Annotated in this window: 58 protein-coding genes, 1 tRNA gene and 1 riboswitch (1 of these 60 only partly in view); of the genes, 31 read left to right on the top strand and 28 right to left on the bottom strand. The window is 51.7% G+C overall.

Annotation, left to right across the window (positions count from 1 at the left end; translation table 11 throughout):
- The 3 genes from ACYJL1_RS06925 to ACYJL1_RS06915 form a co-directional block, all read left to right on the top strand.
- Nucleotides 1–154, top strand: partial view of a hypothetical protein gene (locus ACYJL1_RS06925; RefSeq protein WP_460897644.1) — the 3' portion only. 38 nt of this gene lie to the left of the window's left edge; only the last 154 of its 192 coding nucleotides appear in the window; its start codon lies off the left edge, out of view; the stop codon is at nucleotides 152–154.
- Between the two features lie 86 nt (nucleotides 155–240).
- Complete coding sequence (locus ACYJL1_RS06920) at nucleotides 241–1,020, top strand: HugZ family pyridoxamine 5'-phosphate oxidase (protein ID WP_460897643.1); 780 nt, start codon at nucleotides 241–243, stop codon at nucleotides 1,018–1,020.
- Complete coding sequence (locus ACYJL1_RS06915) at nucleotides 1,017–1,859, top strand: TrmH family RNA methyltransferase (protein WP_460897642.1); 843 nt, start codon at nucleotides 1,017–1,019, stop codon at nucleotides 1,857–1,859. The genes ACYJL1_RS06920 and ACYJL1_RS06915 overlap by 4 nt, the downstream gene beginning before the upstream one ends.
- On the opposite strand, the gene ACYJL1_RS06910 is transcribed toward ACYJL1_RS06915, so the two are convergent.
- Nucleotides 1,836–2,879 (bottom strand): hypothetical protein, encoded by a 1,044-nt coding sequence (locus tag ACYJL1_RS06910; RefSeq protein WP_460897641.1) that lies wholly within the window; start codon nucleotides 2,877–2,879, stop codon nucleotides 1,836–1,838. The two genes, ACYJL1_RS06915 and ACYJL1_RS06910, sit on opposite strands and share 24 nt — an antisense overlap.
- Nucleotides 2,880–2,994: 115 nt before the next feature.
- A complete protein-coding gene (locus ACYJL1_RS06905; RefSeq protein ID WP_460897961.1) occupies nucleotides 2,995–3,528 on the bottom strand; it encodes a DUF1134 domain-containing protein in 534 nt (177 codons plus the stop codon).
- Nucleotides 3,529–3,859: 331 nt separating this feature from the next.
- On the opposite strand from ACYJL1_RS06905, the gene chpT reads away from it, so the two are divergent.
- The 3 genes from chpT (at nucleotide 3,860) to ACYJL1_RS06890 (ending at nucleotide 5,867) form a co-directional block, all read left to right on the top strand.
- Nucleotides 3,860–4,489 carry a histidine phosphotransferase ChpT gene (gene chpT / locus ACYJL1_RS06900; protein WP_460897640.1) on the top strand — a complete coding sequence of 210 codons (630 nt, stop codon included), beginning with the start codon at nucleotides 3,860–3,862 and terminating at the stop codon, nucleotides 4,487–4,489.
- A gap of 60 nt (nucleotides 4,490–4,549) precedes the next feature.
- A complete protein-coding gene (locus ACYJL1_RS06895) occupies nucleotides 4,550–5,395 on the top strand; it encodes an AraC family transcriptional regulator (RefSeq protein ID WP_460897639.1) in 846 nt (281 codons plus the stop codon).
- 85 nt (nucleotides 5,396–5,480) lie between these two features.
- Nucleotides 5,481–5,867 carry a cupin domain-containing protein gene (locus tag ACYJL1_RS06890; RefSeq protein WP_460897638.1) on the top strand — a complete coding sequence of 129 codons (387 nt, stop codon included), beginning with the start codon at nucleotides 5,481–5,483 and terminating at the stop codon, nucleotides 5,865–5,867.
- Between the two features lie 3 nt (nucleotides 5,868–5,870).
- Here ACYJL1_RS06890 and ACYJL1_RS06885 read toward each other — a convergent pair whose 3' ends face one another.
- Nucleotides 5,871–6,731 carry a LysR family transcriptional regulator gene (locus ACYJL1_RS06885; protein ID WP_460897637.1) on the bottom strand — a complete coding sequence of 287 codons (861 nt, stop codon included), beginning with the start codon at nucleotides 6,729–6,731 and terminating at the stop codon, nucleotides 5,871–5,873.
- A gap of 88 nt (nucleotides 6,732–6,819) precedes the next feature.
- Here ACYJL1_RS06885 and ACYJL1_RS06880 point away from each other — a divergent pair, with 88 nt between their 5' ends.
- Nucleotides 6,820–7,779 carry a quinone oxidoreductase family protein gene (locus ACYJL1_RS06880; RefSeq protein ID WP_460897636.1) on the top strand — a complete coding sequence of 320 codons (960 nt, stop codon included), beginning with the start codon at nucleotides 6,820–6,822 and terminating at the stop codon, nucleotides 7,777–7,779.
- A gap of 52 nt (nucleotides 7,780–7,831) precedes the next feature.
- On the opposite strand, the gene ctrA is transcribed toward ACYJL1_RS06880, so the two are convergent.
- A complete protein-coding gene (ctrA, locus tag ACYJL1_RS06875) occupies nucleotides 7,832–8,533 on the bottom strand; it encodes a response regulator transcription factor CtrA (RefSeq protein WP_008124398.1) in 702 nt (233 codons plus the stop codon).
- A gap of 489 nt (nucleotides 8,534–9,022) precedes the next feature.
- On the opposite strand from ctrA, the gene ACYJL1_RS06870 reads away from it, so the two are divergent.
- Nucleotides 9,023–9,409 (top strand): flagellar export protein FliJ, encoded by a 387-nt coding sequence (locus ACYJL1_RS06870; RefSeq protein WP_460897635.1) that lies wholly within the window; start codon nucleotides 9,023–9,025, stop codon nucleotides 9,407–9,409.
- A gap of 53 nt (nucleotides 9,410–9,462) precedes the next feature.
- Here ACYJL1_RS06870 and ACYJL1_RS06865 read toward each other — a convergent pair whose 3' ends face one another.
- Complete coding sequence (locus ACYJL1_RS06865) at nucleotides 9,463–9,759, bottom strand: GNAT family N-acetyltransferase (RefSeq protein WP_460897634.1); 297 nt, start codon at nucleotides 9,757–9,759, stop codon at nucleotides 9,463–9,465.
- Nucleotides 9,760–9,790: 31 nt separating this feature from the next.
- Nucleotides 9,791–11,908 carry a carboxy terminal-processing peptidase gene (locus tag ACYJL1_RS06860; protein WP_460897633.1) on the bottom strand — a complete coding sequence of 706 codons (2,118 nt, stop codon included), beginning with the start codon at nucleotides 11,906–11,908 and terminating at the stop codon, nucleotides 9,791–9,793.
- Nucleotides 11,909–12,081: 173 nt separating this feature from the next.
- Between ACYJL1_RS06860 and ACYJL1_RS06855 the strand changes: the two genes are divergently transcribed.
- A complete protein-coding gene (locus ACYJL1_RS06855; protein ID WP_460897632.1) occupies nucleotides 12,082–12,537 on the top strand; it encodes a paraquat-inducible protein A in 456 nt (151 codons plus the stop codon).
- Nucleotides 12,538–12,622: 85 nt separating this feature from the next.
- On the opposite strand, the gene sciP is transcribed toward ACYJL1_RS06855, so the two are convergent.
- A complete protein-coding gene (gene sciP / locus ACYJL1_RS06850; protein WP_008124404.1) occupies nucleotides 12,623–12,898 on the bottom strand; it encodes a CtrA inhibitor SciP in 276 nt (91 codons plus the stop codon).
- Nucleotides 12,899–13,200: 302 nt separating this feature from the next.
- Here sciP and mnmA point away from each other — a divergent pair, with 302 nt between their 5' ends.
- Nucleotides 13,201–14,391, top strand: a complete 1,191-nt coding sequence (gene mnmA / locus ACYJL1_RS06845; RefSeq protein WP_460897631.1) for a tRNA 2-thiouridine(34) synthase MnmA — start codon at nucleotides 13,201–13,203, stop codon at nucleotides 14,389–14,391.
- A 33-nt stretch (nucleotides 14,392–14,424) separates the two neighbouring features.
- Here the strand turns inward: mnmA and ACYJL1_RS06840 are convergent, their stop codons facing one another.
- Together ACYJL1_RS06840 and ACYJL1_RS06835 are read right to left on the bottom strand one after the other, a co-directional pair.
- Nucleotides 14,425–15,549 (bottom strand): DegT/DnrJ/EryC1/StrS family aminotransferase, encoded by a 1,125-nt coding sequence (locus ACYJL1_RS06840; RefSeq protein ID WP_460897960.1) that lies wholly within the window; start codon nucleotides 15,547–15,549, stop codon nucleotides 14,425–14,427.
- Between the two features lie 166 nt (nucleotides 15,550–15,715).
- Nucleotides 15,716–16,678, bottom strand: a complete 963-nt coding sequence (locus ACYJL1_RS06835; RefSeq protein WP_460897959.1) for a Gfo/Idh/MocA family protein — start codon at nucleotides 16,676–16,678, stop codon at nucleotides 15,716–15,718.
- 354 nt (nucleotides 16,679–17,032) lie between these two features.
- Between ACYJL1_RS06835 and ACYJL1_RS06830 the strand changes: the two genes are divergently transcribed.
- From ACYJL1_RS06830 to ACYJL1_RS06815, 4 genes are all read left to right on the top strand, one after another.
- Nucleotides 17,033–17,109: transfer RNA gene (locus tag ACYJL1_RS06830), tRNA-Met, on the top strand.
- A gap of 221 nt (nucleotides 17,110–17,330) precedes the next feature.
- Entirely contained in the window at nucleotides 17,331–18,032 is a 702-nt protein-coding gene (locus ACYJL1_RS06825) for a class I SAM-dependent methyltransferase (RefSeq protein ID WP_460897630.1), read from the top strand.
- 148 nt (nucleotides 18,033–18,180) lie between these two features.
- Nucleotides 18,181–18,585, top strand: coding sequence for a lysozyme inhibitor LprI family protein (locus ACYJL1_RS06820; RefSeq protein ID WP_460897629.1), 405 nt, complete (start codon nucleotides 18,181–18,183; stop codon nucleotides 18,583–18,585).
- Between the two features lie 71 nt (nucleotides 18,586–18,656).
- A complete protein-coding gene (locus tag ACYJL1_RS06815; RefSeq protein WP_460897628.1) occupies nucleotides 18,657–19,031 on the top strand; it encodes a VOC family protein in 375 nt (124 codons plus the stop codon).
- Nucleotides 19,032–19,094: 63 nt separating this feature from the next.
- Here ACYJL1_RS06815 and ACYJL1_RS06810 read toward each other — a convergent pair whose 3' ends face one another.
- A complete protein-coding gene (locus tag ACYJL1_RS06810) occupies nucleotides 19,095–19,706 on the bottom strand; it encodes a PRC-barrel domain-containing protein (RefSeq protein ID WP_460897627.1) in 612 nt (203 codons plus the stop codon).
- 449 nt (nucleotides 19,707–20,155) lie between these two features.
- Between ACYJL1_RS06810 and ACYJL1_RS06805 the strand changes: the two genes are divergently transcribed.
- The 5 genes from ACYJL1_RS06805 to ACYJL1_RS06785 all read left to right on the top strand — a co-directional run bounded on the left by ACYJL1_RS06805 (nucleotide 20,156) and on the right by ACYJL1_RS06785 (nucleotide 24,825).
- On the top strand, nucleotides 20,156–21,001 hold the full coding sequence (locus tag ACYJL1_RS06805) for a WcbI family polysaccharide biosynthesis putative acetyltransferase (protein WP_460897626.1): 846 nt from the start codon (nucleotides 20,156–20,158) through the stop codon (nucleotides 20,999–21,001).
- The gene (locus ACYJL1_RS06800) at nucleotides 20,998–22,053 is read left to right on the top strand and encodes a GSCFA domain-containing protein (protein WP_460897625.1); all 1,056 of its coding nucleotides are present in this window, start codon (nucleotides 20,998–21,000) and stop codon (nucleotides 22,051–22,053) included. The genes ACYJL1_RS06805 and ACYJL1_RS06800 overlap by 4 nt, the downstream gene beginning before the upstream one ends.
- A gap of 21 nt (nucleotides 22,054–22,074) precedes the next feature.
- Nucleotides 22,075–22,932, top strand: a complete 858-nt coding sequence (locus tag ACYJL1_RS06795; RefSeq protein ID WP_460897624.1) for a WcbI family polysaccharide biosynthesis putative acetyltransferase — start codon at nucleotides 22,075–22,077, stop codon at nucleotides 22,930–22,932.
- 82 nt (nucleotides 22,933–23,014) lie between these two features.
- Complete coding sequence (locus ACYJL1_RS06790) at nucleotides 23,015–23,773, top strand: class I SAM-dependent methyltransferase (protein WP_460897623.1); 759 nt, start codon at nucleotides 23,015–23,017, stop codon at nucleotides 23,771–23,773.
- A 44-nt stretch (nucleotides 23,774–23,817) separates the two neighbouring features.
- A complete protein-coding gene (locus tag ACYJL1_RS06785; RefSeq protein ID WP_460897622.1) occupies nucleotides 23,818–24,825 on the top strand; it encodes an FkbM family methyltransferase in 1,008 nt (335 codons plus the stop codon).
- A 14-nt stretch (nucleotides 24,826–24,839) separates the two neighbouring features.
- On the opposite strand, the gene ACYJL1_RS06780 is transcribed toward ACYJL1_RS06785, so the two are convergent.
- Nucleotides 24,840–26,327, bottom strand: coding sequence for a carboxypeptidase M32 (locus ACYJL1_RS06780; RefSeq protein ID WP_460897621.1), 1,488 nt, complete (start codon nucleotides 26,325–26,327; stop codon nucleotides 24,840–24,842).
- Nucleotides 26,328–26,548: 221 nt separating this feature from the next.
- Here ACYJL1_RS06780 and ACYJL1_RS06775 point away from each other — a divergent pair, with 221 nt between their 5' ends.
- The 4 genes from ACYJL1_RS06775 to ACYJL1_RS06760 all read left to right on the top strand — a co-directional run bounded on the left by ACYJL1_RS06775 (nucleotide 26,549) and on the right by ACYJL1_RS06760 (nucleotide 29,624).
- On the top strand, nucleotides 26,549–27,475 hold the full coding sequence (locus tag ACYJL1_RS06775) for a Gfo/Idh/MocA family protein (RefSeq protein WP_460897620.1): 927 nt from the start codon (nucleotides 26,549–26,551) through the stop codon (nucleotides 27,473–27,475).
- Between the two features lie 77 nt (nucleotides 27,476–27,552).
- Nucleotides 27,553–27,906, top strand: a complete 354-nt coding sequence (locus ACYJL1_RS06770) for a hypothetical protein (RefSeq protein WP_460897619.1) — start codon at nucleotides 27,553–27,555, stop codon at nucleotides 27,904–27,906.
- Nucleotides 27,872–28,981 (top strand): glycosyltransferase family 2 protein, encoded by a 1,110-nt coding sequence (locus tag ACYJL1_RS06765; protein ID WP_460897618.1) that lies wholly within the window; start codon nucleotides 27,872–27,874, stop codon nucleotides 28,979–28,981. The genes ACYJL1_RS06770 and ACYJL1_RS06765 overlap by 35 nt, the downstream gene beginning before the upstream one ends.
- A 10-nt stretch (nucleotides 28,982–28,991) precedes the next feature.
- Nucleotides 28,992–29,624 (top strand): LysE family translocator, encoded by a 633-nt coding sequence (locus ACYJL1_RS06760; RefSeq protein ID WP_460897617.1) that lies wholly within the window; start codon nucleotides 28,992–28,994, stop codon nucleotides 29,622–29,624.
- Nucleotides 29,625–29,712: 88 nt separating this feature from the next.
- On the opposite strand, the gene ACYJL1_RS06755 is transcribed toward ACYJL1_RS06760, so the two are convergent.
- From ACYJL1_RS06755 to ACYJL1_RS06735, 5 genes are all read right to left on the bottom strand, one after another.
- Complete coding sequence (locus ACYJL1_RS06755; protein ID WP_460897616.1) at nucleotides 29,713–30,792, bottom strand: Tim44 domain-containing protein; 1,080 nt, start codon at nucleotides 30,790–30,792, stop codon at nucleotides 29,713–29,715.
- 145 nt (nucleotides 30,793–30,937) lie between these two features.
- Entirely contained in the window at nucleotides 30,938–31,606 is a 669-nt protein-coding gene (locus ACYJL1_RS06750; RefSeq protein WP_460897615.1) for an HAD family hydrolase, read from the bottom strand.
- A 99-nt stretch (nucleotides 31,607–31,705) separates the two neighbouring features.
- The gene (locus ACYJL1_RS06745) at nucleotides 31,706–32,479 is read right to left on the bottom strand and encodes a molybdopterin-binding protein (protein WP_460897614.1); all 774 of its coding nucleotides are present in this window, start codon (nucleotides 32,477–32,479) and stop codon (nucleotides 31,706–31,708) included.
- Entirely contained in the window at nucleotides 32,476–33,348 is an 873-nt protein-coding gene (locus ACYJL1_RS06740; RefSeq protein WP_460897613.1) for a cytochrome b/b6 domain-containing protein, read from the bottom strand. The genes ACYJL1_RS06745 and ACYJL1_RS06740 overlap by 4 nt, the downstream gene beginning before the upstream one ends.
- Nucleotides 33,349–33,441: 93 nt before the next feature.
- The gene (locus tag ACYJL1_RS06735) at nucleotides 33,442–33,729 is read right to left on the bottom strand and encodes a pentapeptide MXKDX repeat protein (protein WP_460897612.1); all 288 of its coding nucleotides are present in this window, start codon (nucleotides 33,727–33,729) and stop codon (nucleotides 33,442–33,444) included.
- Between the two features lie 250 nt (nucleotides 33,730–33,979).
- Here ACYJL1_RS06735 and ACYJL1_RS06730 point away from each other — a divergent pair, with 250 nt between their 5' ends.
- Together ACYJL1_RS06730 and ACYJL1_RS06725 are read left to right on the top strand one after the other, a co-directional pair.
- Nucleotides 33,980–34,534 carry a sigma-70 family RNA polymerase sigma factor gene (locus ACYJL1_RS06730; protein WP_460897611.1) on the top strand — a complete coding sequence of 185 codons (555 nt, stop codon included), beginning with the start codon at nucleotides 33,980–33,982 and terminating at the stop codon, nucleotides 34,532–34,534.
- Entirely contained in the window at nucleotides 34,521–35,162 is a 642-nt protein-coding gene (locus ACYJL1_RS06725; RefSeq protein ID WP_460897610.1) for an NrsF family protein, read from the top strand. The genes ACYJL1_RS06730 and ACYJL1_RS06725 overlap by 14 nt, the downstream gene beginning before the upstream one ends.
- A gap of 6 nt (nucleotides 35,163–35,168) precedes the next feature.
- Here the strand turns inward: ACYJL1_RS06725 and ACYJL1_RS06720 are convergent, their stop codons facing one another.
- Nucleotides 35,169–36,278, bottom strand: coding sequence for a Gfo/Idh/MocA family protein (locus ACYJL1_RS06720; RefSeq protein ID WP_460897609.1), 1,110 nt, complete (start codon nucleotides 36,276–36,278; stop codon nucleotides 35,169–35,171).
- Nucleotides 36,279–36,403: 125 nt separating this feature from the next.
- Between ACYJL1_RS06720 and ACYJL1_RS06715 the strand changes: the two genes are divergently transcribed.
- The 6 genes from ACYJL1_RS06715 to iolB all read left to right on the top strand — a co-directional run bounded on the left by ACYJL1_RS06715 (nucleotide 36,404) and on the right by iolB (nucleotide 43,170).
- Nucleotides 36,404–37,246, top strand: a complete 843-nt coding sequence (locus ACYJL1_RS06715; RefSeq protein ID WP_460897608.1) for a MurR/RpiR family transcriptional regulator — start codon at nucleotides 36,404–36,406, stop codon at nucleotides 37,244–37,246.
- 123 nt (nucleotides 37,247–37,369) lie between these two features.
- Nucleotides 37,370–39,310 (top strand): bifunctional 5-dehydro-2-deoxygluconokinase/5-dehydro-2-deoxyphosphogluconate aldolase, encoded by a 1,941-nt coding sequence (locus ACYJL1_RS06710; protein WP_460897607.1) that lies wholly within the window; start codon nucleotides 37,370–37,372, stop codon nucleotides 39,308–39,310.
- A gap of 74 nt (nucleotides 39,311–39,384) precedes the next feature.
- Nucleotides 39,385–41,235, top strand: a complete 1,851-nt coding sequence (gene iolD, locus ACYJL1_RS06705) for a 3D-(3,5/4)-trihydroxycyclohexane-1,2-dione acylhydrolase (decyclizing) (RefSeq protein ID WP_460897606.1) — start codon at nucleotides 39,385–39,387, stop codon at nucleotides 41,233–41,235.
- Nucleotides 41,236–41,266: 31 nt separating this feature from the next.
- Nucleotides 41,267–42,151: a myo-inosose-2 dehydratase gene (gene iolE, locus ACYJL1_RS06700; protein WP_460897605.1), complete on the top strand. Its 885-nt coding sequence runs from the start codon at nucleotides 41,267–41,269 to the stop codon at nucleotides 42,149–42,151.
- Nucleotides 42,148–42,369, top strand: a complete 222-nt coding sequence (locus ACYJL1_RS06695) for a DUF3329 domain-containing protein (protein WP_460897604.1) — start codon at nucleotides 42,148–42,150, stop codon at nucleotides 42,367–42,369. Before iolE ends, ACYJL1_RS06695 begins: the two co-directional genes overlap by 4 nt.
- Before the next feature lie 3 nt (nucleotides 42,370–42,372).
- Nucleotides 42,373–43,170: a 5-deoxy-glucuronate isomerase gene (gene iolB, locus ACYJL1_RS06690; protein ID WP_460897603.1), complete on the top strand. Its 798-nt coding sequence runs from the start codon at nucleotides 42,373–42,375 to the stop codon at nucleotides 43,168–43,170.
- A 49-nt stretch (nucleotides 43,171–43,219) separates the two neighbouring features.
- Here the strand turns inward: iolB and iolG are convergent, their stop codons facing one another.
- The 11 genes from iolG to ACYJL1_RS06635 form a co-directional block, all read right to left on the bottom strand.
- Nucleotides 43,220–44,209, bottom strand: a complete 990-nt coding sequence (iolG, locus tag ACYJL1_RS06685) for an inositol 2-dehydrogenase (protein WP_460897602.1) — start codon at nucleotides 44,207–44,209, stop codon at nucleotides 43,220–43,222.
- A 52-nt stretch (nucleotides 44,210–44,261) separates the two neighbouring features.
- Complete coding sequence (locus ACYJL1_RS06680) at nucleotides 44,262–45,275, bottom strand: ABC transporter permease (protein ID WP_460897601.1); 1,014 nt, start codon at nucleotides 45,273–45,275, stop codon at nucleotides 44,262–44,264.
- 54 nt (nucleotides 45,276–45,329) lie between these two features.
- Nucleotides 45,330–46,871 carry a sugar ABC transporter ATP-binding protein gene (locus ACYJL1_RS06675; protein ID WP_460897600.1) on the bottom strand — a complete coding sequence of 514 codons (1,542 nt, stop codon included), beginning with the start codon at nucleotides 46,869–46,871 and terminating at the stop codon, nucleotides 45,330–45,332.
- Nucleotides 46,872–46,959: 88 nt separating this feature from the next.
- Complete coding sequence (locus tag ACYJL1_RS06670) at nucleotides 46,960–47,889, bottom strand: sugar ABC transporter substrate-binding protein (RefSeq protein WP_460897599.1); 930 nt, start codon at nucleotides 47,887–47,889, stop codon at nucleotides 46,960–46,962.
- A gap of 358 nt (nucleotides 47,890–48,247) precedes the next feature.
- Nucleotides 48,248–48,721, bottom strand: coding sequence for a YciE/YciF ferroxidase family protein (locus tag ACYJL1_RS06665; RefSeq protein WP_460897598.1), 474 nt, complete (start codon nucleotides 48,719–48,721; stop codon nucleotides 48,248–48,250).
- Nucleotides 48,722–48,826: 105 nt separating this feature from the next.
- Entirely contained in the window at nucleotides 48,827–49,642 is an 816-nt protein-coding gene (locus ACYJL1_RS06660) for a TIM barrel protein (RefSeq protein WP_460897597.1), read from the bottom strand.
- 163 nt (nucleotides 49,643–49,805) lie between these two features.
- Nucleotides 49,806–50,897 carry an FAD-binding oxidoreductase gene (locus ACYJL1_RS06655; RefSeq protein ID WP_460897596.1) on the bottom strand — a complete coding sequence of 364 codons (1,092 nt, stop codon included), beginning with the start codon at nucleotides 50,895–50,897 and terminating at the stop codon, nucleotides 49,806–49,808.
- A complete protein-coding gene (locus tag ACYJL1_RS06650; RefSeq protein WP_460897595.1) occupies nucleotides 50,897–52,138 on the bottom strand; it encodes an aromatic ring-hydroxylating oxygenase subunit alpha in 1,242 nt (413 codons plus the stop codon). Before ACYJL1_RS06650 ends, ACYJL1_RS06655 begins: the two co-directional genes overlap by 1 nt.
- 111 nt (nucleotides 52,139–52,249) lie before the next feature.
- A riboswitch (cobalamin riboswitch) is annotated at nucleotides 52,250–52,447 on the bottom strand.
- Nucleotides 52,448–52,640: 193 nt separating this feature from the next.
- Nucleotides 52,641–53,918: an L-fuconate dehydratase gene (locus tag ACYJL1_RS06645; RefSeq protein ID WP_460897594.1), complete on the bottom strand. Its 1,278-nt coding sequence runs from the start codon at nucleotides 53,916–53,918 to the stop codon at nucleotides 52,641–52,643.
- A gap of 8 nt (nucleotides 53,919–53,926) precedes the next feature.
- A complete protein-coding gene (locus ACYJL1_RS06640; RefSeq protein WP_460897593.1) occupies nucleotides 53,927–54,661 on the bottom strand; it encodes an SDR family oxidoreductase in 735 nt (244 codons plus the stop codon).
- Between the two features lie 88 nt (nucleotides 54,662–54,749).
- Nucleotides 54,750–55,862, bottom strand: a complete 1,113-nt coding sequence (locus ACYJL1_RS06635) for a mandelate racemase/muconate lactonizing enzyme family protein (protein ID WP_460897592.1) — start codon at nucleotides 55,860–55,862, stop codon at nucleotides 54,750–54,752.
- Between the last annotated feature and the right edge of the window lie 108 nt (nucleotides 55,863–55,970).

Below are 55,970 nucleotides of genomic sequence, written 5' to 3'. Positions count from 1 at the left end.
CCTCATGGACGCCTTGCGTGAGTTGATGTCATTGCAAGTGGCAGCCGAGGATGTCGCACCAGTCCTTTGCACGATTGGACCAGTCGATCTCGATCTCCTTGCAGATTGCATGAGAGATGCGGGGCTCAACGATAATCACGCAATCGCCGCCTGATTTCAATCGCTACTCTCCACGTTAAGACTTGTTCCTCCCCAGTTCACGCCTTATCAATCAGACACACAGCTGATGAAGGATATGATGTGACCGAGAAGATGGATGTTTTGCGCGAGATGGATGACAGCGCGATCCGGCTCATACGCCGTTTGATGCGAAGCGCCCGTCATGCGGTTATTGCGACACTGGAACCCAATACCGGCAATCCCATCGCAACACGTATTGGCGTTTCCACGGACCATGACGGTACGCCTATTACCTTGGTTTCTGCCCTTGCTGCTCATACACCTGCTTTGCTGGCCGATCCGCGGTGTTCGCTTTTGGTCGGCGAACTTGGCAAGGGCGATCCCCTCGCCTATCCTCGTATGACAGTTTCAGCAAAAGCTCGCGAAATCACTAAAGGTACGGCTGAACATACCCGCATCGAATGGCGCTACCTTTCACATTTACCAAAATCAAAACTTTACGTTGGCCTCGGCGATTTTCGGTTTTTCCGCCTTGAACCAGAGAACACCAAATTGAATGGTGGCTTTGGCCGCGCTTATCAATTGGACGCAAAGGATTGGTTGAGCTTAAGCCCTGTGAACGCAGAGCTTGCTGCAGCAGAAAAGAATGCCGTCAACCACATGAACGAAGATCATGCTGATGCGATCGCGTTATATGCTCGCTACTATGCCAAGCTGGCGGATGGAAAATGGCGTATAACCGGCATTGATGCGGATGGATTTGACATTGCAGAAGGCGATGAAGTGGCTCGTATATTTTTTGAAAAGCCACTGGAGTCAGCAAAAGATATGCATATGACATTGGTGCGTATGGCTGGTGAAGCACGCGCCGGGTTGGAAGCGGAACAGGCATCGACGTGAACGAATCTGCTAATCCAGACGACTGGCTGGAACGGCGGATTACCCGCATTGCCGATCCTGAAGATGAGCGACTTGCGCCCTATAGAAATGTCAGGGAGCGTGATCTCGTGGGGCGCGAAGGGCGCTTCATCGCAGAAGGAAAGGTCGTTCTCAATGTGCTTCTTGCCAATAAATCATTCGCCATTGAATCCCTGCTTGTGATTGAGAACAGGTTGGCTGGCCTCAAGGAACAAATCGACCTATGCCCGGCCAGCGTACCGATTTATTGTGTCTCTCGCACAACGATAGATGCGATCGCCGGTTTTCCCATGCACAGGGGAATTTTGGCTGTCGGGAGACGAACAAACCCGCTCTCGGTACAAGCTTTGATAGGCTCGCTTCCCGCGACAGCTTTAATCGTTGTGCTCTGTGGCATATCCAATCACGATAATATGGGGTCGATTTTCCGCAACGCGGCAGCTTTCGAAGCAGATTGCATCGTGATGGACGAGACAAGCTGCGATCCACTTTACCGCAAAGCAATCAGAGTGTCGGTGGGTGCTGCACTCAGGGTTCCTTTTGCACGCCAAGGCCAGATCGAAAAGATCATTGAAGCATTGCAGGAAGCCGACTTCACCCTTTTTGCTCTCAGTCCTTCCGGATCAGTCAGCATTAACGCCGTGCAGCCGACGCAAAGAACGGCGCTCCTGCTCGGCACCGAAGGTAAAGGTCTGCCTCCAGCACTTTTGCAACAGCTGCAAACGGCCAGGATTCCGATGTCGGTGAATTTCGACAGCCTTAATGTTGCAACCGCGTCCGGAATTGCTCTCGCGCGGTTAAGCCGTTTTTCCAGCTTGTGAGGCCGCATGCTGAAGGGCACGTATTCGATCAGCAAGACTGACAATGACATTGCCGTTTGAATCACGCACTCCTACAGTGCCTGTACCGTTTTTACCCAGCAACTCGTCAATGAGCGATTCTGAACCTTCCAACTTCGCAGTCATTGCTATAACTTGCGCAGCCAGATCGTTCATTTGTTCCCGCAAGACATCGCCTTCCTGGGCCTGAACAAAGGCCTGTCTACCCCGTGGCACATTACCGGTCCCTGCTGGCTGATTTCGTTTTTCAGCCAAGACCTTGCGCAAACGCTCATTTGCACGTTCGACATCCTTTTCACGTCGTGCAAGCTTGGCTTCGCTATCCGTAAACTGTCTCAGAAGAGCACTGGCCTGTTTATCCAGTTCGGACCGCTGCCTGATCTCCTGCTCGAGCGAGTTGCGCAGTGCTTTCAATTCGGTTTCAGCCTTGCGTTTCTGTTCATCGCTGTTTCGTTTGTCTTTACGTGCCGTCATGAGATCATCGGAAAGGTTATCTATACGCGTCGATTGAGCCGCAAGCTCAATCTTCAGACTGTCTGAATTCGTCGCAACACTGGCCAACCTGCGATGCAGGAGTTCCAATTCTGCCGCACGCTGCTCAAGCAGCTTTTCTTGTGCTGCGCTCGCGGCCGACAGTTTATCAGTGTTTTCCTTGCCCGAGGCCAATATTGTCTCAAGCTCGGAAATTCTTTGTTCGCGCTGCTCCAAGTCCTGAGCAAGTTTTCTTCCGAGCCTGTCCTTTTCGCTCACCTCCGCAAGCAGCCGTCCCGCCTTTTCCTGCGCGTGCTCCAACATAAGTTCAAGCTTCCGGTGGGCCAAGGCATGTTCAGCCCGCAAACCATCACGCTGCGCCTGTATCTCATTTAAGGTAAGTGGTATTTCGGCTTCAACACGTTTGCGGGTCAGGTAGGCCGCACGGCGCCAGATTGGCGGAACCACCAGCAATGCCAATAGAACGGCAGCCAGAAACCCAAGAGCAAAATAGAGCGCGGTCTGGATCACTATAAAGTCCTGTCAGAGGTCTTCTCGACACAATCTTACTATCAGTCAGCTGTTTAAAACACAAAGGCGCGAACTGGATTGCCCGCGCCTTGGCCTTAAAATTCCATTTTACAAATCAAAACGGATTCCACGTTGCTGAGGGAGTAATCTTCAGATAGCCGACATTGACACCCAGACGCGCTCCAACACCAGTCCTGATCGGTACGAGAAGGACCTGATTGCGTTTAAGGACATTGAACCCAACGCCCGCAATGAGATAAGCTGAGCCAGCCACACCAACAAAACGGCCATAGAGGTTCTGCACATCGTCAAGATTATAGACGAGCATCATGACCCGCGATCCCTGACCACCGAAATCCCAACCGATGGAGGGGCCTTGCCAGAAGGTTTTGTGATCACCAGCGTTTTTTGTGTAGAGCTGGCCTTCGCCATAGGTCAGACCGCCAATAATCGCACCTGAGCCTTCCTCACCGAGGACATAGCCATTTGGTAGACCATAACTTTGAAAAACCTTCTCGACGGCTGTAGCCAGACCGCCGGAGGTCGAACCGAAAAATCTCTGACCGGAATTGACAATTTCGTCCATCGAATAAGTGTTCTGCGCGTGCGCCGCCTGCGCCTGCACAAAAAACAATGACACCACGGTCATGAGAAGGAGAAAGCCACGATTCAAAGACAAGAGTAGAGACGCCATAATAATTCCTTTTGGTGTTCGCTCATTGTCTGACGCCTGATTCGCAAATCTGTGTTTGCGTTAACCCTATTTAAGACAGCAAACCTTGTATAAAAGTTTATGAATTGATCTTGGCATTTCAATGGCTCGTTAAAATGACTTTTTTTATGTCTTTTGGTCCGACAGCCATGACGTTCTTGCCCATCTGCATCGCCCTCTGTATCCAGAAGAACATGAGAATCAAGTGATTCGCGACTGTGATTCGCGGGAACTTGGAACCACAAAACTAATTTTCAGGAGACCCCTTATGACATTGCCCGTCATCCTTTCGGCAACGGACCTCGGAGCGCTCCTTTCCAGCCGCATCTGCCACGACATCATTTCGCCCGTTGGAGCCATAAACAACGGTCTTGAACTGCTTGAAGAGGGTGGCGCAGACGAAGATGCGATGAACCTGATCAAGTCGAGTGCTCGCAGTGCTTCTGCCCGTTTACAATTTGCCCGCATCGCCTTTGGTGCTGCCGGATCGGCAGGAGTACAAATTGATACGGGCGACGCTCATAATGTTGCAGATCAATATATGAAGGGTGAAAAGGCCGAACTGAGTTGGGAGGGTAGTCGTGTTCTTTTACCCAAAAACAAAGTCAAATTGCTGCTTAACCTGATCTTGATCGCCAACGCCGCCCTGCCCCGTGGCGGCACTTTGTCAGTTTCGCTTCAAACACCGGAAACAGAGCCGCGCTTTGTCCTCACCTCACGCGGACCGATGCTTCGCGTGCCGCCAAAATTTCTTGAGCTTCACAGTGGCAAGGTTCCGGAAGAAGCGATCGATGCGCACGCTGTCCAGCCTTACTACACGCTTTTGCTGGCACAGGAATCCGGCATGACTATTTCCATTCATGCGACACCGGAAGAAATTATTTTCACAGCAGCATAGTCATTCGGGCCGCAAAGCTTGCCTCGTGCAATGACGCAAGCTTTGCGTTATTTGTGATCTATGAAAAACAGTGCTGGAACAGGCGTAATTCATAAAGACAGACGCTGGCGTGATTGGATCCAACTCGCCAATGATGCAGTCGAAATTGAACGCCTGGAAGCCTATTTTTCCGGACGCGGATATGAACGGCACAGGCATGATACCTATGCCATAGGCTATACGATTTCCGGCGTTCAAAGCTTTCACTATCGCGGCGCCCTGCGTAATAATTTTGCGGGTTCGACCACCATGGTGCTTCACCCCGATGAAGTGCATGATGGGCAGGCTGGCGCCGATGATGGCTTTCATTATCGCATGGCCTATGTCCATCCGGCACAAATTCAAGATGTGCTTGGCGGTAGGCCGCTTCCCTTTATCAAGGACGGCATTTCAACCGACCCACGGCTTTATCAGGCGACCGCTGCACTTCTGCCCTCACCAGAACACCGGTTCGAAAAGCTGGAATATGAGGATGCGATTTTTGACCTTACGCAGGCCCTCAATGTTGCGGCTGGGTATGCTCAACCGCACAAGGCTCGCATTATCGACTATAAAGCCGCAGAGAGAGCGCGTGACTACCTGGAAGCGGAGCCGACAAATGCCACAACGCTTCAGCGTCTAGAAGAAATAAGCGGGCGCGACCGTTGGCGCCTATCTCGGGATTTCCGTCTTCTTTATGGAACGAGTCCGCATCGTTATCTCGTCATGCGCCGTCTTGCCCGTGTACGGGTCTTATTGCGCAACGGAACAAACGCCGCACAAGCTTCAGTTGAAGCAGGTTTCACCGATCAAAGCCATATGATCCGCCACTTTACGAAAACCTTTGGTGTCTCGCCTGCTCGATGGGTGTCTATCCTCGGCCAATAACGCATTTTCCATTAGATGCACAAACGTACAATATTTGAAATTGCCAAAGCTCTATCTTCTACCGATCCGAAATTGGAGCGTGAAGATGGCAGATATAGTTTCAACCAAATCCTATAATTCGATCAATTTAGCCGAAAAGCTCACGCTTTTTAGCGAACAATGGCAGCCGAAAGTGGTTGCCGAGATCAATGATTACCAGTTTAAAATCGTCAAAATTGAAGGCGACTTCATCTGGCACAACCATGCGGACACGGATGAGGCGTTCCTTGTTATCGATGGCGTGCTGCGGATCGATTTTCGTGACGGCCATGTCTTGGTAAAGCCCGGCGAGCTTTTTGTTGTGCCCAAAGGCGTTGAGCACAAGCCTTATGCAGAAAAAGAGGTCAAGATGATGCTGATTGAACCGCGCGGCGTGCTGAACACCGGCAATGAGGACAGCCAACGCACAGCGCAGAATGACGTCTGGATTTAAGGATTAACGTACTGGACAGGCTTTGCTGATAATATCGACAAGGAAATTCATAACCAGCCGAATCGCTGGCACCTTCCTGAGATCATCATAGGTGGCAAGCCACAAATCGCGAACCGGTGGCGGAACAGTGGTCGGTAACTCCACTAACGACTGATCCGTATCACCCATAAAACGGGGCAATACCGCTGCACCAACACCGGCACGTGCGGCCTCTTGCTGTCCGAACAAGTCACTCGCCTGAAAAACGATGGAACGCCCTGCAAGCATCCTTCGTAACCAGACCTGTTGGTCGAGGTGATCCAGTGCCGCATCATAGGCAATGAACTTCAAGCTACGCGGGGGTGAGCCAGCCACAGCAACTGTTGCATACAAACCGAAATGCATAGCGCCGACGCGCCGGATCAAAAGCTCCGGTGCCTCCGGTTTTACCATACGGATTGCAATGTCGGCCTCGCCCCGATCAAGGGCCACATTTTGCGTGGAGCCTGACAATACCAGCATTATGTCGGGATTCGCTTGATGGAATGCCGCCACGTGCGGAGCAATCAGCTTTGCCGCAACAGCCGGCGGCGCACTTATTCTCACCGTTGCAATTGTCGACTGGGCCAATTTTTGCACAGCACGATCCAGAGCGTGAACCGACTGCTCCATACTTTGGACAAGTTGTGCAATTGCCAAGCCATCACTTGTTATGCGCGTACTGCGTGGCAGGCGTTCAACTAGCCGTAAACAAAGCACATTTTCAAGTGCTGCAACGCGGCGACCAACAGTTGCATGATCCACCCCCAGTTCCCGCGCGGCAGCGGACAGTGAACCCGTTCGCGAGAGAACTGCAAAATAATGCAAATCCTGCCAATCCATCATTTGTGAATTATTGCACATGCAATGTGAAATTTCACCGAATTTTCTCACCCTTAACATTCTGGTTTTGTGTGCGGAAAGGAGACCTCGTATGTCACTCGTTGTGGAAATGTCCGCCGCCGGTGGGCCAGACGTATTAACCGCTCAAGAGCGCATCATTGGCGAACCGGGGCCAGGTGAAGTTCGCATTCGCCAAACGATTATCGGTGTCAATTTTGTAGATATTTACTTTCGAAAAGGGCAATACCCAATTCTTGATCTGCCCGCCGTTTTAGGGCTGGAGGGTGCCGGGATTGTCGAAAGTACGGGGAAAGGTGTGACACTGGTTAAAACCGGTGACCGGGTGGCATATACCGGTATGCCGCTTGGCGGCTATGCAGAAGTAAGATTGTTGCCAGAAACAAGGCTCGTGGAAATACCCGACAACATCCCTGATCGCGTTGCCGGAAGTACCATGCTGCGGGGGCTTACCGCCTATATGCTTTTGCACAAGGTGCATAAGGTTCGCCGAGGAGACTGGGTGTTGGTTCACGCTGCTGCCGGCGGGCTTGGTCAAATAGTCACCCAATGGGCCAAAAGGATGGGGGCAAATGTGATTGGAACGGTCGGCTCTCATCAGAAGATTGCTAAGGCTCGGGCGGCTGGCGCCGATGAAGTCGTTCTCTATAAAGAATCAGGCTGGTTCAATGAAGCCCGAAAGATCAGTGGAGGCGTACACCTTGTCATCGACGGGATCGGTGACCCGACCTTGGCCCAATCATTAAAAACTGTTCGTTCCTTTGGCATCGTTGCCAGTGTCGGGAACGTAGTCGGTACAATCTCGCCGATTGATATTGCAAGTCTGGGCAATATTGCACTCATGCGGCCAAGCGTGATTGCCTCGGTCAATGATCCTGAATTCTATCGTGAGGGATCGAGTGTCCTGATGGAAGCACTTCAGGACGGGCTGACCAATCCGATTGGTGCCGAGTATGCCTTAAAGGAAGCAGCCCAAGCGCATATGGATTTGGAGTCTGGAAAGCTGACAGGCAGTGTAATTCTCAAAGTATGAAAACAAAACGGCTCCGCCTAGAGCGGAGCCACTTGCATTTTAATCAACTGTATCAGGCGATTTCGCGAAGATCAGCAGCATCCGGTTCACGCAGAACATAACCGCGACCCCAGACCGTTTCGATGTAGTTGATGCCACCTGAAGCGTTATCGAGCTTCTTGCGCAACTTGCAGATGAAGACGTCAATGATCTTCAATTCTGGCTCGTCCATGCCACCATAAAGATGGTTGAGGAACATTTCCTTGGTAAGTGTCGTACCTTTGCGGAGCGAAAGAAGCTCCAGCATCTGGTATTCCTTGCCGGTCAGGTGAACGCGCTGTCCCGTGACTTCTACAGTTTTCGCATCCAGATTAACGATCAGATCACCCGTGGTGATGACCGACTGAGCATGGCCCTTGGAGCGACGCACGATTGCATGGATACGAGCAACCAGTTCGTCCTTATGGAATGGCTTGGTCATATAGTCGTCAGCGCCGAAGCCGAGACCGCGCACCTTGTCCTCAATACCAGCCATGCCGGAGAGGATAAGAATTGGTGTTTTTACCTTCGACAGACGCAGGGTCCTCAGGACTTCATAACCGGACATGTCCGGCAGGTTGAGGTCGAGGAGGATAATGTCATAGTCGTAGAGTTTGCCGAGATCGACACCCTCTTCGCCCAAATCCGTCGTATAAACATTGAAGCTTTCCGACTTGAGCATCAATTCGATGCTCTGGGCCGTTGCACTATCATCTTCGATTAAAAGAACCCGCATATCATTCCCCTTTTCCCGCCGCTGAAATGGGTTGCCCAAAACCCTAGGTCAGGCAATCCCGAGTCAGGTCGCGAAACAAGCCGTTTCCATAACGTTAAGATTGCCACCGAATGGTTAACAAAATCTAATTCCGCTTTGCAAGTGTCTTTGACTCATAAATTAAAAATCACAGACACCGCATTGATTCATAAGGTCAACTCGCCGCTAAAATACCATCAGCCAAAGCATCAGGTTTTCCACCTAAGCGATTCTTTCGACTCAATAAACTTGCCGCTTCAAAACTTGATGCATCGGTTTACAGAGCTTTAAGTCTTAAGGCGTATGATTAATGCTGAACGTAAAGGAAAGGTTACCAAGTGGGCCTGCCTTTAAGTTTTTGTTTCATTTTACCCAAGTGATTCGGGTCGAATGAGGCTGGATGAGCGCCAGGAAGGGTTTCACAGCGCTCAGAGTACCAGCTTTTGGTGAAGCGTTACGGGGGTAGTAAATATGAAGTCGCATGAAGGTTTAGTACGATTGAAGCTTTTTCAGGTTAAGGAAAAGCGTCGCCAACTCGGCCAGCTGGATCTAATGATGGGCGAATTCGAACGTATGGCTGCCGAACTGGATGCCCAGATAACGTCTGAAGAGACAAAAGCTGGCATCACCGACACCACGCATTTTGCCTATCCGACATTCGCAAAAGCTGCGCGGCAGCGTCGCGATAATCTTTTTGTATCGATCAGGGATCTGAAGAATCAGAAAGATGAGGCCGAAGCTGCACTTGTAGAATCGGAAAAGGAACTGGCAAAGGCCGAAGCGCTCGAACAGCGGGACGGCAAGCCAAGAGATATCGAAGAAGTTGTCGTGCCCGACCGTCGTGCAATGATCGGTTGACCCGGAGACATTTTGATAGAGTTCGGCTGCCAGCGCGAATCTATCAAAACGTCTCATTTTTGCTGAATCACATCAGCCCATTCTTCGTGCCTGAGCGACTGGGCGCGCATGAATGGGCATAGGGGAATAATCTTCCACCCACCTGCCCTTGCGTCTTCAACTGCGTGTAATGCCAAAGCCTGCCCCACGCCTTGACCACGCAATGCATCGGGCACGGCCGTGTGGTCAACAATTATGAGCTTCGGGCTCGCCCGCGAATAAGCCATTTCAGCTTTGTGGCCGGAGGCTGTTGCTATGTAGCGACCTCCGCTACCGGCCTCGTCTTTTTCAATTCTGATACTTTCAGACATTCAAATCCTCGTGGGTTTCGGGCAAGTACAATTACTGCTTTACAGCCTTCCCAGCCGTGCTTGACGAACCGTTCATCAGTTCAGAGAGGTCAACAACTATGTGGGCGGACTCTTCAAGCAACACGTCCTTGGCATTTTTCAACGCTTTTTCACTTGCAATGTCCGCGCTAAGGCTGCGCTCATTGGCCTGCAGTCCATCTTCCTGAAAGGCAGCATTGAGCGGCGTAGAGCCGTCAGCTTTCTCGCGCGCTTTGATACGGCTTAACTGCTGCTCGCGCTCAATACGTCGTTCTGTTTCGTTGAGCGATATCGCTTTTTGTTTACGACGGCGGTCCAGTTCAGCTACATCTTCGACCAGACGCTGAAAATCCTCATCCTTGGCCACGCGTTTATCATGAAGGCTCTGCACCTCAGGCAGCACATCCTTGATGTCGCCAAGCTGCTTATAGCTTGCCTTTTTGATCTGAAGCCACGGCAAGGCATTGTCGTAACTTGCCTCGCCCATACTTCCAAGATCTGCGAAACCCGGCAGGCTGATATCCGGTGTGACACCTCTTAGCTGCGTGGTACCGCCATTAATTCGAAAGAATTGAGCGACGGTCATTTTAAGCTCGCCGAACTCAGGTTTCGAGTTGCTGGCTTCCTCGTCAAGATCCACCACGGTTTGCACCGTACCCTTGCCAAAGCTTGGCTCACCAATGACGATGCCACGACCATAGTCCTGAATTGCTGCTGCGAAGATTTCCGAGGCAGAAGCCGATCCGCGATTGATCAAGACGCCGAGTGGTCCTGTCCAGGACGCCGAACGTGTATCAGAACCATTCACCCTCACCTGGCCATCATGATTTCGCTGCTGAAGTACAGGTCCCTTGCCGACAAAGAGACCTGTCAATTCTATTGCTTGTGGCAACGACCCGCCGCCATTGTTACGCAAATCGACAATAACGCTATCAACATCCTCTTTCTTCAATTCGGTCAACAGCTTGGAGACATCGCGGCTGGCGCTGCGATAATCCTTGTCACCTCTGCGGCGCGCATCGAAATCTTCGTAAAAGGTCGGTAGCGTAATCACGCCGACCTTATTGGTTACATCTCCGTTCTTGACCTGCAACACAGTCTTTTTCGCCGCCTGCTTCTCCAGATTAATTGTATTGCGAACAAGACTGATTTCGCGATGTTTGCCATCTGGTCCGGCATCGGATGGAAATATGTTGAGGCGAACAACAGTGTCTTTTGTGCCTCGGATAAGTTTTACAACATCCGGAAGCGGCGTTCCGACAACGTCGACCATTTCACCGCCCTTGCCTTGTGCAACGCCGACGATCCTGTCACCCACACCCAATTGCCCGGATAACTGAGCCGGACCACCTGCAACAAGCTCACGAATGGTCGTGTACTCTTCACGCTCCTGCAAGACAGCTCCGATTCCGACCAGCGAAAGGCGCATGGAAATATCGAAATCTGACGCCGCCGTAGGTCCAAAGTAATCCGTGTGAGGCTCTATCGAGTTTGTGTAGGCATTCATAAATATCTGAAAAACATCTTCACTTTTGTACTTGTAGACGCGGGAAAGCGAATTGGCGTAACGCTTTCCGAGTGTTTTGCGGATGGTTGCATCATCATTTCCAGCCAACTTCAGACGTAACCAATCATTCTTGACGCGTTTGCGCCATAGATCGTGACTTTCCGCTTCGGTCTTGGGCCAAGGCTCATCATCCCGAATAATTGGAAAGTCTTCCTTGACGCTAAAATTAAAATTTTGCTTCAGCAAGTCACGGGCATAATTGAGACGTTCAACCACGCGCTGTTCGTAAAGATTGAAAATAGTGAAAGGGATCGTCAGATCCTCACCATAAATACCGTCATCAAGCTTGTCTTTATCGGCATTGAAGACATCGATATCAGCTTGCGAAAAGAAAAATTTCTCCGGATCAAGCGACTTGATATAACGATTAAGGATTTTCTCTGATAGCTCATCGCCCAGCGGTACAGTTTTGTAATGATACTGGATCAGAAACTGCGCGCTTAAATGCGCAGCTTGGGCTTGCTCTGTCAAAGGCTTCAGTACCGGTGGCGCCCCGCTCTCTAGGGCAAAGGCAGACGTTGCCAGTCCAATGAAAACCAGTAGAAAGCCGATTTTAGTGCGCATATGATTTTCTATCCAATATCTGTGCTTATAAAGACCGCATCACGTCTGTATCGCGTTTGTTCACGTTCGACCAGAAATTAAAGGCGCACAAGCCGCCAAAAATTACGTTGCTTCGGATAGATCCAGCCATGCTATGCCATAGCCTTGTAGGCTAACAGGAAACTCTGTTGTTAATGCGATCAATCGTTCCGTTACTTTTGTTTGTTGCTACATTCACATTGGCGCTTGGACTGACCATGCCCCTCATGAATGTCAGTAAACTCTATTTCTTCGAAGAAAACCCGTCACTGCTCAGCATCATACAATCTTTATGGGGCGGCGGCGACCAGCTACTCGCGATAATTGTCGCACTCTTTTCAGTGGTTTTGCCAATCACAAAACTTGGAGTGACCCAAATGGCTACTATGCAGACTGCTCCAGCGACGCGCACATGGCACCATTGCGTAGCGTTTCTATCAAAGTGGTCTATGCTGGATGTGTTACTGGTAGCATTGGTGATTTTCGGCGCTAAAACAAGCGGTCTCGCCACGGCGATTGCTCAACCCGGCCTCTGGTTTTTCACCATATCAGCCATCGTATCGGCTATCGCCACCCATTTCATTGTGCGTAAAGATACCAGAACTGGCTGACGGATTGCTTAGACAGAACATAAGTAATCAAAAGAAAAAGGCTGATCGCAAGACCAGCCTTTTCCATGTTTATAGGCACCATCATCTAATGACGATATTGCTGTATCCGGGTCGTTCGAAGACCTGCCAGGCCGTGATCGGAGATCGACGACTGCCAGGAAAGGAACTCTTCCACCGTCAGCGTATAGCGTTGGCAAGCTTCCTCAAGACTGAGAAGACCGCCGCGTACAGCGGCAACCACCTCCGCCTTGCGGCGAATTACCCAACGCCGCGTGCTAGCGGGCGGAAGATCGGCGATGGTCAGCGGGCTGCCATCCGGGCCGATTACATATTTTACTCTCGGTCGAACAAGATCGGTCATTGTACTCTCTACACTTAACTTCAAGACCTATCGCAGCCGACATTACATGCAGGGCTTTAATAATTGACTAAACACGTAGTCATTCTCTGGTAACTTCGGTTAATAGAATTATCTTGTTTTTGTTAAACTTCAGTCCAGCTCCCCAAGCGTTTGATCAAAGTTCTGGACAGGTGGACGAAACAAGCCTCCACGGAAAAAATAGTTGTGATGGCGGTTCCTGTTGGCAGGCTGTCTGATTTCACCTATATAGGGCGAATATCAGCCGTGCGCCTTTATGCCGCTGCATCCAATTGGAATTGCTTATGACACTGAACAGTCTCGATCTACCGGCCCGTCCGGAAGACACCCGTATCGTCGTTGCCATGTCCGGCGGCGTGGATTCCTCTGTTGTCGCGGGCATTCTTAAACGCCAAGGCTATGATGTTGTTGGCGTAACCTTGCAACTTTATGATCATGGTGCCTCGACTCATCGTGCCGGTTCCTGTTGTGCCGGACAGGATATTGAAGATGCCCGCAGGGTTTCAGAGCGCATTGGTATTCCCCACTATGTGCTCGATTACGAAGCACGTTTTCGCGAAGCCGTTATTGACCCTTTCGCCGCAAGCTATGTCAGCGGCGAAACGCCGATCCCATGCGTCTCCTGCAATCAGACTGTTAAGTTTGCCGATCTGTTGCAAACAGCCCGTGATCTCGGTGCCGATGCCCTTGCAACTGGTCATTATATTCGCAGCCGCGCAAATGGTGCGCATCGCTCGCTTTTCCGTCCGGTCGATACCGACAAGGACCAGAGCTATTTTCTGTTTGCGACGACGCAAGAACAAATCGACTATTTGCGCTTTCCGCTCGGTGGAATGACCAAGGCGGAAACGCGTGCCATCGCGGAAGAACTGGGCCTGACCGTTGCCAATAAGCAGGACAGCCAGGACATTTGCTTCGTTCCTCAGGGCAAATATTCCGACATTATCTCCAAGTTGAAGCCAGAAGCTGCAAACCCCGGCGATATTGTCCATATAGATGGCCGCGTCCTTGGACGTCATGAGGGAATTGTCCATTATACCATCGGCCAGCGTCGCGGCATTGGCGTTGCCACCGGCGATCCGCTTTATGTTGTACACCTTGATGCAGCCAATGCGCGCGTTGTCGTTGGACCACGCGAAGCGCTTGAAACCCGAAAGGTCTATCTGCGTGACGTCAACTGGCTTGGCGATGACGCGCTGGCCAATATTCCTGAAAGTGGTGTGGAACTTTATGCCAAAGTCCGTTCAACACGCCCGCCTCGTCCTGCCGTTTTGCATCACCAGGCTGGTGAAACATGGGTAGAGCTGGCCGATGGAGAAAGCGGCATAGCACCGGGCCAAGCTTGCGTGCTTTATTCCGACGATAGCAATACCGCCCGCGTTTATGGCGGCGGCTTCATTGGCCGCTCCGAACGCGCGCCACAAGCAGAGGCAATGCTCAAGAAGCTGGCCGAGCAAAGCAGTCAGCACGCCTGATCACACCGCCATATTGAAAGAAAATTGGGGCCCTCAGGCCCCTTTTTCATGAAAATCGCGGATCGTCCCGATAATCCTGTCTTGATCATCCGTGCTGAGATAGGGATGCATTGGCAAGCAAAGTATATTCTTCGGCAAAGTTTCCGAGACGGAAAGCCCGCCAGGTGCGCGGCCATAATGCTTATATGCGTCCTGCAAATGCAGTGGCTTCACATAATAAATGACAGACGGAATGCCATTGGCTTGTAGATGAGCTTTCAATGCATCGCGATTACCTATCTCGATAGCATATTGTGCCCAGGCTGAACGCGAGCCTTCCGGCATAAGGGCTACTTTGGCAATATCTTTCAGGCCTGCAGCATAGCGCTTGGCAACGATTTGCCGTGTTTCCATCTCGTCTTCAAGAATTGCCAGCTTTTCAATGAGGATTGCCGCCTGAATCGTATCCAGACGCGAATTCAGGCCGATGCGCACATTGTCATACTGCGTTTCGCCCTTACCGTGGAAAAGCACGGAACGCATGATCTCGGCAAGCTCACCATTATTGGTAAACATCGCACCGCCATCGCCGTAACAGCCAAGTGGCTTTGCCGGGTAGAAGCTCGTTGCGCCAACGTCACCAAATGCACCGCACATGGCATTGTCTCGCTTGCCGCCAATGGATTGCGCAGCATCCTCAATAATGAACAGACCTTCTTTGGCGGCGATGGCAGAAAGCGAGGTGTAATCCGCAGCCAGACCAAAAAGGTCAACAGGGATAACTGCTTTCGGCTGCAAACGACCCTCCGCACGGACCGCATCAACAGCTGCCTGCAACTGTTGAACATTAATATTGTAGGTGTCGGGATCGACATCGATAAATACTGGTTCTGCACCAACCAGCGCAACAACTTCGGCGGTCGCTGCAAAGGTAAAGCTGGGAACAAATACCGCATCACCGGGCCCAATGCCCTTAGCCATTAACGGAATTTGCAGTGCATCCGTACCGTTGGCGCAGGCAACCACGTGTTCGACGCCTACATATTCCGCAAGACGTTTCTCAAACTCACTCACTTCCGGACCGAGAATATACTTGCCTTCGCGCACCACTTTGGCGATAGCCGCGTCAAGTTTGCTGCTAATCCGTTCACGCTGTGCGCCGAGATCGATGAACTGCATCATTGCTCCATAAAAGTTTCCCGCGGAATCATTGCGGGCAATATTTTGGCAACTCTTTAAAAGGGCAGATGAAGGACCGCCAGATGTTGCCGTTCAAAGTTTGCCTCTTCTTGTAACAAGGCGTGGGCCTTGTAACAACCGTAGAGCCTCCCGGGGCAAGAAAGGGTTAACTGGCCTTGTTGTGCGCGACAGTACCTGCTGTCAGGATACGCAAGACGCGAACCGCCTCTTCACCATCGGTTTTGGGCTCTTCACGCGTTTCGATACTGTGTATGAAACTTTGGCACTCGCGTGTCAGCGGCATCCCTTGCGCAACCTTGATATAGGTTGGCTCTTCTGTCGTCGAAGCCCACTGGCCATTATCCTGCCAGATCGAATGTTTGTAGACGGCCAGTTTGCGGTCCCACGGCTCCATATCGTCAAAAACGGCCATAGCCTTGGTCCCGACCACCGTGAGGCGACGCTCGCGATAGGGATTGAGCCGCGAGGCAAATAGATGCCCCCGCACATTATTTGGGAATCGCAGATGAAGATGGGCGAAATCACTCAGGTGATCCAAAACCGCTGCACCCTCGCCTCGCACTTCCAATGGTTCTGTACCGGTGATTGCAAGAATCATCGATAAGTCGTGCGGTGCGAGATCCCATAGCGCATCATTTTCGGTATGAAATTTGCCAAGGCCAAGCCGATGCGAATGGATATAGCGAACATCACCGAGATCACCGACATTGATCAATTCCAGCAGCTTCTCAAAGGCCGGATGAAAACGAAGGACATGTCCAACCATGAATATGCGGCCATTATCGCGGGCAGCCTTCACGGCAGCCTCCGCATCAGGCACAGTCAGGGCAATCGGCTTTTCAACAAGAACGTCTTTACCGTTGTTTACAGCGCGTATCGCAGCTGCAGCATGAAACTGTGGTGGCAGCGCCATAACGATGGCATCAACGTCCGGATGAGTAAAAAGGTCTTCGACCTCAATATGTAATACTCCCTGCTCGGCAGCAAAGCCCGCAGCGCGATCGCTATTTTGATCAGCCACGGCATAAAGCGCGCCGAGGCTTTTCAAAGTGCGGATATGATTGCTGCCCCAATAACCACAACCGAGCACTGCAATTCGTGGAGCCATCTTTTCAGCCTTGTTCATGTCCGCATGCAATATCCGGAGCAACTAGCGAACACAAGTGTTGCAAACGTGGCCATTCAAGAATTCACCCTATACAGTGGACAAGTATGGTAAATATTCTTGTGCCCTACCACCAAAGGAACACGGCTGGATAGTTTTCCTGGCTTTTTATAGACGTTAACCGTCGTGAATCGGTTCTCGGGCAATTTCTGAACTCGCAAGTAGAGAAGATTGCTTGACAGGCCCATCCCACCCACATATATCCGCCCACGTCCCTGTCGCCCGTCTTCGGCGAATGACAGTGTGTTTCCAGGTCAGCTTTATGAGGCAGCCATTTACGGATCGCAAGACACATGGGGCGAAGTAGCTCAGTAGGTTAGAGCAGAGGAATCATAATCCTTGTGTCGGGGGTTCGAATCCCTCCTTCGCTACCATTTCTTTCAACATAACGATTCCTTTTAATTTTCCGCGATGCCGAAGGCTTGGCGTAACCGGAATCGTTTCATGCGGACCTTTTTGGCGCGATCTGTATTGTTGACCTGTACTATTGCTCCTACGTTTCTCTGAAATTACATATTTTCAGGGGGACGAGTTCATCGACACTCCAGTAGAAAATGACACCGACCCAGTCGGGACTGCGTTGAAGGATGTTTGGATGAACATCCACGGTTGGGTAGGCAACCGAATACCGCATATTCTGAAGCTTATCAGGGAAATTCAGTTCGAAGATGACGTTGTCGGCGACATAATAGAAATCGGTGTGCATCACGGCAAACTATTTTTCCTGATGGCTTCAACAGCAAGGCCAGATGAGAAATGCATTGCCATTGACCTCTTCGACGATCAGGAAAAGAACCTTGATCATAGCGGCAAAGGTTCGTTGTCGATGTTCAACCAACATCTCGACAACTATTTTTCGCACCTGAAACGGCAGGTCACGGCAATTTCCGCTGACAGCTTGTCATTTACACCAGCAACCATTCGACAGCGGCTAGAAAGTACTGGTGCGCGGCTTTTCTCGGTCGACGGCGGCCATAATGTGAAGCACGTAGTCAACGATATGGCACTCGCCCAGGAAATGATCGTGCCTGGTGGTGTCATCTTGCTTGACGATTTCCTTGGACCGCACTGGCCCAGTGTTTCGGAAGGTTTCTTTGAGTACATGCGTGTAGCAAACCGACGTCTTGCACCGTTTCTGATTTTTCAGAACAAACTTTTTCTGACCACCTATTCAGAACACCCTCAAATGCTGATTAAATTCCGCAAGCTGATTGATCGCGATGTAGGGCGTGAGATTCATACCAACAAATGGCGCTATGCACAGATTGGAGAACATAGCGTGCTTTGTTTCGCCTAGGCTATAATCAGGGCGCACCAAGTGCATTAATCTTAATGTCGAATAATTTATCCGCTCCATTGCCTTTCATGGAAAGAACAAGTTGGCTTTCAGATTGATAGCGTCGATGAATTTACATTCTGACCAATTATTCAATAGGAGAGAAGCAATGAAAGCTCTACTTTTGGCATCGGCTATATTTCTCGGAGGAGTTTCGCTCGCTCATTCTCAGCAAAGCTGTGGCGATAAGACAAATCAAACAGATATGAATATCTGTGCCGGACAAGCTTATTCCAAAGCTGATAGAGAGCTTAATTCTGTCTACAAGCAAATTGCAGGAAGATTGAAGGATGATCCGGCAACCACAAAACTGTTGGTGACCGCACAAAAGGCTTGGATTGCGTTTCGAGACGGCGAATGCAATTTCTCAAGCTCGACTGTGCAAGGTGGCTCAGCATATCCATTTGTCTCAAGTTCTTGCCTTCATGATAAAACCGCATCCCGTATTGAGGACTTGAAAGCATACCTCAAATGCGCGGATGGAGACTTGGATTGCCCTGTTCCTGCAAAATAGCCAGAGGCATCTACTGATATGAAGGTTAGGATTATCGGCTTGATGCGCAGATATCCACATAAGGAGAACGCATGTTTGACCACGTCAAGTTCGGAGTTGGCGACTATGCTGCGAGCAAAACGTTTTATCTTAAAGCGCTAAAACCGCTGGGCGTAGCTGTTGTCGCCGAGGGACAGCCAACATACGGTATAGAACTTAGCACGGAGGGCAAGGCTTCGTTGTGCCTGTACCAAACTGAAGAGAAGCCGGCACATCTCCACTTGGCATTCACGGCGAAAAATCGTCAGGAAGTGGAAGCTTTCTATCGCGCGGCTCTGGAGGCTGGAGGCAAAGACAATGGTGCGCCCGGTCTGCGCCCGCACTACCACGCGAACTACTATGCAGCCTTTATTATTGATCCCGACGGACACAACATTGAAGCGGTTTGTCACGAACCAGAGGCATAAAGCCCGGCATAGCCAATACCGGGCTTCTCATTAAGCTCCAAAACATCGAACTGCCTGCCATAATTATTGGGCGGGAGCCGGTGTGGTCGTAGCGGGCGTATCCATCGGAGCAGGTGCCGCAGGTGCGGTGTCACCAGACGATTGGTTCTTCGCTTCGTTGGCTTTCATGGGATCCGCAACGCCGTCGGTAAAATTATCCCCGATCTCAAATGCAGGGGCTGCGTTCAGCTTGTCCTTCGTTGTCTCGACAACGATCCAGGTATTTTTATCTTCTCGAACCGACAATTTGAGCTGGTCGGCGGGCAAAGCAACATTCTTGGCACCGATCCCAAGGAAGCCGCCAACACCTATCACTGCAGCCTTGACGCTACCGTCCGGACCAACAATCAGATCAGCGACCTTACCAATCGATTCTGCGTCATCGGCATCACCGTTGTATACATTCTTGCCGATCAACCCGGAGGCAAGAAGCTCCCCCTCTTCCACTGCTGTGAAAGCTGTGGTCTCGGCGGGAGCAGCATCTGTTCCTGCTGCATTCTTGAAAAGTGGATTGGTTTCCACTTTCATGGGGGCCATTGTCTCTGTGGTCGGCGCAGGTGTCGAAGTGCCTTGGGCAAATGCAACGCCTGATAGCATACCCAGGGCCGCAGTTGACGCGATGAGTGTTCTCAACATTTTACGTCCTCCATATCTTGCAATGGAACATGTGCTTTTTACTGTTCCAACATGGTGAGGAACATCGATTGCGGTACTTTGGTTCCCAAATAATTACTTGCTACGATTATGCTGACAGCAGATTCGCTGCTCAATAAAAGCCATTGTCCATCAATGAGAGCTTATCGGACACCCATTAGGCATACCCCCGCCGATGTCAGCAGCGGGCATTTACCAAGACTTCAAATGATCACCTGCAATGGTCGCATTGTGATGCAGTGAGACGCAATCTGTATAGATTTATAGCTCTTCAGCAGTCTTATCTATGATAAATGCTGTAAATTGATAATGATTTACAGTTGTTTATGTGCATTTCCAATGAGCTTGATAGGCAATGGATTCATTCCGCATCCATCTAGAATAGCGTTGTGTAACAGTCACTTTGAAGAGAGTGTCCCTTGGAAAAATGGTTGCTAATTTCGAACCACAATACATATGGGCTGGCAAACTCCTTAAAGCTTCTCAGTAACAGTTTCAGCCTGGACTGTTTCGACGTCTTTGAACTCATGAAAAACCTGGAAAAGCACAAGGAAACCATGCCGGGATATGACAGGGTTATTATCAATCCTGCTATTCAATTCGTGGAGTATGACTTCTCCCTTCTGAAGAACGTCAGCAAGATTCCTGGTATTGATTTCGACGCCTATCATCCAGACCTTTGTTATCTTGTTGCTGACGGACAGCGCATCTACGGACCAACAGCCTACTATCATTCCATGCTCGTTTTTGCGGCCTTTGAAGCAGGCTATAGTGTCGAAAAGACGGAACGGTTGTTTCGGCGGGAAATATTCGAACACTGCGGATTTCTTTCTCGATGGGAGCCGGAACGGGACCGGCTTATGAAAGTTTTTTCATTCTTCAATCTCGATATAGCAGCGCCTTTCCGATCATGGTCTCGCGGCGAATCCTTTATGTACGGCCTTGGCCATCCGAAGGCCCGGCCAATTCATGATGTTGCGAGAGTCTTCCTTGAATCGATCGGCATTGAGACAAACAAATCTGACCTGGTACCTCACGATACTTTAATCGACGGCATATGCCTCCCAGTCTACCCGGAAATTGCGGAAACATTCGGCTTTCGCGGATCGCGTATGTTCAAGGTTCTGGGCGAGTACCGGTTGATGTCGCTGGAAGAATTCATTCAAAAAAGTTTTGAAGTCTATTCCAAGTGGGCGCCGGGTGAAGTTGCAGCCGAACATTTCTTTGCTGACCGATACAACCACGTCAAAAATATCATAGCAGAGGCGGACAAATGACCAACCCCTACGTCGGAATTAAGGATTACCAGTTATGGCGTCGTTCGGTCGCGCGAGTGGAAACACACCTCTTTGATCCGGTTGTAAATCCCCGATACAAAATCGACAGCGCAATGAAAATTGCTACAGCCGGAAGCTGTTTCGCCCAACATATTTCGCGTCAGATGCAGCGGATCGGTTTTCATTATCTGATTACAGAATCCGGTGAATATTTATCTCCTCAGGAGCGTATTCGCCGTAATTTCGGGGTGTTTTCCGCCCGCTACGGAAATCTCTATACTGCCCGTCAGCTATTGCAACTTTTCGAAGAAGTCTTCGAAGGCAGAACGCCGCTGGAAACCGCTTGGCAGCGTAAAGATGGGAAGTTCGTCGACCCGTTTCGTCCATTGATTGAACCGGACGGCTACGAGACAGAAGAAGCCGTCAGGGAAGCGCGCCTTGCGCATCTTGAAGCGGTTAAATCTGTCTTTCTCGATTCAGATGTTTTCGTCTTCACACTCGGCCTGACGGAGGCATGGCGATCGAGATCCGATGGTTCTGTCTTTCCGCTGGCACCTGGCGTCAGCGCTGGCGCTTACGATCCTGAAAAATATGAGTTCATCAACTTCAACGTTTCTGACGTTGATGTGGATATGACTCTTTTTCTGCAAAAGCTGAAAGTAGTCAATCCTCACGTTAAGGTGCTTCTCACCGTCTCTCCAGTGCCATTGGTCGCTACTTATGAGGACCGAAGTGTCCTTGTTTCCACTACCTATAGTAAATCCGTTTTACGGGTCGTAGCCGAACAGATGTTGGCGCGTTTTGATTGGGTTGATTATTTTCCATCCTACGAGATCATAACCGGCAGCTATGCAGGCGGGCTATATTATGAGGACGATCATCGGGAAGTGAACTCAATCGGCGTAGCGCATGCCATGCGATGTTTCGTCAAAAATTATGTATCCCAACCGGCAGACGAAAAGAGCACGGCCAATACAATGCTGCCTCTTCCCGAAGCGCCCCAACCCAATGTCATTTGCGATGAACGCGAGATCGAGATGATGCGCCCGTGATCCCGAGGTAGAGATTCTGACATGGAAAATTGGCTACTCGTTTCCAATTGCAATACTTTCGGACTTGCAAACTCACTGCGATTACTCACCAACGGCATCAAGATTGAACACGCCGATTATTGGTCGTTCCGCAACAAACTTGATGAGTATAAACAAACATTGTCCCAATATGCCAAAGTTATCATTCACCCCGATATTAATGGCCTTGCTTATGATTTTTCGACTTTCGATAATCTCAGCAAGATACCTTCTATAAAGTTTGACGCCTATCATCCGGATCTTTGTACTGTTATCGCACGGGGAGCAATGCTGGACAGCCCGCTCGGGTCATTTCATTCAATGATTGTCCTGGCCGCATATCAAGCGGGCTACGATGTTCAAACCACTCGAGGTTTTTTTCGCCGGGACGTATATGAAAGATGCGGTTACTTCGCACGATGGAACACAGAACGAGATCAGCTTTTGAAAACCTTCGAGGATCACGGGCTTGATATTTCTGGAAAATTCAGGGTGTGGTCGCGCGGCGATTGTTTCATGTACGGCATCAACCACTCCAAAGCACGCCCCATACACGATATTGCGCAACTATATCTGGAAAAATGCGGCATCGAACCCAATTACACTGATCTGATACCGTCAGATGTTATGACCGCAGGTGCATGTTATCCAGTCTATCCGGAGATCGCAGAAGTTTTTGGTGTCAGGGGTTCCTATATGTTCAAGGTACCGCAGGAATATAGGCAAATTTCTCTTGAACAGTTCATCGAGCAGAGCTTTGGAATCTACTCCCGATTGGCTCCAGATCCCTTTCTCCCCGAACTTCACTACACCAACCGTCATAACTTGGTAAAATCGGCTCTGATGGAGGATCAACATTGATCGGCAAGTACTTCTCTATATCCTAAAAGAAATCTTGGAATGTTCATTATTGAATAAGTAGAGTGAATTGAGGGGGAGCTCCATGCGTGATACAAATGAAGATTGGGAAAAGCTGGCACAAGACAATGCCTATTGGGCCGTACTTACAGAAGACCAGTTCAAATCGAAAAAACTAACCAAAAAGAATGCAAATGAATTCTTTGCTACGGGCCGCGCTGATATCGCCAATTTGACGGCCCTTATCAAAAGTCTCGTCCCGGAATTCAAGGTCCCAACTGAATCGATCATCGATTTTGGTTGCGGCGTAGGAAGGCTGCTCATTCCTCTCGCCGAGCAGGCACAAAGCGCCATTGGTATCGATATCTCCGAAACAATGCGAAATATTGCTCTGAAAAACTGCACTGAACGCGGGCTGAAAAATGTGCGATGCGTTGAGTCTCCAGAGGTTCTTGTCAAGGAAGGCGTCAAGGTCGATTGGTTAAACAGCTATATTGTCCTGCAGCACATTGAACCGCGCCGCGGCTATTTTATCATCAACGATCTATTGCAATGCGTGAAAAGCGGGGGCGTCGCTTCGCTGCACGTTCCTTTGTTCAAGACAGCAAACCGCACTGAATATTACAATGATCGAATGATGTATTTCCGCAATGACTACTATAAAAATGAGACAGTTTTCATCGACAGGGACAATTATGGTCACCCTGACATCCAGATGTACGATTACGATGCAAATACGGTGATGGCGCTCTTTCATAAGAACCAGATGACCGATGTTCACCTGCTTCATGATCGTTCGACGACAGGAATTCACGCTTATTACTTCATAGCCCGGCGAGCCTGATCTTGGTCTTTGCCGCTAAAATTCTTGAATAACATGAAGGCAACATGACTGATTTTGGAGATATTCTGAATTGCTATAAGTTTATCCTCGGACGTGAAGCTAACGTCGAGGAGAAACAGATAATCTCCGACAATCTCTCCGCACTTTGCACGATTTCCCTCGAGCAGCATCGGAGAAACTTTTTCGCCTCATCGGAATTTCATCAGCGTCATGCCGAGATTATATTCAACAATTTTGTGCACAAAAGTGTCGAATTGCTGTTCGAGACAGAGAACAATTTCAAGATATATCTTGATCTGCGTCAGTATCACATGACGTTCGGTATCTTCAGTGGCGAGTATGAGAAATTTGACATCGACATTATAAAAGCTGTCACACCGGATGATGGTATTTTCTTCGATGTCGGCGGTAATGTCGGCTATTATTCGCTTTCAGTGGCTACCAAGCCGGGTTTTGTCGGAAAGGTGGTTTCATTTGAACCGCTACCCCATTTATGGAACCTTTTCAGCAAATCCATCATCAAAAACAAGCTTTCGAAAACAATCAAAGTACACAAAATAGCGCTCGCAGATCATCCGGGCACAATGGAACTCAACACAGCGGAGCATACCGTCAATGCCGGTGCAACAAGCCTGATAGCTGGGTCAGGCAATACCACGTCCGAGCGCAGCACAAAGGTGGAGACACTGGATTCGATGGCAAAAGGACTCAAGCCTGATTCCATCAAGGTCGATATTGAGGGCGCTGAGGGACTGTTTTTTGAAGGTGCCACGAAGACGATACCGGCTTCCAATCCCACAATGCTTGTAGAGATCAATCGTGACGTCCTCGCCAATCTGTCAAAGACAACACCGGGCGCAATCTACAACAGGTTGGCGGACTGGAATTATCAGATATGGGAAGTGCTCAATGGGTCGATCAAGCGATTGCCGGACATGCAGGAAATCGATTCTGCTTTTCCGTCAGGACGCGTCGCCAACATTCTCGCAATTCATCCAAGCCGCAAGAAAGAGGTCGCCAGGCAACTGGCCAAGCTATCGCTTAAGCTTTGAAAACAAACCAATATTCAGGAAGCACCATATCTGCGGCGCAGGTGCTCTATGAAGTGACTTGCGTCAAGCTCCTCGCCCGTGGCTCGCTCAAGTAATTCAGGCGTGGACCAGCGTGAGCCTTGCGACCAGATTTTTGCACGGCGCCAGTCGTTGATTTTCGCGAAGTTGCCTTCAGCAAGATCACTATCAGCTGCCGGATAGTCGCGCGTCAGTGCGGCCCATTGCTGCGCTGCCATCATTGCACCGAGCGTGTAGGATGGAAAATAACCAAAAGCGCCCGCGGCCCAATGTACATCCTGCATCGGCCCGTCACCCGGTGTATCGATTGTGGAAAGACCGAGATATTCACGCATTTTCGCGTCCCAGGCCTCTGGAATATCCGTGGTTTCCAATCTGCCCGCTATAATGTCTTCTTCCAACTCGTAACGCAGGATAACATGGAGCGGATAGGTCACCTCATCCGCATCGACGCGGATCAACCCGCGCTCCACATGATGCACATGCGGAAGAATATCTTCCAAAACCCATGTCTCACCAAGATGTTTGGCAATAACTGGCAGTGCCCATCGCCAAAATGCCGGGTTGCGGCCTAGCTGTTTTTCCACGAAAAGGCTTTGGCTCTCATGCATCGCCATGCCGCGGGCTTTGCCCAGCGGCCAATGTGACCATTCTTTTGGCAGATTTTGCTCGTAAAGTGCATGACCAGTCTCATGCAAGACCCCCATGAGCGCTGAAAGAAACTCGCTGCTCCTGTAGCGCGTGGTAATACGCACATCGCTTGGCACACCTCCACAGAACGGGTGATGTGAAACGGAAAGACTGCCATGCGCCAGATCAAAACCGGTAGCCGCCATCATTGCCAGTCCGAGTTCACGCTGCTTCTCGACAGGATAAACGCCAGACAGAGCTTTAAAGGGGCGTTTGGCCACCCTCTCCTCCTGTACAGCCAGTGCCTCGGGAACGAAGTCCTTGAGAAAACCCTTCAACTCCGAAAAAACCGGACCGATACTGGCAATGCGCGCACCTGGATCATGTTGCTCGATCATCGCATCATAGGGCGCAAGCCCCAACACATCTGCACGCAGAGCTGCCTCTTCCCGAGCCAATGCCACAACACCGTCAAGCGCGGGCAGGAAACCAGCCCAATCATTTTTTGCCCGCAGGTCCCGCCATAATTGTTCACAGCGCATCCGCGCATTTGTCTGGCGTTCGACAAATTCAACAGGTAGGCAAGTCAGATTCGTGTAATGGCGCCGAAACTCCCGCACGGCAGCCCGCTGTTCCTCACCCAGCGTTTGTACCTCGGCATCAGCAATCCAATCGGCGATTTCTGGAGCTGTCGCCTGCCTGTGATACATTCCGGCAAGCGCGCCCATTGCCTCGGCGCGTTTTTCACCACCACCCACAGCCATGTGCGTAGCCTCGTCAGCCCCCAGAATTGCCAACGCATGCTCAAGAGCCTCAAGCTTGCGACCAAGATCATCGATTTTCTGGAAGGACATTCTGTTTCCCGCGTAACTGATTCAAGACAATATCGGACAGGACTTCAATTTTTGTTCAAGTGCAAGATTGAACTGATCCATGCAGCCCCCTTCAGCATTCCAGTGATACATAGTTTATCGCGGGGTCCCACTTGCCGCTGCACGAATTTCGCATTACCTCTGCTGAAAAATCAGTACACTTTAATCGTTTGATGCGATGACGGAAAAAGAGGAACGTCGCTATGCCCCCAATCAATCTGGCAATCGTCGGCGTTGGCAAAATTGCCCGGGATCAACACCTGCCTTCCATAGAAGGAAATGCTGACTTCAAGCTTGTGGCAGCAGCAAGCCGTAACGGCACCGTAGACGGCATCCCCAATTTCACGACCATGAAAGCCATGTTCGAGGCACTCCCGGCTATCGACGCCGTATCACTGTGCATGCCGCCGCAATTTCGCTACGCCGCCGCCTATGAAGCCATTTTAGCGGGCAAGCACGTCTTTCTTGAGAAGCCGCCGGGTGCGACACTGAGCGAGGTCGAAAGTCTGGCGTCTTTGGCAAATGAAAAAGGCGTTTCGCTTTTTGCCAGCTGGCACTCCCGCTATGCTCCCGGCGTGGAAGCAGCGAAATCCTTCCTTGGCTCCAATAAGCTCCAAAGCGTTCACATCGTCTGGAAGGAGGATGTCCGGCATTGGCATCCTAATCAGGACTGGATATGGCAGGCTGGTGGCCTCGGCGTTTTCGACCCCGGCATCAATGCCCTCTCCATCCTTACTCACATCATGCCCAACCCGGTATTTATCAGAAGCGCGACACTGGAATTTCCAGAGAATCGGCAAGCGCCGATTGCGGCCGATCTGAAGATGACCAGCGCTAACGGGACCCCAGTCCATGTGGAGCTTGACTGGCGTCAGACCGGCAAGCAGACATGGGATATTATTGCAGAGACTTCCGCAGGCCAGATGGTCCTTATGGATGGCGGGTCGAAGCTTATCATTGATGGTAAGGCGATTTCATTGCCAGCTGAGGCGGAATATCCCGAACTCTACCGTCGTTTTGCTGATCTGGTTAAGAACAAACAATCGGATGTCGACATTGCGCCTTTGCGCCATGTGGCCGATGCGTTTTTGACAGGTGAGCGCATCTTTGTCGAACCCTTCCACGATTGAGGCACAAGGATTCCGCGACAAGCGCAATTTTGATGTATAAGGCATGCATTATCTGCTGAATATAATGAAAGCTCCTGATGGAACCGACCGAACCGGAACAGATTGACGAAGATGCAAACTGGGAAGCCTTGACCAATTTCATCGAGGAATCAGGTATTAATATCGACCGCGGCCAGCGTTGCCGTTTTGATGCATTGGTCTCGTTCCGCAGCGACAGGAATGTAGACGAGCAGACGCGCGTTCATATCAGCTTGCGCGATGATGATGTCTCGGCAATTCGCTTCAGTGAAGCAGGCCAGCTTAACCCGGTCTTTGTCCATACGGAATTCCGTATGACCTCTTCCATTATCAAGTTCGAGAATAGCGAACTCAAGATCATGGGTACGTCGCCAAAGGTTGGGCGTTACAAAGTGCGCATACTGCCTAATTAGAACACGATCGACCCTGAGGGGATCTCATATGAGTCCAAAAAAATATCCTGTCCAGAACGTCGCTGTCTGGCAGGAACTCAGGCGAGTCTCAATATTCCGCACGTTAAAAACACATCTGCGTCATGCTAAAATGACTCTTTCTAATCTGGGCAAGCGCCCGGATTCAAAATTGATAAAACATTCGGGACCAATGACGCCGCTGGTTGAAGATGACCTTCCACTTATCTGCGTCGTCAGAAATGTCAACAATTATATAAGGTCATTCCTCCGCCATTATCGTGAGCTTGGCGTTACGCGATTCATATTTGTTGATGATCAGTCGGATGATGGAACGCGAGACGTTCTTGCCAACGCCGCCGACGTTGATCTTTATATGTCGCAGCTAGATTATAAGAATACAGCGCGTGGAGCTTATTGGCGTGACGATCTCATTGACATGTACGGCCGCGACCGTTGGTATCTGTCCCTTGATGCGGACGAGTTTTTAGTTTTTCCCGGATCGGAAACCGGCGCTGTCAGGAAATTTATAAGCGCATTGGAAATGTCAGGTTTCAATCGCTGCCTTGCGGTTATGATTGATACTTATCCGCCGGGCCCACTCAATGCAGTGGAATTCGACGATGAAGGAAAAGACTGGCCTTTTGCGGTCTCATCCAGTTTTGACAGTGATGGTTATACGATCAATCACGAGCAATTTGGTACCGCGATAAGAGGAGGACCACGGCGGCGTTTATTTGGAAGCAATATTCGATTGTCCAAATTTCCGCTGTTTCGCGCGGATCGTGCTGTGGATTATCGACGGGGCAGCATTCATGGACTTGGGCCGTGCATCAATAATTTTGTTCCTGTGACAGCAGTTCTCTTGCACTATCGTTTTTCGGCCCACTCGATTGGAGAATTTCAGAAAATCATTGAGGTAGGTGGGCATGCTGGTGGAGGGGCGCATTATAGCGCCATCCTGAATTCACCCAATTTCTCGGAGAGCTTTTCTCTCGCCTATGAGGGCACAATTACCTATAAAGACAGCCAAGATTTGGTCGAGCGCGGCTACATGATGGACCTGCGCATAAAGTGAAAGTTCGCCCATGCCGCCTCTGGAAACTTTCATAGCCTTTCTGGCAACAACTGCAATCTTCGCTTTTATCCCTGGCCCCGCAATGCTTTATGCAGCTGCACAGACAATAGCCCGAGGACGCTGGTCAGGCCTTATGGCATCACTCGGCATTCATCTTGGCGGGTATGTTCATGTTGTCGCAGCAGCAGCAGGTTTGTCGGTACTTTTCCATGCCGTACCGCTGCTCTACATGCTGGTTAAGTTTGCTGGCGCGATCTATTTGATCTGGCTGGGGATTTCACTCTTTCGCACCAAGACACACGGCGGAATCGACTCGGCTCACGTTAAACAGAAGTCCGGCAAACGTGCATTTTATGAAAGTGTAACAGTAGAGGTTCTCAATCCGAAAACGGCAATTTTCTTTCTTGCGTTCTTACCCCAGTTCATTGATCCATCGGCTGCGTTTCCTGTTTGGGTGCAGTTCATTCTCCTTGGAACAATCGTCAACATGGTATTCTCATCGGCGGATCTGTTGTGCGTATTTCTCGCGGGTGCAATGCTCGCCCGGTTACAGCGGTCGAACCGCGCTCAAAGGCTTATGCAGCGTGCTGGCGGTGCAATGCTTGTGGGTCTTGGCACGCATCTGGCTTTGCAAAAAAGCTGAGCCAGCATCCAAAAATCTTGCTTGGCAAAAAGGTACGGCGCGGCCCCATATAGCAAATGGAGCCGCGCCGCATTTGGTCCGAATTTGATCAGGCAGCGTCTTGAATGGCCGCAAGCTTCCATTCATTGCCGCCCTCACGCACAAACGTCCAGATCTCAGTGATCAGGCTCGGCTCGCCTTCATCGCCATTGACAACTCGGCCCGTGTTGCGGTCAAGCATAGCATCGATGCTGGAATAGCGCAGTGCAGCAGTTGCATAGTGCCGATCGCCTTCTGCCCATGCTTCCGCAATGTCACTTTGGACGAGCTTGACGTCAGTCACACTGTTGCGCAGCCCATCTGTTGCATTCTGGCCCAATTCTTCAGCCAGGTATGACATGGCTTCCGGCGTGGTGATCTTGCGTAAGGTCGCATAGTCTTCTTTGCCATAGGCTGTCTGGACTTCGGTCAGCAAGGATTCAAAACGATCAAGGTCGTTCTGGGTCAGACCAATTTCATCTTCCGGAACCAGTTTTCCCGGCTGTTGCTTGGCATAACTGGCACCACCACTGGCAGCAGCGCTCGCCGAACCGAAACCACTGGTAGAACTACTTTGCTTTGATCCCGACCCGATGGTCGGAACACGCATCGACGAAGATGACGCTGGCTGGTCGTTAAATGCATTTCGGCCAAATGCCTGCCCTGCAACACCGGCAGGAGCCATCGAAGATGTCTGGCGAGAACGGAAAAAGCGCAAGGCCAGCATGGCAATACCAGCGATTAGGGCAATCTGGATCAGCATACCGAACAATCCGGCCATTCCGCCAAAACCGTTTCCAAGAAAGGCTCCGATAAGGCCGCCAACCAGCAGACCGCCAATCAGCGAGCGACCCATTCCGCCGAACAATCCACCAGGCCGCTGCTGTTGTGCAGCTTGTGTCTGTGCTGCACCGGGCTGCGCCTGCTGCCGCGGCGTCATCGTGCGTTCGATAGGCGCTGCATTGGTCGGCGCAGTACGCGTCGGTGCCGGTGCAGCGAAAGTCCGCGACCCACGGCTGCCAAATCCGCCGCCGCCACGACGTGCGTCAGCCTCATAGACTGCGCTAAAGCTGACAGCCAGTCCGATAACGAGTATCGCGGCAATCTTACTAAGGGTGGTCCAACTGAGCTTGAATAGTACCAGCGGCATGCAAATCTCCTCACTATGCGTCACGTGACGTCCGCGCTACATATGGGGGAATATTGCAAGGATTAAAAGGACAACCAGCAAATTGTATCGAAGGGATATCAATCAATTCTCCGTTTGTCCTTCAAGGCTGTAAAAATCTCTCCGATCAGCCGCGCTTAACAATGGATAATCTTCCGCCCACATCAATCTGCAACACCACATTCTCGTAATCGGCTATAGTCGCGTGCGTGGTTTCGACTGGATGCTTGTGGGTAGCCGTAATCACCATAACATCGGCTTTGGCGGCATCTCCAGCCAAGATGCCGGGAATAGCGTCCTCAAAGACCAGGCAATCTGGGGCATCAACGCCCAACTTGCGCGCACCCAACAGATAGCAATCCGGATTCGGCTTGCCGATCTTGACATCTTCGGCTGTCACAAGCGTACGCGGCACAGGAATACCCGCCGCCGCAAGGCGTCGTTTCGCCAACTCAAGCGGCGAGGACGTCACGATGGCCCATTTTTCAGGTGGCAAGCTTTCAAGAAAGGCCGCCGCTCCCCGAAGCGCCATCACCCCTTCTACGTCGTTTATTTCATCTTCCGTTATCTTGGCAGCCTCAACCTCAGGATCAACGCCAGGCAAGCCTAAACGACGGATGGTATCAATTGCCCGGACACCATGCATGGTGGGCATGAATGCCGCTACATCAAGCCCATGAGATTCGGCCCATTTACTCCATACGCGCTCTGCCGCCACGGTGGAATTGAGAATGGTACCATCCATGTCAAAGAGGAAGGCTGCATAGCTTTTATCGAAGGCGGAGGCTGTGGACACGAAAATCTCTCTCTAGCAGATTGTTTCGCCTCTTATGTCAGATGAACCGGATGCAGCAAAGACTGGTATCAATTTTTTGACGAGCCACATCGTGCGCCCTCAAATACCGGCATACCACTCATAACCTCGATCTTCCCAGAACCCGCCTTTGCCGGAGCCGATATTCTTGAAACTGTCTACAAGCTCAATCCGCATAAGATATTTTGCATGTTTGTACCCCAGTTGGCGCTCGACACGCATCCGCAAGGGCGCACCATGAGCAATCTCAAGATCTTTGCCGTTCATGCTGTAGGAAAGGATCGTTTGTGGATGCCACGCATCCACCAGATCGATACTTTCATAATAGAGGCCGCTGCCGTCGAGTGATTGCTCATAATCATCCGCACAATAGAACACCGCATAACGCGCTCCTGGCGCGAGACCGACCTGCTCCAAAACCAGCCCAAGCGGAACGCCGGTCCATTTGCCAATCGCGCTCCAACCCTCGACGCAATCATGGCGGGTAATTTGTGTGCGCGCTGGCATGGCTTTCAACTCTGCCATTGAAAAGCTCTTGGCCGTCTTGACCATGCCACCGACCTCAAGTCGCCAATTGGCAAAATTATTGTCGATAAGTTGCTTATAGATATCTGTTTCAGGCAGCTGCGTTCCATTGGCCTTGAACACCGGTGATAAATCTGCCTCGCTATATTCACGGGCCAATTGCTGACCACCCAAAAGCAGACGTTGAGCATTCATCGAAAGCCACTCGCCCTTTTCAAGAACAGAATTGACGGTTGGGCTTCGTACCAGCGCATCACAGCCTGTCAAAATGCCTGTCGCCGCAATGCCTGAACCAATCAGGAAACGGCGTCGTGTCAGATCGACGCTCATTTGGTTGTCTCCTTATCTGCTTCGGGCTTCAAAGCGTAATAGCCGGTTATCATTGAGCGCATATTGTTCCAGACGCCGGATAAGAGAACCATGGCGATGTGTACAAGTACAAAGACAACGACCAGCGTGGCCGCGATGAAGTGAATTGTTCGGGCCGACTGGCGACCACTAAACACATCCAGCAGCCAAGGAAAGATTGCATTGAAGCCAGGAGACATGGTGAGACCCGTCAGCACCATCAAAGGAAGTAAAATAAACCCCACCCCGATATAGGCAAGTTTCTGCAATGAATTATAACGTCGGGCCTTTTCCCCCTTTGGGAAGCGCAGACGTGCATGATCAGCAATCTCGTGAGCGAGATGCTTCGGTGTCAACTCCGCTTTTGTAGGCAGGAGATCGCGACGGAAATGCCGCGAGACAAGTCCGTAAATCATATAGACGAAGCCATTGATCACGAAGAACCAGGCAAAAAAGAAATGCCAACGCCTTCCGGTAGCAAGGTCTTGATAGCTCGGGATTGTCGCCCATGCCGGAAAAGCACGTGGTGTCAATTCTCCATTCACCTTCGACGCGCCCAGCACTCCCGTGGTCGTAAATTGAAATGGTCCAATGCTCGTAACGCCTTTCATGCTGTCTCCATCAGCATAGGCCTCAATGGAGACAAATGCCGGATCAGGCAAAGCATCGGCGCCATATTGCCCCCAATAGAGATGCGGGTGGGCGTTGAATATTTGCAAGCCACTCATCAAAAGAAAGCTGAGACACAAAACGTTCAGCCAATGGGTAACACGCACCGCCAAAGAATGGCGATATACCAAGACTTTCCCCGTTTTTTTGTTCAGCGCTGTGCCGGAAGTGACGCTCGTCATTCAAGTCTCCACGGGCTGTTATTCCAGTGTTTCTTTACTGTGCGACTGCGCCCCTCCCCCAACAGGGGAGAGGACAGGTAGAACTAGTCTATATCAGTTTGCAGCTGGAGCCATTGCGTCGGGCTTTTTCGGTTTCATGGCGTCGCCCTTCATAGCGTCGCCTTTCATCGCATCACCCTTCATCGCATCGGTTTTCATTGCGTCGCCTTTCATCGGGTCAGCCTTCATTGCATCGGGCTGCATTGCATCATGCTTCATCGCATCCTGCTTTTTCACAGGTTCTGCCTTCATGGCATCTTCGGCAGCAGCCAAGTTCACACTGGCAAAACCAGCGGCAAGTGCGAAAGCCGAAAGAGCTATACTACGCGTGAAAACATTCATGGTCATTCTCCTTGGTTTATTCATATACGATAAACGTGCCCGTAAGTTTCGGGATGTGTTTGACACTCACCAATTCCGGCGCTTTGTTGCCAGTCACATCAACCAATACGAACCGGGTGGGTAATTGGTTACAAGGATCACGGATTGGTGATTGGCAGTCGCAAATTTATGCTGGTCTCATTGACGTCCCGCTATCTTGCGTGATGCTGTAACCTTTCTGCCACCCGTGCGAATAAGGAATCAAACCGGAGTGCATTCTGTCGAAACGCAACTGAAAGAATTGATGCTTGCAAGTCTTGCAGGAGATGCGCGCAGCTACGCCATTCTTTTGAATGATGTAGCAAAGCATTTGCGTTTTTATTTTTTGCGGCGACTTTCCGAGGCACATAAGGGTGACGCTGACGATCTTGTGCAGGAGACATTGATGGCACTGCATATCAAACGGGCAACTTATGAGACAGATCGCCCGTTTACCGCCTGGTTGCACGCTATCGCACGATACAAATTGATAGACCATTTCCGCCGTAATAAAATTCGCGCAACGGTGCCTTTGGATACTGCTGAAGACTTGATACCAGCAGATTATTCCGATGCAGCAGCAGACCGGATGGACGTGGAAAGCCTTTTGCAGTCGGTACCGGAGAAATCACGGGAGTTGATTTACCGTACAAAAATTGAGGGGCAATCCATAGCAGAGGTCGCGACAAGCACCGGCCTTTCGGAATCGGCGGTGAAGGTCGGCATACACAGAGGCATCAAGGCGATTGCCGCAAAACTGAAAGGACGTGCACATGGCAACGGATGACTTGATCGCACGTCTCGCGCGCGATCTGAAACCTGTACCCCGCACGAGTGTAGCCAAGCGGCTTGCCGTGGGTCTTGGCCTAGGCTTTGCGGCATCTTGGCTTCTGATGGTATGGTGGCTGGGCATGCGGCCGGATCTTGCGGAAGCCTCTGCCACAATGCCCTTTTGGGGAAAACTCGCCTATACACTTCTTCTCGCAGTTATCGGGGCGTGGGCTGTCAAGCGCATCGCCTATCCGCTTGGCAGCATTGTCATCAATTTGGTTTTGATGGCAGTCGCCCTGTTTGCATTCGGAATATTGGCGGCGGGGATATTCGCTATGGCACCGCCAGAAGCTCAACCGGGCATGCTGACCGGCAGATCGGTCGCAGTGTGCACATTCAATATTGTAGTGCTATCCATGCCGCTGCTGATCGGTGCATTCTGGGTTTTGCGCGGTCTCGCGCCCACCCGCCTGACCATGGCGGGTGCTGCCGCTGGTATCGCGGCTGGTGCAATCGGTTCAGTGATATACTCTTTTCACTGCACGGAAAGTGCCATGCCATTTGTCGCTGTCTGGTATACGCTAGGCGTTTTGATACCCGGCCTCATCGGCGCTGTGGCCGGGCGCTTCTTTCTCAGATGGTAACAGACACTATCTGACATCCACCCAACGTTGATCCTTGAACGAGCGTGCCATGGCATGAACGGTACGCTCGATCTCCAGCCCGTCTGCAAACTCGATCAAATGCGCTGGCTGGCCTTCTATCCGCTTGATCAGTTCATGGCATTCAATGATCTTCAGATCGTTGAAGCCAAGGCCATGGCCCGGGGCAGGAATAAACCGGCCATAGGGCTCGTGATGCGGCGCTGTAAGGATCGTGCGATAGCCCTGCTCCGTTGGACGGTCCGATGTCACGTAAAGCTGAAATTCATTCGCGCGCTCCTGATCGAAGAGGATGGACCCCTTCGACCCGAATATCTGCAATGCGATGCGGCCCTTGCGCCCCCATGCGGAGCGATTCACCTGCAAAGTACCGGCGACCCCGTTTTCCATGTGCATCAGAACACTCGCACTGTCATAGGTTTCGACAGCACGGCTGGTGCCATCTTGTGTCTTGCGGCTTGCATAGGGTTTTGCCATGTCACACATCACACGCGACACACGCCCGAACAGTGTAAACAGCAATGACAAAGGATGTACGGCGAAATCATCAAGCGCTCCATAGCCGGATGATGCTTCGTGCTTCCAGTAGAACAACGCATCGGGATCGGCCATGAAATCCTCATCCATCTCAATGCGCAGATGATTGACCTCACCGATAATCTTTTCATCCAGAAGCTTGCGGATATGGCGGATCGCGGGGCCTTGCGTGTAGTTATAGCCTAGCGCCGCCACTTTTCCTGATTGAGCGGCAGTGGCCGCCATGGCTTCCGCCTCGGCAAAAGCCGGTGCCATCGGCTTCTCGCACCAGACATGCTTGCCAGCCTTAAGGGCTGCAATTGCCATTTCCGGGTGAAACTGGTTTGGCGTAGTGATCGAAACAACATCAACTTGCGGATCATTGATGACTTCGCGCCAATCACCCGATGCGCGACGAAAGCCGAATGGGCTTGCGCGCTCTACGGCAAGATTTTCATTGGCCTCACCAAGATGAACCAAGGATATGTCGGGGCCGTCACCAAAGACAGCGCGCACCGAATTCCACGCCAGAGCGTGGCACTTGCCCATAAAACCCGTTCCAATCAGTCCAATACCCAGCATTGACTCGTCTCCACCGCTTGCGAATAGCGAATGAAATAATCTATAACAAACAAAAATGGAATAACTGATCCACTTTGATATAAATATTTTGCTTTGTAAGATGTGGCCATTAGAGAATGATTCGGATGGGTACTATGGACAATGGAGCGGAGTTGCCGCGGGACTTCGATGCATTGCGTAGCCTGATCCTCGAAAGGCGGGACATACTGCCTAAACGCTTGGCGCAAATTGCCGCCTATGCCCTGAGCAATCCGGACGAGATTGCCTTTGGCACCGCTGCAAGCATCGCCAATACGGCGGGCGTGCAACCTTCAACCCTTATCCGGTTTGCCCAGCATCTGGGATTCGATGGCTTTACCAGCCTGCAGTCTGTCTTTCGCGAACGTCTGCGCGAACGGCAGATTTCTTATGAGGAGCGGCTTTCCGCACTGCATGGCAATACGGATGGCCTCTCGAAAAATCGTGCGATTCTCAACGGCTTTCTTACAGCAGCCAGCCAGTCGATAGAGACAATTTCGCGGCAGCTCGAAGATGATGTATTGGACCGGGCAGTGGATATCCTGGCAGGTGCTGAGACGATTTATCTTCTGGCCCGTCGACGGTCCTATCCGATTACTGCCTATATGGCCTACGCCTTTGGCAAACTCAAAATCCGCAATCAGTTGATTGAATCCACAGCGGGGATTGATCCGGAAATCCTGTCTTTCGCCCGTCCGGCTGATGCCGCCATAGCAATCAGCTTTTCTCCCTACGCGTCAGCAACAATAGAGCATGCCGCCACGCTCGCTGCCCGCAACGTATCCGTCATCGCAATCACTGACAGCGCATTTTCGCCCCTCGCCCAATCGGCAAAAGTCTGGTTCGAAGCAGCAGAGGGTGATTTCTCCGGCTTCCGGTCCCTGTCCGGTACAATGGCACTTGCGATGGCTTTAACTGTCAGCGTTGCGGAGCGGCGGCGCAATCTCTGAGCCTTCAGAATATCAAAAAGAATATACATTCCATATTGACGACTTGATAGAATTATTATTTCATATAGGAGATTACCGACCGTCGCGGCACGGGACATACGATCAGAATATCGGGAGGACGACATGGATAGAACTGAAAGCGCCAAGCCCCTTGGCAAGCCGCTTGATGTCATCACTATCGGGCGTTCATCCGTTGATCTTTATGGCCAGCAAATCGGCTCACGGCTTGAGGATATTACCTCATTTGCCAAATCCGTCGGCGGCTGCCCTGCAAACATTGCCATCGGCACCGCGCGGCTTGGTTTGCGCTCGGCTCTACTCTCGCGTGTCGGCGATGAGCAGATGGGGCGTTTCATCCGTGAGCAAATGATCCGCGAAGGCGTCGCCACGCAGGGTATCATTACGGATCCGCAGCGTCTTTCCGCCCTGGTTATTCTGTCTGTTGAGAACGATAAAAGCTTTCCGCTGATTTTCTACCGTGAAGACTGCGCGGACATGGCGCTGGAAGAAAGCGACATCGACCCTGCATTCATCGCTTCAGCCCGCGCTATCGTCGTTACCGGCACGCATTTCTCCAAGCCGAAACCTGATGCCGCCCAGCGCAAGGCCATTCGCCTGATGAAAGAAGCAGGCGGCAAAGTTGTGTTCGATATCGACTATCGTCCTAATCTTTGGGGTCTCGCCGGTCACGGCGATGGCGACAGCCGCTATATCGCATCCGACGCGGTTTCAAACCACCTTAAAACCGTACTGCCTGATTGCGACCTGATCGTTGGTACTGAAGAAGAAGTGCTGATAGCCTCCGGGGAAGATGATCTCTTAAGCGCCCTCAAGACCATTCGTGCCCTGTCGAAAGGAACAATTGTCCTGAAACGCGGACCAATGGGTTGCATTGTTTACGAGGGATCTATTTCCGACAACCTTGAGGACGGCATTGTCGGCAAGGGCTTTCCCATCGAAGTGTTCAACGTTCTTGGAGCAGGCGACGCCTTCATGTCCGGCTTGTTGCGTGGATGGCTGGGCGGCGAGTCTCTTGCAACCGCCGCGACATGGGCAAATGCCTGCGGCGCATTCGCCGTTTCGCGCCTGCTGTGCTCGCCGGAAATACCCACTTTTGCGGAGCTGCAATACTTCCTTGAGCATGGCAGCAAACATCATGCTCTGCGCAAGGATGAGGCCATCAACCATATCCATTGGGCGACAACGCGCCGGCGCGATATTCCCTCAATGATGACCTTTGCCATTGATCATCGTGTTCAGCTCGAAGATCTTTGCCAAAAACTCGGTACAGACATATCGAAGGTCGGGGAATTCAAGCAGCTGGCGGTCAAGGCCGCGGCAAAAGTTGCCGATGGTCGCGGTGGCTATGGCATGTTGCTGGACGAGAAGTTCGGTCGCGAAGCCATGTTCGAGTTTGCGCGCCATAATTTTGACTGGCTTGGGCGCCCGGTAGAACTTCCAGGATCGCGCCCGTTACGCTTTGAGTTCTCTCAGGATATTGGTTCCCAACTTGCCGAATGGCCAGTGGATCATTGCATCAAATGCCTGTGTTTTTATCACCCGGATGATCCTGCCGATCTCAAGCTTGAACAGCAGCAAAAATTGCGCACGCTCTTTGAGGCAGCCCGCAAGGTTGGCCGGGAATTGCTGATCGAGATCATCGCCGGAAAACACGGCCCTCTTGATGACAATACTATTCCCCGCGCGCTAGAAGAGCTCTATGCACTCGGCATCAAACCCGACTGGTGGAAGCTTGAACCGCAAGCATCGGCAGCAGCATGGAAGAATATTGAACAGGTCGTTGAAAAGAACGATCCTTGGTGTCGCGGTGTTGTTCTCCTCGGCTTGGAAGCCCCGCATGATGAGCTGAAAGCCGCATTCAGCGCAACCGCCCATGCGCCCATCGTGAAAGGTTTTGCCGTTGGCCGGACCCTCTTCATGGATGCGGCAGAAGGCTGGCTGTCAGGCAACCTGACCGACGAGGCCGCGATTCATGATATGGCTGATCGCTTCGAAAAATTGACCAAGGCATGGCTTGCCAGCCGCAATGCAAAAGCGGCATAGCAAGTGCAATTCCAGAAATAGCGGGACCGGTTTCCATCCGTCATTGCGGAAAATTGAATCGGGAGGAGATTGATATGAGCAATATTGTACGCCTGGCAATGGCGCAGGCACTGACACGCTTCCTTGCCGCGCAAATGACCATAATGGATGGCAAAGAAGTACCTATATTTGCCGGTGTCTGGGCAATCTTTGGCCATGGAAACGTGGCTGGCATTGGCGAAGCGCTTTATCATATCCGCGATGAACTGCCGACCTATCGCGCCCATAATGAGCAGGCTATGGCGCATGCAGCCATCGCTTATGCAAAGGCAAGCTTCCGCCAGCGTATGATGGCCGTGACGAGTTCCGTTGGTCCGGGCGCGACCAATATGGTGACAGCTGCCGCCCTTGCCCATGTTAATCGCCTGCCTCTGCTTCTGCTTCCCGGCGATGTTTTTGCAAACCGCATTCCGGACCCGGTTCTGCAGCAAGTCGAATCCTTTGCCGATGGCACTGTTTCCGCCAATGATTGCTTCAAGCCTGTATCCCGATATTTTGATCGGATAACCCGACCTGAACAGATCATCCCCGCCCTCGCCCGCGCCATGACAGTGCTGACCGATCCGGCAGAATGTGGCCCGGTTACATTGGCCCTTTGCCAGGATGTTCAGGCAGAGGCCTATGATTATCCGGAAAGCTTTTTCGAAAAACGCGTTTGGTCACAGCGGCGCACGAGACCAGATCGCAACGAGCTTGCCGCCGCTGTTGCTGCATTGAAATCGGCCAAGAAACCTTTGGTCATCGCCGGTGGCGGCGTCATCTTTTCGCAAGCCTCAAAAGAACTGGCAGATTTCGTCGAAGCGGCCGGTATTCCTGTCTGCGAAACGCAAGGCGGCAAGTCTTCGCTGCCAGACACACACCCACTCAATATGGCAGCTGTTGGGGTAACTGGCACTTCAGCGGCCAACCGGCTGGCGCAAGAGGCTGACGTAATCATTGCTGTCGGTACACGCCTGCAAGACTTTACGACGGGTTCGTGGTCACTCTTTCAGAATTCTGCCAAGTCTTTCATCGGCATTAACGTCCAAATCTTTGATGCTGCGAAACATCGCGCTCTGCCATTGGTTGCGGATGCGAAAGAAGGATTGCTCGAACTCACTGCCGCTTTGCAGGAATACAAGGCACCCGCAAGCTGGACAGAGAATGCGAAGTCCGGAAAAGCCGAATGGCAAAAAGCCGCTGCAAAAGTTACCGGACCGACCAACGCAGCACTGCCCTCGGATGCACAAGTCATTGGCGCCGTGCAACGTACATTTGGCGCTGAGGCAACGGTCCTCCACGCCGCTGGCGGATTGCCGGGCGAAATGCACAAATTATGGCAGGCAGGTGCTCCCGGCTCCTATCATGCGGAATATGGTTTCTCTTGCATGGGCTATGAAATTGCCGGCGGGCTGGGTGCCAAGATGGCTAAGCCGGATGATGAAGTCGTTGTCATGATCGGCGATGGTTCCTACCTGATGCTGAATTCAGAACTCGCCACTTCAGTCATGCTCGGTCAGCGTATCACCGTCGTACTTCTCGATAATCGTGGCTATGGCTGCATCAACCGGCTGCAAATGGGCACAGGCGGGGCAAACTTTAATAATCTTCTGAAAGATTCGAAGCACGAAGTCTTGCCCGACATTGATTTTGCTGCCCATGCCCGTAGCCTCGGCGCGATCTCGGAGAAAGTCTCTTCAATTGCTGACCTCGAAACTGCCCTCACAAGGGCTAAAGATAACGACCGCTCCACAGTTATTGTCATCGACACCGATCCGCTTATCTCGACAGAAGACGGCGGCACATGGTGGGATGTCGCAGTACCTGAGGTAAGCCAGCGCAGCCAGGTAAATGCTGCACGCAAGGAATATGAACAAAAGTTGAAGTTACAGCACGTCGGCAATTGAACTGTTTACTGCTAACCAAAGGAACTGAAGAATGATCCGTATCGGGGCGAACCCTATCGGCTGGTCGAATGACGACATGCTGGAGATTGGTGGCGATATTCCACTGGAAACCTGCCTTGAACAGGCAAAAGCTGCCGGATTCACCGGCATGGAGCTTGGCAATAAATTTCCGCGCACCGCTGAAAAATTGCGTCCTATCCTCGACGCTTATGGCCACAGCCTTGTCAGCGGTTGGTACTCAACTGAGTTGTTGGTCCGCGATGTGGATGCAGAGTTGGAAGCTGTTAAAGGTCATGCCACGCTGTTGAAAGATATGGGCTGCACTGTTTTTATTGCAGCTGAAACGTCGAACGCCATCCATTCCAACAAGGACCTACCACTTTCGGCCAGACCAGTATTGCTGAAATCTGCCTGGAAAGTCTTCGGCGAGCGCTATACCCGATTTGCGCAAGCCATCAAGCAGACCTATGGCCTGCAAATCGTCTATCATCACCATATGGGAACTGTCGTTCAGACGGAATCCGAGATTGACCGCTTCATGGAGGTCACCGGAGATGCAGTGAATCTCCTGCTCGACACAGGACACGCCACTTGGGGTGGCGGCGATCCAGCGCGTCTGGCACGGCACTACAAGGCCCGTATCGGCCATGTCCATTGCAAGGATATCCGCGAAGATGTCATGTGGACCTCGAACCGCGAAGACTGGTCGTTCCTTGATAGCGTTCTTGCAGGCGTTTACACTGTTCCCGGTGACGGTATGATCGACTATGTTCGGGTTCTCAAGGAACTCAAATTCTATAGCGGCTGGGTCGTTGTCGAAGCTGAGCAGGATCCGAAGAAAGCTGATCCGGCAACATACTCCAAGCTTGGGCACGCCAATCTCAGCCGCTTCATAAAGGAAGCAGGGCTTGCGTGACTAAAGACTCCAACCATCCATTTTTCCGCCCCTTATGGCGCAGAATTGCCGTCGTGGCATTCTGCGTCGCCTGGGCGATTTTCGAGTTTGTCACCGGAACGCCGTTCTGGGGCATTATTGCATTGGGCTTCGCAGGCTATGGCGTCTGGCAATTCTTCATCATCTACGACGCGTCGGAACCGGTTCCGCCAGCGGACATTAATGTCGAGAAGGAGTGAGCCATGTCAAAACTCTTGATCAAGGCCGTGGATGGTACAGGCCATGTAGCCAATGTAACGCCTGAAAGCGCGGGATGGAGTTATGTAGGCTTTGACCTGCACCGGCTGGAAGCCGGGCAATCGCTGAGCGGAAGAACAGGGGACAAGGAAGTCTGTCTTGTCTTTGTGACCGGCAAAGGTAAGGTAACTGCCAATGGTGAAGATCTTGGCCTTCTTGGCGAGCGCATGTCACCATTCGATGGCAAGCCGTGGTCGGTTTACCTGCCTGAAGGTTCAGATTGGTCCATCTCAGCCGAGACTGGCGTCGAACTTGCCGTCTGCTCCGCACCGAGCCTCAATGGCGGGCTGCCCGTGCGCGTCATATCGCCGGATGATCTTGGTCAGGAAACGCGCGGCAAAGGCACCAACACCCGCTACGTCACCAATATTCTTCCTGAGAACGAGCCTGCGGATTCTCTTCTCGTGGTCGAGGTGATCACGCCCGGCGGACATACTTCCAGCTATCCTCCGCATAAGCATGATCAGGATAACCTTCCAGCTGAATCCTATCTGGAAGAAACCTATTACCATCGCTTCAACCCACCCCAGGGTTTTGGATTCCAGCGTGTCTATACGGATGATCGCTCTCTCGATGAAGCCATGGCGATTGAGGATGGCGATGTGGTCATGGTGCCTAAAGGATATCATCCTTGCGCGGCCTGCCATGGCTATGACCTCTATTACCTCAATGTAATGGCCGGCCCAAAGCGTACATGGAAGTTCCACAATGCTGCCGAGCATGAATGGTTGACGAAGCTATAGCTTCATCAACTGCAGCTTCACCGGAGACGGTGAAGCTGCAGTTCGAAAATTACATCGTAATCGTCTTGCCTTCTTTTACCGACCGCAGGGCGGCGTCGGCGAGTGCCAGCGCGATCAGTCCATCTTCGCCGCTGGGAGTCGCTTGTGCACCAGAAGCAATGCCTTCAATAAAAGCCGCGATTTCGTTGGCATAGGCTTCCGTATAACGCGTCATGAAGAAGTCGTGCAGTGGCGGGCGCGTATAGCCATTGCCATTGGCGACTTCAATTGAAACTGCACGCTGATTTTCCGCGGCGACCATTCCCTTGGAGCCATGCACCTCAATGCGCTGGTCATAGCCATATGTCGCTCTGCGCGAGTTTGAAATGACACACTGCTTGCCCGAAGCCGTTGAAAGAATGACACTGACACTGTCATAATCGCCAAGCTCGCCTATCTTCTTATCTACCAGAACAGAAGCATGCGCAGTCACCGCGACAGGCTCTTCGCCAAGCAGGAAACGCGCCATGTCAAAGTCATGAATGGTCATATCGCGGAAGATGCCACCAGAGCGTGTGATATATTCCGCGGGCGGTGCACCGGGATCACGCGAGGTGATTGTAACCATTTCCACGTCGCCAATTGCGCCATCATCAATTGCCTTGCGCACAGCTGCGAAATGCGGGTCGAACCGGCGATTAAAGCCTACCATCAATGTTGCCTTGGTGTGCCTTACCACTGCAAGGCACTCTTCAACCCGCTTTACATCAAGGTCGATTGGCTTTTCGCAGAATATGGCCTTTCCAGCGCGCGCAAAACGCTCGATGAGATCCGCATGTGTGTCCGTCGGCGTACAGATGATGACAGCATCTATATCGCCGGCAGTTTCAATCTCATCAATAGTGCGTACTTCACAGCCATAGGCAGCAGACAGGTCTGTGGCGGCCTGTTCGAATGCGTCGGCAACCGCAACAAGCTCTGCTCGTGGATTGGAGCCTATTGCCTTGGCGTGAACCTTGCCGATGCGGCCCGCACCCAGCAGACCAAAACGTACAGTCATTTCATTACCTCATGGAAAGAATGCTCGGGATGATTCCCGGGCGATACAAATCTCAAACTTTTCTCTTTTTCTGGCGATACACATCGATCACCACCGCAGAAACGATAATAATGCCCTTGATGATCTCCTGATAATAGGCATCCACCCGCAGGAAGGTGAAACCGGAAATCATGACACCTAAAATGATTGCGCCGATAACCGTGCCGGTGATGCGACCGACACCACCAGCCAGCGATGTTCCGCCAATGACAGCCGCGGCGATTGCATCCAGCTCGTAGGTCATGCCCATGCCCGATTGCGCTGTCTGTGCCCGAGCGGCCGTGACAATACCCGCAAGTCCCGCCAGCAAACCGGCAATAGCATAGACCTTGATCAAATGCCGTTCGATATTGATGCCAGAGACCCGCGCCGCCTGCACATTGGCACCAATGGCGTAGGTGAATTTTCCATAGCGTGTATATCGCAACGCGATGTGAAAAATCAGGGCTACAAGCAGAAACACGATCACCGGCCATATGCCGCTTCCGATAAAATTGAACTCCTCAGTAAGTCCGGAGATCGGCGAACCCTTTGTGTACCATTTTGCAACGCCCCGAGCCGAAACCATCATGCCCAACGTTGCGATAAATGGCGGGATTTTGGTGTGAGCGATCAGCCAGCCATTGATGATCCCGGCAAGAAGCCCGACTCCAAGCCCGATGATGATAGGAAGGATGAACGGCAGATCGGTCAGAGCGGGATAGACTGGCCGTGCCCAGGTGGAGGACTGCGCAAAGCTCGCAGCAATCATCGCTGTCATGCCTACAACCGAACCCGAGGAGAGATCAACGCCGCCGGTAATAATGACCTGTGTGACGCCAACTGCTATGATGCCAATGACCGAAACTTGCAGGATGATAATCCGCAGGCGCTGCGTATTCATCAGGAAGCTCTGACCGGCAAGTATCCAGCCAAGAATTTCGAAAACCAGGGCAATGCCGATCAGCACCAGAAGAATATTGACTTCAGGCGGCAGCCGTCGACTCCGGCGGGACGTGACCATTGCAGTTGCTTGTTCGCTCGTCATTATAATTTTCTCCCATAACCCAGTAGCGCCGTCTGACCTTGAAACTTGGCCAGATTATTTGGACGCAAGTTCCATCACCTTGACCTGCGTCGCTTCGGCTCTGTCCAAAAAGCCTGTCGCCCGTCCTTCATGCATCACCATCACGCGGTCACTCATACCAAGCACCTCTGGCATCTCCGATGAGATCATGATGACCGCCACACCCTGCCGCGCAAGCTCCGTGACCAGGCGATGGATTTCCGCTTTGGCGCCCACATCAATACCTCGGGTCGGCTCATCCAGTATGAGAATTTTCGGATTGGTAAGCAGCCATCTGCCGATCAGAACCTTTTGCTGATTCCCGCCAGAGAGATTCTCGATCTTCTCTTCCAGGCTAGGTGTTTTGACACGCAAGGTTTGGCTCATCTTTTCGCAAACCGCCGTAATCTGTTTTTCCTGCACAAAGCCAAACTTGGTAAAGCGATCCTGCAGCACCGCGACTTGCATATTTTCAAGAATATCGAGAATGAGCAGACAACCGGTGTCCTTGCGATCTTCGGTCAGAAAAGCCATGCCCATATTGATCGCCTGATTGGGTGTATTGACCTTTACCTCTTTGCCATTAATGGCGATTGTCCCTGTCGTCGCCGGCGTAACCCCAAAAATCGTTTCTGCCACATTCGAGCGGCCAGAGCCGACAAGTCCGGCAATCCCGAGGATTTCACCCGCCCGAACGTCAAAAGAAATGTCATGAAACACATTTTTCAGCGACAAATCCTTCACCGAAAGCACCACGTCGCCAATAGGCACTGTTTCCTTCGGGAACATCTGAGTGATCTCACGCCCAACCATCATTTTGATGATGTCATCGCGGGTTACATCGGTTGAGGCATGCGTACCGATATAACGCCCGTCCCGAAATACCGAAAACTCATCGGCAATCTCGAACAGTTCGTTCATTTTGTGGGTAATGTAGACAATACCGATCCCTTGCGAACGCAGGTCGCGAATAATTGCAAAAAGATGCTCTACCTCACGCTCCGTCAGCGCCGAGGTTGGCTCATCCATGATCAGCACATCGGATTCGTATGAAACTGCCTTGGCGATCTCCACCATCTGCCGGTTGGCAACCGAAAGGTCCCGCACCTGGCTTTCAGGATCGAGCCTGATGTTCAGCCGCTGGAAAAGTTCCGCCGTCATGTCATACATTTTGCCATGATCGACAAAGCCAAAAACATTCTTCGGTTCGCGGCGAATCCATATATTCTCGGCCACAGTCATGAAAGGCATCAGGTTCAATTCCTGATGGATCATCGCAATACCATTCTCGAGCGCGTCGAGCGGTGACTTCAGTCGAATAGGCAAGCCCTTGAGATAAACCTCACCCTGATCTGGAATATATATTCCAGCAAGAATCTTCATCAGAGTGGATTTACCGGCGCCATTTTCGCCCATCAATGCATGGACAGTCCCGCGCTTCAGCCGGAACTGCACATCATCCAGCGCCAGAACGCCGGGAAATTCCTTGCGAATATTTTCAACATTCAAAAGATACTCTGCCTGCGGGACCGCCCCGCTGGCACGCACTGCCGCCATGGTTGAAGGGCTGAGTGTCATGCTCTTCTCCTCCCAGAGAGATTGGCCGCTTGAAATGCCAATGCCGTCTCTCCCCATTTCGGGGAGAGACCAGCAACGATGTTATTGCTTAGTTTTTTGATTGATACTTCGAAAGATTCTCGGGCGTCACGAGTTCGAAAGGAATATAGACTTTACTTTCGATTTTCTCGCCCTTGGAGATCTTGAGCGCCGCGTCCACAGCACCCTTGCCCTGCCCTGCCGCATCCTGGAATACGGTGACATCAAGATCACCGGCAGTCATTGCGGCCAAAGCATCCTGAGTGGCATCCACACCGGCAACCACAACACTGTCCGAAGCGCGGCCCGCAGCCTTGAGCGCCTGAATAGCCCCAATTGCCATTTCATCATTATTGGAGATCACGGCATCGAATTCCAAGCCGGCTGAAAGCCAGTTTGTCATCAAATCTGCACCCTGTGTACGCGACCAGTTTGCGGTCTGCTCTTCAACAATCGAGATTCCCTTGCATGCATCTGTTGCAATTACATCATGCACGGCCTTTGTGCGCGCACGCGCACCCTGATTGGACAATTCGCCCATCATGACAACGACTTTGCCCTGGCCCTTAAGCAGTCGGCAGACTTCGGTTGTTTCAAGTGTACCGGCTTCGGTTTCATTGGATGCCACAAAAGCCTGCTTTTCGGGCAGTTCATCCACATTTGCAGGTTGGCGATTGACGTAAACCAATGGAATTCCGGCTTCGGCGGCAATCTTCGACATGGCAGCAGTTGCATCGGTATCAACCGCATTCACGATGATCGCGTCTACCTTGGAGGCGATGAAGTTCTGAATCTGGCTCTGCTGTTTCGCCACATCATTCTGGGCATCTTCGACCTGCAAAGTCACGCCATCGAGTGTCTTGGCATAGTCTTCCATCCCCGTACGCAAGACGGTGAGAAAGTTGTCATCAAACTGCGCCATCGACACGCCAATATTGGCGGCCAGCGCCGAACTGCTCATCAATGCGGAAACAGCTACTCCCAATAGAAATTTTTTCATTTAATTCTCCTCCACAACGGTGCCCGGCAACACCTTCTATCCGGAACCTCTCCTCATCTCGTTTTCGCAGCCATACCTTACCCCTGACTAGCGAATACCAAGATATGAAAGGCGCACGATGCCTCGCGCAGCTTCGACCCTGGATTGCAATTTCGGAATGTACAGACCATTGCAACCAGTTTCTGAAATATTTATTCCATTTTAACGTGCCAGCGTCAAGCCTGATTCAGCTTCCAAGGACAGACGAGGAAGATGATTCTTTGCACAGCTGAGCAAAAATACTGACCGACTTGTCAATATGAAAACGGGTCCGGCAAAGCAGCCGGACCCGTTTATTATGTTAGATTGGTATAGTGCTTTATGACTTGTTGACGCTTTCAACCGCGATATTGGTGAGCTTATTGTTCGCTGCTTTCTCTTGATCGAGAATTTCGCTGAGCAGCTTATGTGCTTCGTCATGGCCGAGTGTTTTAGCCCATTCCCGCAATGAACCGTAGCGCGCTATCTCGTAATGTTCGACGGCTTGTGCAGCGGCAAGCAAGCCAACGTTCAGGGCAGTCCCGGATGCTTCTTCAATGAGGTCATCTGTCTCTTTGATTAAACCCTCGATTGCGTCACATTTCTCGGCTTTTGGTTTAAGACCTAGCGATTTAAAAACCTGATCAAGGGTGCTGACATGCCCCTTGGTTTCTTCAAGATGTTCTTCTACTGCCTTTTTTAGCTTGGCATCGTTTGAGGCTTTTGCGACTTTTGGCAAGGCTTTAACCAGTGCATTCTCCGCATAATAAATATCATGCAGCGTATGCTCGAAAATTTCGGCCAGTGTCTTCATTCCGGTTTTCCTCCTGTCGATTGGAATACAGGAACCTCGGACAGGCGATAATGTTCCACCGCAATAGGAAAGCTTGGAATACAAGTCGCCAAAGCAGAGCAGCGATCAGCCTAATCTGGTTTTAATCAACGCCATGCTGGCCGAAATGGCGCTCGCAGGATCAGCCAATTGCTGAACTTGTTCCGCAAAAGGCTCAAATGAAAACAGTCCTTTATAGCCTAGTTCCAGGAGCGCGCGGATCTGATCGACATTGCCAAGACGATCATGATCATCGACCAGAACCCTATGCGGATCACGCATATCACCAATAGCGACCTTAGAATCTGTCACCCCGGAAATATGTACGAGCCCGGTCACATCCGGAAAAAGCTCTGGCTCTCCGGCCAGATGGTGGTGGAATGTGTCATGGACCAGTTTGAAACGCGCCTGCCCCCCGACAGCCTCAATGGCCTGCGCTGCCTCGCGCTTGGACCGAAGCGAACAGATCTCGAAGCCTAGCGGCTCGACAAACCCCAACAGTCCCCGGCTCTCAAGAATAGGCTTGAGCGCTGTCAGCGCCTCTCGCAAATTGCCCTGTCGCTCGCCATCCACCTGACCGGTGCCGTCATTGACGGGAACCAGAACAAGCGCCGCCGCGCCAACGGCTTGCACGTAGTCTGCAAGCTCAACCGCTTCCCGTTCACGCTCCGGGGTCCATTCGTTAAAGCGTTGCAAAGCATTGATGGTGGCGATGCGCACGCCAGCCGCCTCTGCCATATCCCGAATTTCAGTCGCGGGTGTCCCATCGAGGAGCGCATTGCCATCCAAATCATTGCGGATTTCAACATCACGCAAGCCAAGCTTCTTCGCCAGCTGAAAGAATGCAGCAGGACGAAGAGTGGGGGCGGCGATGTGATTGATTGCAAACACTGGCGTGATCATCTGGTATTCTCCGGGAACTTTGGCTTGCTTTCCAAGGGATGGGTCGCAACTTTCGGGCGCCACAATCTGTCGGCCCAGCATTTGCGTCAATCACCCTGAGAAAATTATTTCCCTGCCATCTATCCAGACTTGAGAGCTTATCCGTGACCATTCCAAAGCGTGGTCACGCTTCCACTTCGACATTGCTCAGCGGCTTGGAACAACAAGCCAAAATGTAGCCTTCATCGATTTCCTCGTCGAGAATCCCGCCATTGTGGTTCATATCGACACTGCCGGAAACCTTCATGATCTTGCAGGTGCCGCACAATCCGGATTCACAGGCCGCAGCAATTCGAATTCCCGCCCCTCGCGCAGCCTTCAGGATTGTATCGCCAGCCACGCAGGGTACATCTTTGCCAGACATGGAGAACGTCACGATGGCAGCGGTTTCAGCCACCTCCGTCGAAATTTCATCCATTAACGGCAGAACAGGTTCGGCAGCCGAACCAAAGCTTTCCTGATGATAATTTGCCATGTCGAAGCCGGACTCTTCCAGCATGGCCCGGACATCGCGCATAAAACCATCAGGGCCGCAGCAGAATATCGTCCGTTCCTTGAAATCAGGCGACAGCAGTGAAAGCTTGGGCGCTTCGAGCCTGCCTCTGATACCCGTCCAAAGCTGGCCCATCTCATGTTCCTTGATCAGAAAGGACAGCTTGAGATTGGGCATGCAACTGGTCAGATATTCGAGCTCCTTGCGAAAGATGATGTCGCTGGGGCGGCGGGCGCAACTGACAAAACTAATATCGCTTTGTGGTGCACAGTCCTGCATCCAACGCGTCATAGACATCATGGGTGTGATGCCCGACCCGGCGGAAATGAACAGATATTTATCGCCGGGATGTTTTGAGATTGAGAAGTCACCAAGCGGCCCAAATGCTTTCAGCCGCGCGCCCGGTGTGAGGTGGTCCAGCATCCAGCGCGTGCCAACGCTGCCATCCTGCGCTTTGACCGTGATGGCAATTGTAAATGGCCGCGAGGGGCTGGAAGAGAGCGTATAGGTACGCAGAACCGCATCCGGTTGCGTGCCCAATTCAAACGTCATGAACTGGCCCGGCTCATAGCGGAACCAGTTCTGATTATCCGAGCGGAATGTGAATGTCTTCACATTGGGCGCTTCCTCAATGACAGACAGGCATTCCAGCAGATGCAGCCGGTCGTTCCATGGCTGCATCTGATCAAGATGCGGGTATTTCTGAGGAATGCCCATATTCACTACGCTACCTTGCTCAATCGCTTGTCGCCGGAGAGGCGTGTTTCCATTGTGGTGGAGTACCATTCGAGGAACTGCAAAACGCCGCCTTCATGTTCCACTGAATAGGGACCCGGCTCATAGGCTGGCGAGCGGATGCCGAAAGCATTTTCTTCAACGATCTGACGGTCCTGATCGTTGGTTTCCAGCCAGACATGCGTCAACTCTTCGATGGTGTAATCGACACCTTCAACAGCATCCTTATGCACCAGCCACTTGGTCGTGACCTGGGTCTCGGTGGCGCTAAGCGGGAGAACGCGGAAAGAAATCGCATGATCGCCCAGAATGTGATTCCACGTTGTCGGGTAATGATAAAGCAACAGCGAACCGATCTGCCGCGTGCTCACATCGTCGCTGAGCTGCCGCGCCACAGCGCGCTTGCCCGAAAGGGTGTAGCTTTCAGATTCGTGGAGCAGCGGCACGCGTGTCGCACGGTACTGGCCATTTTCATCGATACGGAACACGCTTGGAAGACCCGCCGCTTCGCACTTGTCCCAATGCGCAACAATCTCCGGGTCATCCTTCGAGCCTTGTATGCCGGCTACGCTTGGTGCTTCCGGAAATGTCTTGCAGAGTTCCGGGTGATTGGCGGCACAGTGGTAACATTCGCGGTTGTTTTCCCAGACCAGCTTCCAATTGCCCTTTTCAACAATCGAACTTTGGAAAGCGACTTTGGTTTCGCCAAGACGGTGCGGTGCAAGATAAGGGTCGATCAAAGCGCGCGTCGCAGCAAAATCGGGCGCGATTGGCGCAAGGCAAATGAAAATATATCCGCCAATGCTTTCGCAATGCACTGTCTTCAGGCTGTGCTGGCTGGCGTCGAAATCATCGCCCATCTGGCGCGCGAATAAAAGCCTGCCGTCCAGCTCATAAGTCCACTGGTGATAGGGGCAAACGAGCTTCGCCGAGGTGCCCCGTTCAGAAGCGCAAACACGCGAACCGCGGTGGCGGCAGGAATTGTGAAAGGCACGGACTTTCTTTTCGCGATCCCGTACGATAACCACTGGGTAGTCGCCGATCTGCACCGTGAAATAATTACCCGGCCGCGCCACTTCGCAATCGTGACCGATGAACAGCCAGTCGCGATAGAAGATATTTTCCATATCCAACCGGAAATACTCCGGATCATTGTAAAAGGCCTGCTCGAGGCCATAGCCCGGTTTCCGGTGTTTCAGGTTCCGGAGCAGTTCACTATGTGCGTCCATGTCGTGTCCTCGCCATCTCATTTGCGAAAGAACTGACTGGTGGTGACGGAGAAGACCGTCCGTATGGTTGCCCATACAAAACAATGCTCCTTGATCGCCCACCGCGATCAGTCGATGTTATCGCTTGCGGCTGGTTTCCGGGCTCTGGAGTTGCCTTGCAGGCTTCACGGCGCCTTCCCGGAACAATGCTCCAGTGGCTATTTTGCCGCGTTTCACTCCACTACCGTTGCGGGGGCAGCGCCGGGATTAAACCGGCTTCCCAATTCTCCACCTTCCCTAGAAAGCGGCACCTCAAGTAGCCTGATAAAAGCACTCGGATGATAAAAAGAATAGGTGCGGAAACGACATCGCATTTACACAAGACGACACGGCTGAAAAAATAGAAAATGTCTTTATCTGACACGTCCGAATGGAGCTTGCTTTTGACAGACAGCCCTCTCCTACATCAGAAATGAACCACCGCCTGAAATGGCGATGATTCATTTTCTGAATTGAGGGATACTTAAAGACTATGATGCAGATATTGCTTGATTGATTCCGGCCTCATCTCAATTGAAAAACCCGGCAGTGAGGGCGGCATATAGGCCGCATTCTGGATGTTGCAGGGATCTATGAAATGCTCATGCAGATGGTCGACATATTCAATAACCCTGCCCTCTTTGGTGCCGGAAACGGCAATATAGTCGATCATCGATAGATGCTGCACATATTCGCATAGACCCACGCCGCCCGCATGCGGCCAGACGGGCAGCTCGTACTTTGCCGCAATGAGCAGGACTGCCAGGACTTCGTTCAACCCGCCCATGCGGCAACTGTCGATCTGCACAACGTCAATTGCGCCTTCAGCGATGAACTGCTTGAACATGATGCGGTTCTGGCACATCTCGCCCGTTGCAACCTTGACCGGATGGATCGCCTGACGAATTTTGCGATGCCCCGCAACATCGTCCGGGCTCGTTGGCTCTTCAATGAAGAATGGTTTGACGAAGGCCAGTTTGTTTACCCAGTCAATTGCTTCATTGACTTCCCACACCTGATTGGCGTCGATCATAAGAATGCGATCCGGACCAATCACTTCGCGCGCAATCGTGAGGCGTCGGATATCGTCTTCGAGATCGCGGCCGACCTTCATCTTGATATGGTTGAAGCCTGCATCCACCGCTTCCTGACAAAGACGCCGCAGCTTTTCATCGGAATAGCCGAGCCAGCCTGCGGAAGTCGTATAGCAGGGGTACCCCTCAGCTTTCAGCGTCTCGACACGCTCTTTCTTGCCCACTTCTGCCTTGCGCAGAATTTCAAGCGCCTCGTCACGCGTCAATACGTCCGTAAGATAGCGGAAGTCGACGATGTTGACGATTTCTTCCGGCGTCATTTCACCGACGAGTTGCCAGACCGGCTTCTTTGCTTCCTTTGCCAGCAAATCCCACACAGCATTCACAACCGCACCGGTGGCCAGATGCATCGCACCCTTGTCGGGGCCGATCCAACGCAACTGGCTGTCACCGGTAATAAAACGCCAGAACCGGCCAGGGTTGTCCTTTACCCAATCGAGTTCAAGTCCGATAACAAGATGTTTCATGGCCTCGATGGCCAAGCAGCAAATCTCGTTACCACGCCCGATCGTAAAGGTAAGGCCGTGGCCGGAAAGCCCTGCATCCGTATCCAGAACCACATAGGCCGCGGAATAGTCAGGATCAGGATTCATTGCATCTGACCCATCCAGACTTTGCGATGTCGGAAAACGAATATCGAAGACGCGAAGATCAGTAATGCGGGTCATTGTCGGTCCTAAACTGTCCAGCCGCCATCGATATTGTAAGCTTGGCCCGTGGTGTATGTCGCGCCAGCAAGATAGACGGCAAGGTCGGCGATTTCTTCCGGCAGGCCCAATCGTCCCATGGGCTGGCGGGCGATGAATGTTGCACGTGTAGCTTCGTAATCGCCACCAGCGCGCATGCGTTGTTCAAGCGAAGGGCTTTCCACGGTTCCTGGGCAGATCGCATTGCAGCGAATGCCCTGCGTAATATAATCAGCAGCAACTGACTTGGTTATTCCCAATACCGCTGCCTTCGTCACACCATAGGCGAAACGGTTTGGCACACCCTTCACGCTGCTGGCGACGGAAGACATATTGACGATAGCGCCGAACTGGCGCTCAATCATTCCGGGCAGAACGGCTCTGATCGTGCGGATCATGGCGCGAACATTGAGATCAAGCGCAAAATCCAGATCAGCGTCCGGCATATCGAGAATTGAACCGCCATGGACAAAACCGGCGCAATTGAACAACACATCAATTGCACCGATTTCGCCAATCACCTGCGCCACTTCTTCTGCCTTGAGCACATCAAGCTTGCGCGGCTTGATGTTTGCTTCCTTCGGCAAGGCATCGAGCAGTTGCTGGTTAATATCTGTCGCATGCACGATCGCACCTTCACGCGCAAAAGCCAGCACCGAAGCCCGGCCAATCCCCTGTCCGGCGGCTGTGATAAGAACGCGTTTGCCTTCAAGCTTGCCTGTCATTTCAAATCTCCGTTCGGCATTTTGTAATGCCAGTCATGCACTTCAGCCCTGAATTGGGCAACAATATCTGATTAGGCTGTAATAACCATCAAACGCGAATTTCGGTCGTGAACTCTTCCATGCTGCGCGCCTTGACCGCATCCCAGTCCCAGTCAATGCCGATTCCAGGCTCCGCCGGTGCCAAAGCATAACCATTCTCGATCCGCATCTGAGTTTTGGTAAGGTCATCAAGTTGGGGAATATACTCGACATATTTTCCGTTCTGAACCGCGCATGTCAGGCTGACATGCAGTTCCATCAAGAAGTGCGGGCAGACGGGAATGTTGAAGGCTTCCGCCGCATGAGCCACTTTCAGCCAAGGTGTGATGCCGCCAATACGCCCTACATCGACCTGAACGATGGAGCAGGCACCCTTTTGCATATATTCGCGGAAATGCCGGATCGAATAGAGCGATTCGCCAACCGCCACTGGCGTTTGCGTAGAAGCGGACAGGCGCACATGGCCATCAATATCATCCGCCGGCAGCGGCTCTTCCAGCCAGGCCAGATCAATATCGCGCAGCACATGCGAACGGCGAATGGCTTCGTCGAGAGAAAAGCCCTGATTTGCATCCGTCATGATCTCAAATCCGGAACCGACAGCATCACGCACGGCTGACAGGCGATCAAGATCTTCAGACCCATGCGGACGGCCGATCTTGACCTTGGCGCCCTTGAAACCCTTCGCCTTGGCTTGCAGCGCGTCATCGACAAGCGCCTGCTTTTCAATATGCAGCCAGCCGCCTTCGGTTGTGTAAAGAGGGCAACGATCCTTTGCCCCGCCAGCCAGCTTCCATAGTGGCAGGTTCTGCTTTTTGGCCCGCAAATCCCACAGAGCTATGTCAATAGCTGCGAGTGCAATCGCGGTGATTGCACCGATGGTGGTCGCATGTGTCGCAAATTCAAGGTCATGCCAGATCGCCTCGATCTGATCCGCATCCTTGCCCAGCAGTCGGGGTGCCAGATGGTCGGAAAGCAGCCGCATGACTGATGAGCCACCCGTCCCGATCGTGTAGCTATAACCCGTACCCACAGCGCCATCGCTATCGGTAATCGTAACGATTGGGGTTTCCTGACTGACAAAACTTTGGATTGCATCCGTCCGCAGCACTTTTGGCGGCAGATCAACCATCCGCAGTTCCACGCGCTGGATTTTTGCCAAGTTATCCTCCCTCGGGCTTTGTATATCTACCCTTATACTTTATATACCCATATATGGGAACTTCATTCATATACAAACATTTGCACGGTGCATCGTCAAGCGATGAAA

It is taken from the genome of Phyllobacterium sp. K27, assembly GCF_054796155.1.
The sequence above is the reverse complement of the archived record's forward strand: the minus strand, read 5'-3'. Positions and strand labels throughout refer to the sequence as shown.

Excerpts from the sequence above, each read along its gene's own strand:
- ACYJL1_RS06880 (WP_460897636.1), top strand. The coding sequence starts at position 6,820 with ATGTCACTCGTTGTGGAAATGTCCGCCGCCGGTGGGCCAGACGTATTA.
- ctrA (WP_008124398.1), bottom strand. The coding sequence starts at position 8,533 with ATGCGGGTTCTTTTAATCGAAGATGATAGTGCAACGGCCCAGAGCATC.
- ACYJL1_RS06820 (WP_460897629.1), top strand. The coding sequence starts at position 18,181 with ATGAAAGCTCTACTTTTGGCATCGGCTATATTTCTCGGAGGAGTTTCG.
- ACYJL1_RS06865 (WP_460897634.1), bottom strand. The coding sequence starts at position 9,759 with ATGTCTGAAAGTATCAGAATTGAAAAAGACGAGGCCGGTAGCGGAGGT.
- ACYJL1_RS06770 (WP_460897619.1), top strand. The coding sequence starts at position 27,553 with ATGGAACCGACCGAACCGGAACAGATTGACGAAGATGCAAACTGGGAA.
- ACYJL1_RS06790 (WP_460897623.1), top strand. The coding sequence starts at position 23,015 with ATGCGTGATACAAATGAAGATTGGGAAAAGCTGGCACAAGACAATGCC.
- ACYJL1_RS06905 (WP_460897961.1), bottom strand. The coding sequence starts at position 3,528 with ATGACCGTGGTGTCATTGTTTTTTGTGCAGGCGCAGGCGGCGCACGCG.
- ACYJL1_RS06760 (WP_460897617.1), top strand. The coding sequence starts at position 28,992 with ATGCCGCCTCTGGAAACTTTCATAGCCTTTCTGGCAACAACTGCAATC.
- ACYJL1_RS06725 (WP_460897610.1), top strand. The coding sequence starts at position 34,521 with ATGGCAACGGATGACTTGATCGCACGTCTCGCGCGCGATCTGAAACCT.
- ACYJL1_RS06735 (WP_460897612.1), bottom strand. The coding sequence starts at position 33,729 with ATGAATGTTTTCACGCGTAGTATAGCTCTTTCGGCTTTCGCACTTGCC.
- ACYJL1_RS06645 (WP_460897594.1), bottom strand. The coding sequence starts at position 53,918 with ATGACCCGCATTACTGATCTTCGCGTCTTCGATATTCGTTTTCCGACA.
- ACYJL1_RS06665 (WP_460897598.1), bottom strand. The coding sequence starts at position 48,721 with ATGAAGACACTGGCCGAAATTTTCGAGCATACGCTGCATGATATTTAT.
- ACYJL1_RS06745 (WP_460897614.1), bottom strand. The coding sequence starts at position 32,479 with ATGAGCGTCGATCTGACACGACGCCGTTTCCTGATTGGTTCAGGCATT.
- ACYJL1_RS06775 (WP_460897620.1), top strand. The coding sequence starts at position 26,549 with ATGCCCCCAATCAATCTGGCAATCGTCGGCGTTGGCAAAATTGCCCGG.
- ACYJL1_RS06885 (WP_460897637.1), bottom strand. The coding sequence starts at position 6,731 with ATGATGGATTGGCAGGATTTGCATTATTTTGCAGTTCTCTCGCGAACG.
- ACYJL1_RS06815 (WP_460897628.1), top strand. The coding sequence starts at position 18,657 with ATGTTTGACCACGTCAAGTTCGGAGTTGGCGACTATGCTGCGAGCAAA.
- ACYJL1_RS06675 (WP_460897600.1), bottom strand. The coding sequence starts at position 46,871 with ATGACACTCAGCCCTTCAACCATGGCGGCAGTGCGTGCCAGCGGGGCG.
- ACYJL1_RS06890 (WP_460897638.1), top strand. The coding sequence starts at position 5,481 with ATGGCAGATATAGTTTCAACCAAATCCTATAATTCGATCAATTTAGCC.
- ACYJL1_RS06860 (WP_460897633.1), bottom strand. The coding sequence starts at position 11,908 with ATGCGCACTAAAATCGGCTTTCTACTGGTTTTCATTGGACTGGCAACG.
- ACYJL1_RS06715 (WP_460897608.1), top strand. The coding sequence starts at position 36,404 with ATGGGTACTATGGACAATGGAGCGGAGTTGCCGCGGGACTTCGATGCA.
- ACYJL1_RS06670 (WP_460897599.1), bottom strand. The coding sequence starts at position 47,889 with ATGAAAAAATTTCTATTGGGAGTAGCTGTTTCCGCATTGATGAGCAGT.
- ACYJL1_RS06650 (WP_460897595.1), bottom strand. The coding sequence starts at position 52,138 with ATGGACGCACATAGTGAACTGCTCCGGAACCTGAAACACCGGAAACCG.
- ACYJL1_RS06780 (WP_460897621.1), bottom strand. The coding sequence starts at position 26,327 with ATGTCCTTCCAGAAAATCGATGATCTTGGTCGCAAGCTTGAGGCTCTT.
- ACYJL1_RS06755 (WP_460897616.1), bottom strand. The coding sequence starts at position 30,792 with ATGCCGCTGGTACTATTCAAGCTCAGTTGGACCACCCTTAGTAAGATT.
- mnmA (WP_460897631.1), top strand. The coding sequence starts at position 13,201 with ATGACACTGAACAGTCTCGATCTACCGGCCCGTCCGGAAGACACCCGT.
- ACYJL1_RS06810 (WP_460897627.1), bottom strand. The coding sequence starts at position 19,706 with ATGTTGAGAACACTCATCGCGTCAACTGCGGCCCTGGGTATGCTATCA.
- ACYJL1_RS06895 (WP_460897639.1), top strand. The coding sequence starts at position 4,550 with ATGAAAAACAGTGCTGGAACAGGCGTAATTCATAAAGACAGACGCTGG.
- iolB (WP_460897603.1), top strand. The coding sequence starts at position 42,373 with ATGTCAAAACTCTTGATCAAGGCCGTGGATGGTACAGGCCATGTAGCC.
- ACYJL1_RS06680 (WP_460897601.1), bottom strand. The coding sequence starts at position 45,275 with ATGACGAGCGAACAAGCAACTGCAATGGTCACGTCCCGCCGGAGTCGA.
- ACYJL1_RS06640 (WP_460897593.1), bottom strand. The coding sequence starts at position 54,661 with ATGACAGGCAAGCTTGAAGGCAAACGCGTTCTTATCACAGCCGCCGGA.
- iolD (WP_460897606.1), top strand. The coding sequence starts at position 39,385 with ATGAGCAATATTGTACGCCTGGCAATGGCGCAGGCACTGACACGCTTC.
- ACYJL1_RS06720 (WP_460897609.1), bottom strand. The coding sequence starts at position 36,278 with ATGCTGGGTATTGGACTGATTGGAACGGGTTTTATGGGCAAGTGCCAC.
- ACYJL1_RS06855 (WP_460897632.1), top strand. The coding sequence starts at position 12,082 with ATGCGATCAATCGTTCCGTTACTTTTGTTTGTTGCTACATTCACATTG.
- iolG (WP_460897602.1), bottom strand. The coding sequence starts at position 44,209 with ATGACTGTACGTTTTGGTCTGCTGGGTGCGGGCCGCATCGGCAAGGTT.
- ACYJL1_RS06660 (WP_460897597.1), bottom strand. The coding sequence starts at position 49,642 with ATGATCACGCCAGTGTTTGCAATCAATCACATCGCCGCCCCCACTCTT.
- ACYJL1_RS06795 (WP_460897624.1), top strand. The coding sequence starts at position 22,075 with ATGGAAAATTGGCTACTCGTTTCCAATTGCAATACTTTCGGACTTGCA.
- ACYJL1_RS06870 (WP_460897635.1), top strand. The coding sequence starts at position 9,023 with ATGAAGTCGCATGAAGGTTTAGTACGATTGAAGCTTTTTCAGGTTAAG.
- sciP (WP_008124404.1), bottom strand. The coding sequence starts at position 12,898 with ATGACCGATCTTGTTCGACCGAGAGTAAAATATGTAATCGGCCCGGAT.
- iolE (WP_460897605.1), top strand. The coding sequence starts at position 41,267 with ATGATCCGTATCGGGGCGAACCCTATCGGCTGGTCGAATGACGACATG.
- ACYJL1_RS06835 (WP_460897959.1), bottom strand. The coding sequence starts at position 16,678 with ATGGCTCCACGAATTGCAGTGCTCGGTTGTGGTTATTGGGGCAGCAAT.
- ACYJL1_RS06740 (WP_460897613.1), bottom strand. The coding sequence starts at position 33,348 with ATGACGAGCGTCACTTCCGGCACAGCGCTGAACAAAAAAACGGGGAAA.
- ACYJL1_RS06710 (WP_460897607.1), top strand. The coding sequence starts at position 37,370 with ATGGATAGAACTGAAAGCGCCAAGCCCCTTGGCAAGCCGCTTGATGTC.
- ACYJL1_RS06800 (WP_460897625.1), top strand. The coding sequence starts at position 20,998 with ATGACCAACCCCTACGTCGGAATTAAGGATTACCAGTTATGGCGTCGT.
- ACYJL1_RS06825 (WP_460897630.1), top strand. The coding sequence starts at position 17,331 with ATGAACATCCACGGTTGGGTAGGCAACCGAATACCGCATATTCTGAAG.
- chpT (WP_460897640.1), top strand. The coding sequence starts at position 3,860 with ATGACATTGCCCGTCATCCTTTCGGCAACGGACCTCGGAGCGCTCCTT.
- ACYJL1_RS06840 (WP_460897960.1), bottom strand. The coding sequence starts at position 15,549 with ATGCAGTTCATCGATCTCGGCGCACAGCGTGAACGGATTAGCAGCAAA.
- ACYJL1_RS06785 (WP_460897622.1), top strand. The coding sequence starts at position 23,818 with ATGACTGATTTTGGAGATATTCTGAATTGCTATAAGTTTATCCTCGGA.